The 56,487-nt window shown below is 63.9% G+C and carries 55 protein-coding genes, 2 tRNA genes and 1 pseudogene (1 of these 58 only partly in view); 23 read left to right on the top strand and 35 right to left on the bottom strand.

Features of this window, described 5'->3' with window-relative positions; translation table 11 throughout:
- Nucleotides 1-132: 132 nt before the first annotated feature.
- On the top strand, nt 133-1,281 hold the full coding sequence (rodA, locus tag BUB20358_RS17800) for a rod shape-determining protein RodA (protein ID WP_035971529.1): 1,149 nt from the start codon (nt 133-135) through the stop codon (nt 1,279-1,281).
- A gap of 123 nt (nt 1,282-1,404) precedes the next feature.
- Here rodA and BUB20358_RS17805 read toward each other — a convergent pair whose 3' ends face one another.
- The 14 genes from BUB20358_RS17805 to def form a co-directional block, all read right to left on the bottom strand.
- Complete coding sequence (locus BUB20358_RS17805; RefSeq protein ID WP_035971528.1) at nt 1,405-2,175, bottom strand: tetratricopeptide repeat protein; 771 nt, start codon at nt 2,173-2,175, stop codon at nt 1,405-1,407.
- Complete coding sequence (locus BUB20358_RS17810; protein WP_035971527.1) at nt 2,172-2,957, bottom strand: HpcH/HpaI aldolase family protein; 786 nt, start codon at nt 2,955-2,957, stop codon at nt 2,172-2,174. The genes BUB20358_RS17805 and BUB20358_RS17810 overlap by 4 nt, the downstream gene beginning before the upstream one ends.
- A gap of 241 nt (nt 2,958-3,198) precedes the next feature.
- Nucleotides 3,199-3,651 carry a 6-carboxytetrahydropterin synthase QueD gene (gene queD, locus BUB20358_RS17815; RefSeq protein ID WP_035971526.1) on the bottom strand — a complete coding sequence of 151 codons (453 nt, stop codon included), beginning with the start codon at nt 3,649-3,651 and terminating at the stop codon, nt 3,199-3,201.
- A gap of 18 nt (nt 3,652-3,669) precedes the next feature.
- Nucleotides 3,670-4,302, bottom strand: coding sequence for a 7-carboxy-7-deazaguanine synthase (gene queE / locus BUB20358_RS17820; RefSeq protein WP_035971525.1), 633 nt, complete (start codon nt 4,300-4,302; stop codon nt 3,670-3,672).
- A 72-nt stretch (nt 4,303-4,374) separates the two neighbouring features.
- A complete protein-coding gene (queC, locus tag BUB20358_RS17825) occupies nt 4,375-5,109 on the bottom strand; it encodes a 7-cyano-7-deazaguanine synthase QueC (protein WP_035971524.1) in 735 nt (244 codons plus the stop codon).
- A 337-nt stretch (nt 5,110-5,446) separates the two neighbouring features.
- Nucleotides 5,447-5,522, bottom strand: a tRNA-Phe gene (locus BUB20358_RS17830).
- Nucleotides 5,523-5,583: 61 nt separating this feature from the next.
- Nucleotides 5,584-6,285, bottom strand: coding sequence for a response regulator transcription factor EsaR (gene esaR, locus BUB20358_RS17835; RefSeq protein WP_035971523.1), 702 nt, complete (start codon nt 6,283-6,285; stop codon nt 5,584-5,586).
- Complete coding sequence (gene esaS, locus BUB20358_RS17840) at nt 6,286-8,715, bottom strand: sensor histidine kinase EsaS (RefSeq protein ID WP_035971521.1); 2,430 nt, start codon at nt 8,713-8,715, stop codon at nt 6,286-6,288. It lies immediately after the preceding gene.
- On the bottom strand, nt 8,705-9,250 hold the full coding sequence (locus BUB20358_RS17845) for a DUF4390 domain-containing protein (RefSeq protein WP_249181827.1): 546 nt from the start codon (nt 9,248-9,250) through the stop codon (nt 8,705-8,707). The genes esaS and BUB20358_RS17845 overlap by 11 nt, the downstream gene beginning before the upstream one ends.
- Nucleotides 9,251-9,291: 41 nt before the next feature.
- Nucleotides 9,292-10,695: a 16S rRNA (cytosine(967)-C(5))-methyltransferase RsmB gene (gene rsmB / locus BUB20358_RS17850; RefSeq protein ID WP_035973232.1), complete on the bottom strand. Its 1,404-nt coding sequence runs from the start codon at nt 10,693-10,695 to the stop codon at nt 9,292-9,294.
- Between the two features lie 208 nt (nt 10,696-10,903).
- Complete coding sequence (gene htpX / locus BUB20358_RS17855; RefSeq protein ID WP_035971520.1) at nt 10,904-11,761, bottom strand: zinc metalloprotease HtpX; 858 nt, start codon at nt 11,759-11,761, stop codon at nt 10,904-10,906.
- Between the two features lie 96 nt (nt 11,762-11,857).
- Nucleotides 11,858-12,499, bottom strand: a complete 642-nt coding sequence (locus tag BUB20358_RS17860; RefSeq protein WP_035971519.1) for a LysE family translocator — start codon at nt 12,497-12,499, stop codon at nt 11,858-11,860.
- A gap of 110 nt (nt 12,500-12,609) precedes the next feature.
- Nucleotides 12,610-13,593, bottom strand: coding sequence for a methionyl-tRNA formyltransferase (gene fmt, locus BUB20358_RS17865; protein ID WP_035971518.1), 984 nt, complete (start codon nt 13,591-13,593; stop codon nt 12,610-12,612).
- Nucleotides 13,594-13,627: 34 nt separating this feature from the next.
- On the bottom strand, nt 13,628-14,131 hold the full coding sequence (def, locus tag BUB20358_RS17870; RefSeq protein ID WP_006763072.1) for a peptide deformylase: 504 nt from the start codon (nt 14,129-14,131) through the stop codon (nt 13,628-13,630).
- Between def and BUB20358_RS17875 the strand changes: the two genes are divergently transcribed.
- From BUB20358_RS17875 to BUB20358_RS17890, 4 genes are all read left to right on the top strand, one after another.
- Nucleotides 14,115-14,303 (top strand): hypothetical protein, encoded by a 189-nt coding sequence (locus BUB20358_RS17875; RefSeq protein WP_123806810.1) that lies wholly within the window; start codon nt 14,115-14,117, stop codon nt 14,301-14,303. The genes def and BUB20358_RS17875 overlap by 17 nt on opposite strands.
- Nucleotides 14,304-14,316: 13 nt before the next feature.
- The gene (dprA, locus tag BUB20358_RS17880; protein WP_006763071.1) at nt 14,317-15,639 is read left to right on the top strand and encodes a DNA-processing protein DprA; all 1,323 of its coding nucleotides are present in this window, start codon (nt 14,317-14,319) and stop codon (nt 15,637-15,639) included.
- Nucleotides 15,640-15,673: 34 nt separating this feature from the next.
- Nucleotides 15,674-16,054: a thioredoxin family protein gene (locus BUB20358_RS17885; protein WP_006763070.1), complete on the top strand. Its 381-nt coding sequence runs from the start codon at nt 15,674-15,676 to the stop codon at nt 16,052-16,054.
- A gap of 192 nt (nt 16,055-16,246) precedes the next feature.
- On the top strand, nt 16,247-18,841 hold the full coding sequence (locus BUB20358_RS17890; RefSeq protein WP_006763069.1) for a DNA topoisomerase III: 2,595 nt from the start codon (nt 16,247-16,249) through the stop codon (nt 18,839-18,841).
- Nucleotides 18,842-18,963: 122 nt separating this feature from the next.
- Here the strand turns inward: BUB20358_RS17890 and BUB20358_RS17895 are convergent, their stop codons facing one another.
- Nucleotides 18,964-20,013 carry a LysR family transcriptional regulator gene (locus BUB20358_RS17895; protein ID WP_006763068.1) on the bottom strand — a complete coding sequence of 350 codons (1,050 nt, stop codon included), beginning with the start codon at nt 20,011-20,013 and terminating at the stop codon, nt 18,964-18,966.
- 423 nt (nt 20,014-20,436) lie between these two features.
- Between BUB20358_RS17895 and BUB20358_RS17900 the strand changes: the two genes are divergently transcribed.
- Nucleotides 20,437-21,450, top strand: coding sequence for a D-2-hydroxyacid dehydrogenase family protein (locus BUB20358_RS17900; protein WP_006763067.1), 1,014 nt, complete (start codon nt 20,437-20,439; stop codon nt 21,448-21,450).
- A 57-nt stretch (nt 21,451-21,507) separates the two neighbouring features.
- Here the strand turns inward: BUB20358_RS17900 and BUB20358_RS17905 are convergent, their stop codons facing one another.
- Nucleotides 21,508-22,374, bottom strand: a complete 867-nt coding sequence (locus BUB20358_RS17905; protein ID WP_006763066.1) for a patatin-like phospholipase family protein — start codon at nt 22,372-22,374, stop codon at nt 21,508-21,510.
- 8 nt (nt 22,375-22,382) lie between these two features.
- Nucleotides 22,383-22,787 (bottom strand): PaaI family thioesterase, encoded by a 405-nt coding sequence (locus BUB20358_RS17910; protein WP_035971517.1) that lies wholly within the window; start codon nt 22,785-22,787, stop codon nt 22,383-22,385.
- A gap of 191 nt (nt 22,788-22,978) precedes the next feature.
- Here BUB20358_RS17910 and BUB20358_RS17915 point away from each other — a divergent pair.
- From BUB20358_RS17915 to BUB20358_RS17945, 7 genes are all read left to right on the top strand, one after another.
- A tRNA-Lys gene (locus BUB20358_RS17915) sits at nt 22,979-23,054 on the top strand.
- Nucleotides 23,055-23,215: 161 nt separating this feature from the next.
- Nucleotides 23,216-24,292 (top strand): tyrosine-type recombinase/integrase, encoded by a 1,077-nt coding sequence (locus tag BUB20358_RS17920; RefSeq protein ID WP_035971515.1) that lies wholly within the window; start codon nt 23,216-23,218, stop codon nt 24,290-24,292.
- A gap of 149 nt (nt 24,293-24,441) precedes the next feature.
- Nucleotides 24,442-25,665 carry an ATP-binding protein gene (locus tag BUB20358_RS17925; protein WP_006763064.1) on the top strand — a complete coding sequence of 408 codons (1,224 nt, stop codon included), beginning with the start codon at nt 24,442-24,444 and terminating at the stop codon, nt 25,663-25,665.
- Nucleotides 25,666-26,095: 430 nt separating this feature from the next.
- On the top strand, nt 26,096-28,189 hold the full coding sequence (locus BUB20358_RS17930; protein WP_199901220.1) for a S8 family peptidase: 2,094 nt from the start codon (nt 26,096-26,098) through the stop codon (nt 28,187-28,189).
- A 192-nt stretch (nt 28,190-28,381) separates the two neighbouring features.
- Nucleotides 28,382-29,635, top strand: coding sequence for an HAD hydrolase-like protein (locus tag BUB20358_RS17935; protein ID WP_045552501.1), 1,254 nt, complete (start codon nt 28,382-28,384; stop codon nt 29,633-29,635).
- Nucleotides 29,635-31,437 carry a DNA-processing protein DprA gene (locus BUB20358_RS17940; RefSeq protein ID WP_174905094.1) on the top strand — a complete coding sequence of 601 codons (1,803 nt, stop codon included), beginning with the start codon at nt 29,635-29,637 and terminating at the stop codon, nt 31,435-31,437. Before BUB20358_RS17935 ends, BUB20358_RS17940 begins: the two co-directional genes overlap by 1 nt.
- A 375-nt stretch (nt 31,438-31,812) precedes the next feature.
- Nucleotides 31,813-32,454 carry a histidine phosphatase family protein gene (locus BUB20358_RS17945; protein ID WP_199901219.1) on the top strand — a complete coding sequence of 214 codons (642 nt, stop codon included), beginning with the start codon at nt 31,813-31,815 and terminating at the stop codon, nt 32,452-32,454.
- A gap of 216 nt (nt 32,455-32,670) precedes the next feature.
- On the opposite strand, the gene BUB20358_RS17950 is transcribed toward BUB20358_RS17945, so the two are convergent.
- From BUB20358_RS17950 to BUB20358_RS17980, 7 genes are all read right to left on the bottom strand, one after another.
- Nucleotides 32,671-33,546 (bottom strand): relaxase/mobilization nuclease domain-containing protein, encoded by an 876-nt coding sequence (locus tag BUB20358_RS17950; protein WP_081293560.1) that lies wholly within the window; start codon nt 33,544-33,546, stop codon nt 32,671-32,673.
- Nucleotides 33,547-33,785: 239 nt separating this feature from the next.
- Nucleotides 33,786-34,826 (bottom strand): TrbL/VirB6 family protein, encoded by a 1,041-nt coding sequence (locus BUB20358_RS17955; protein ID WP_081293559.1) that lies wholly within the window; start codon nt 34,824-34,826, stop codon nt 33,786-33,788.
- On the bottom strand, nt 34,823-34,969 hold the full coding sequence (locus BUB20358_RS17960) for a hypothetical protein (RefSeq protein WP_158380488.1): 147 nt from the start codon (nt 34,967-34,969) through the stop codon (nt 34,823-34,825). The genes BUB20358_RS17955 and BUB20358_RS17960 overlap by 4 nt, the downstream gene beginning before the upstream one ends.
- Nucleotides 34,966-35,274, bottom strand: a complete 309-nt coding sequence (locus tag BUB20358_RS17965; RefSeq protein ID WP_035971508.1) for a hypothetical protein — start codon at nt 35,272-35,274, stop codon at nt 34,966-34,968. The genes BUB20358_RS17960 and BUB20358_RS17965 overlap by 4 nt, the downstream gene beginning before the upstream one ends.
- A 435-nt stretch (nt 35,275-35,709) precedes the next feature.
- Entirely contained in the window at nt 35,710-36,249 is a 540-nt protein-coding gene (locus tag BUB20358_RS17970; protein WP_081293558.1) for a plasmid mobilization relaxosome protein MobC, read from the bottom strand.
- Between the two features lie 212 nt (nt 36,250-36,461).
- A complete protein-coding gene (locus BUB20358_RS17975; RefSeq protein WP_045552499.1) occupies nt 36,462-37,100 on the bottom strand; it encodes a helix-turn-helix domain-containing protein in 639 nt (212 codons plus the stop codon).
- Nucleotides 37,101-37,114: 14 nt separating this feature from the next.
- On the bottom strand, nt 37,115-37,423 hold the full coding sequence (locus BUB20358_RS17980) for a hypothetical protein (RefSeq protein ID WP_123806809.1): 309 nt from the start codon (nt 37,421-37,423) through the stop codon (nt 37,115-37,117).
- Between the two features lie 93 nt (nt 37,424-37,516).
- Here BUB20358_RS17980 and BUB20358_RS17985 point away from each other — a divergent pair, with 93 nt between their 5' ends.
- Together BUB20358_RS17985 and BUB20358_RS17990 are read left to right on the top strand one after the other, a co-directional pair.
- A complete protein-coding gene (locus tag BUB20358_RS17985; RefSeq protein WP_123806808.1) occupies nt 37,517-38,374 on the top strand; it encodes a hypothetical protein in 858 nt (285 codons plus the stop codon).
- Nucleotides 38,375-38,893: 519 nt separating this feature from the next.
- The gene (locus tag BUB20358_RS17990; protein ID WP_375136218.1) at nt 38,894-39,793 is read left to right on the top strand and encodes a DUF3592 domain-containing protein; all 900 of its coding nucleotides are present in this window, start codon (nt 38,894-38,896) and stop codon (nt 39,791-39,793) included.
- A 59-nt stretch (nt 39,794-39,852) separates the two neighbouring features.
- On the opposite strand, the gene BUB20358_RS17995 is transcribed toward BUB20358_RS17990, so the two are convergent.
- The gene (locus BUB20358_RS17995) at nt 39,853-40,467 is read right to left on the bottom strand and encodes a CGNR zinc finger domain-containing protein (RefSeq protein WP_006763061.1); all 615 of its coding nucleotides are present in this window, start codon (nt 40,465-40,467) and stop codon (nt 39,853-39,855) included.
- 82 nt (nt 40,468-40,549) lie between these two features.
- Between BUB20358_RS17995 and BUB20358_RS18000 the strand changes: the two genes are divergently transcribed.
- A complete protein-coding gene (locus BUB20358_RS18000; protein ID WP_006763060.1) occupies nt 40,550-41,353 on the top strand; it encodes an alpha/beta fold hydrolase in 804 nt (267 codons plus the stop codon).
- 140 nt (nt 41,354-41,493) lie between these two features.
- Here the strand turns inward: BUB20358_RS18000 and BUB20358_RS18005 are convergent, their stop codons facing one another.
- On the bottom strand, nt 41,494-41,820 hold the full coding sequence (locus tag BUB20358_RS18005; protein ID WP_035971505.1) for an aldehyde dehydrogenase family protein: 327 nt from the start codon (nt 41,818-41,820) through the stop codon (nt 41,494-41,496).
- A gap of 116 nt (nt 41,821-41,936) precedes the next feature.
- Nucleotides 41,937-43,577, bottom strand: a complete 1,641-nt coding sequence (locus BUB20358_RS18010) for an L-lactate permease (RefSeq protein WP_006763057.1) — start codon at nt 43,575-43,577, stop codon at nt 41,937-41,939.
- 473 nt (nt 43,578-44,050) lie between these two features.
- On the opposite strand from BUB20358_RS18010, the gene BUB20358_RS18015 reads away from it, so the two are divergent.
- The gene (locus BUB20358_RS18015) at nt 44,051-44,362 is read left to right on the top strand and encodes a DUF4148 domain-containing protein (RefSeq protein ID WP_035971504.1); all 312 of its coding nucleotides are present in this window, start codon (nt 44,051-44,053) and stop codon (nt 44,360-44,362) included.
- A 199-nt stretch (nt 44,363-44,561) separates the two neighbouring features.
- On the opposite strand, the gene gshA is transcribed toward BUB20358_RS18015, so the two are convergent.
- From gshA to ada, 3 genes are all read right to left on the bottom strand, one after another.
- A complete protein-coding gene (gene gshA, locus BUB20358_RS18020; RefSeq protein WP_006763056.1) occupies nt 44,562-46,175 on the bottom strand; it encodes a glutamate--cysteine ligase in 1,614 nt (537 codons plus the stop codon).
- Nucleotides 46,176-46,431: 256 nt separating this feature from the next.
- Nucleotides 46,432-47,391, bottom strand: a complete 960-nt coding sequence (locus BUB20358_RS18025; protein ID WP_035971501.1) for a DNA-3-methyladenine glycosylase family protein — start codon at nt 47,389-47,391, stop codon at nt 46,432-46,434.
- On the bottom strand, nt 47,388-48,479 hold the full coding sequence (gene ada, locus BUB20358_RS18030; protein ID WP_006763054.1) for a bifunctional DNA-binding transcriptional regulator/O6-methylguanine-DNA methyltransferase Ada: 1,092 nt from the start codon (nt 48,477-48,479) through the stop codon (nt 47,388-47,390). Before ada ends, BUB20358_RS18025 begins: the two co-directional genes overlap by 4 nt.
- 427 nt (nt 48,480-48,906) lie before the next feature.
- On the opposite strand from ada, the gene BUB20358_RS18035 reads away from it, so the two are divergent.
- Nucleotides 48,907-49,320, top strand: a complete 414-nt coding sequence (locus BUB20358_RS18035) for a VOC family protein (protein ID WP_035971500.1) — start codon at nt 48,907-48,909, stop codon at nt 49,318-49,320.
- Between the two features lie 36 nt (nt 49,321-49,356).
- On the opposite strand, the gene BUB20358_RS18040 is transcribed toward BUB20358_RS18035, so the two are convergent.
- The 3 genes from BUB20358_RS18040 to speG form a co-directional block, all read right to left on the bottom strand.
- A complete protein-coding gene (locus BUB20358_RS18040; RefSeq protein WP_035971499.1) occupies nt 49,357-49,911 on the bottom strand; it encodes a YaeQ family protein in 555 nt (184 codons plus the stop codon).
- Nucleotides 49,912-50,087: 176 nt separating this feature from the next.
- Nucleotides 50,088-50,435 (bottom strand): surface attachment protein Sap1, encoded by a 348-nt coding sequence (gene sap1, locus BUB20358_RS18045; RefSeq protein ID WP_035971498.1) that lies wholly within the window; start codon nt 50,433-50,435, stop codon nt 50,088-50,090.
- A gap of 511 nt (nt 50,436-50,946) precedes the next feature.
- A complete protein-coding gene (gene speG, locus BUB20358_RS18050) occupies nt 50,947-51,489 on the bottom strand; it encodes a spermidine N1-acetyltransferase (RefSeq protein ID WP_035973229.1) in 543 nt (180 codons plus the stop codon).
- Nucleotides 51,490-51,639: 150 nt separating this feature from the next.
- On the opposite strand from speG, the gene BUB20358_RS18055 reads away from it, so the two are divergent.
- The 4 genes and pseudogenes from BUB20358_RS18055 to BUB20358_RS18070 all read left to right on the top strand — a co-directional run bounded on the left by BUB20358_RS18055 (nt 51,640) and on the right by BUB20358_RS18070 (nt 53,302).
- The gene (locus tag BUB20358_RS18055) at nt 51,640-51,810 is read left to right on the top strand and encodes a hypothetical protein (protein ID WP_006763050.1); all 171 of its coding nucleotides are present in this window, start codon (nt 51,640-51,642) and stop codon (nt 51,808-51,810) included.
- Nucleotides 51,811-51,905: 95 nt separating this feature from the next.
- The gene (locus BUB20358_RS18060; RefSeq protein ID WP_006763049.1) at nt 51,906-52,154 is read left to right on the top strand and encodes a DUF2795 domain-containing protein; all 249 of its coding nucleotides are present in this window, start codon (nt 51,906-51,908) and stop codon (nt 52,152-52,154) included.
- A gap of 79 nt (nt 52,155-52,233) precedes the next feature.
- Nucleotides 52,234-53,031: pseudogene (locus BUB20358_RS18065) on the top strand (GGDEF domain-containing protein); the annotation flags it as partial.
- A 112-nt stretch (nt 53,032-53,143) separates the two neighbouring features.
- Nucleotides 53,144-53,302 (top strand): hypothetical protein, encoded by a 159-nt coding sequence (locus BUB20358_RS18070; RefSeq protein ID WP_158380487.1) that lies wholly within the window; start codon nt 53,144-53,146, stop codon nt 53,300-53,302.
- Nucleotides 53,303-53,438: 136 nt separating this feature from the next.
- On the opposite strand, the gene mnmE is transcribed toward BUB20358_RS18070, so the two are convergent.
- Nucleotides 53,439-54,833, bottom strand: coding sequence for a tRNA uridine-5-carboxymethylaminomethyl(34) synthesis GTPase MnmE (mnmE, locus tag BUB20358_RS18075; RefSeq protein ID WP_035971497.1), 1,395 nt, complete (start codon nt 54,831-54,833; stop codon nt 53,439-53,441).
- Between the two features lie 330 nt (nt 54,834-55,163).
- Between mnmE and BUB20358_RS18080 the strand changes: the two genes are divergently transcribed.
- Nucleotides 55,164-55,586: a helix-turn-helix domain-containing protein gene (locus tag BUB20358_RS18080; protein WP_035971496.1), complete on the top strand. Its 423-nt coding sequence runs from the start codon at nt 55,164-55,166 to the stop codon at nt 55,584-55,586.
- A 122-nt stretch (nt 55,587-55,708) separates the two neighbouring features.
- On the opposite strand, the gene yidC is transcribed toward BUB20358_RS18080, so the two are convergent.
- Nucleotides 55,709-56,487, bottom strand: the final stretch of a protein-coding gene (yidC, locus tag BUB20358_RS18085) for a membrane protein insertase YidC (RefSeq protein WP_006763046.1). The gene runs 886 nt beyond the window's last position; 779 of the gene's 1,665 nt are visible here — the last part of the coding sequence; the start codon falls outside the window, past its right edge — the gene reads right to left on this strand; it ends in the stop codon at nt 55,709-55,711.

Below are 56,487 nucleotides of genomic sequence, written 5' to 3' on the forward strand. Positions count from 1 at the left end.
GGCCGGCGACGACCCGCGCAAATCCACGCCGGACGGGCAGCCGCTCGCGGCCGGGCCGCGCGACGACGACCACCGTGCGACGGCCGCCGCGAACGCGGCGGACGCCGGCGCCGCTCATTGACGGAGAAAGGCATGCAATTCGACAAGCGCGCCTGGCTCGACAAGATCAAGCAGATGTTCGCGGGCTTCGACCGCCCGCTCGCCCTCATCGTGTTCCTGCTGCTGTGCGTGGGCATCGTCACGCTGTACAGCGCGAGCATCGACGTGCCGGGCCGGGTCGAGGACCAGCTGCGCAACATCCTGCTGACGTTCGTGCTGATGTGGGTGATCGCGAACATCCCGCCGACGACGCTGATGCGCTTCGCGGTCCCGCTCTATTCGTTCGGGGTCGCGCTGCTGATCGCGGTCGCGCTGTTCGGCATGACGAAGAAGGGCGCGAAGCGCTGGCTGAACGTCGGCGTCGTGATCCAGCCGTCCGAGATCCTGAAGATCGCGACGCCGCTGATGCTCGCGTGGTACTACCAGCGCCGCGAAGGCGGATTGCGCTGGTACGACTTCATCGCCGCGTTCGGCATCCTGCTCGTGCCGGTCGGGCTGATCGCGAAGCAGCCCGACCTCGGCACCGGGCTGCTCGTGTTCGCGGCCGGCTTCTTCGTGATCTATCTGGCCGGGCTGTCGTTCAAGCTGATCGTGCCGGTGCTCGTCGCGGGCGTGATCGCGGTCGGCTCGATCGCCGTATTCGAAGCGCGCATCTGCCAGCCCGAAGTGCAGTGGCCGCTGATGCACGACTACCAGAAGCACCGCGTGTGCACGCTGCTCGATCCGACGTCCGACCCGCTCGGCAAGGGCTTCCACACGATCCAGGCGGTGATCGCGATCGGCTCGGGCGGCGTGCTCGGCAAGGGCTATCTGAAAGGCACGCAGGCGCACCTCGAATTCATTCCGGAGAAGCACACCGACTTCATCTTCGCGGTGTTCTCCGAGGAATGGGGGCTCGTCGGCGGCCTCGTGCTGCTGACGCTGTACATGGCGCTGATCGCGCGCGGGCTCTACATCGCCGCGCAGGGCGCGACACTGTTCGGCCGGCTGCTCGCGGGTTCGCTCACGCTCGGGTTCTTCGTCTATGCATTCGTCAACATCGGGATGGTGAGCGGCGTGCTGCCGGTGGTCGGCGTGCCGCTGCCGTTCATGAGCTACGGCGGCACCGCGCTCACGACGCTCGGCATCGCGATCGGCATGATCATGAGCGTCGGCCGGCAGCGGCGATTGATGAAGAGCTGAGCGCGCGGCATACGGCCGCTTCGGCCACCACGGATGACGGCGCGTCGACGGCGCCGTGGTTCGTTGCGCGCGGCAAACGACGTGCGCATCCCGCGCGATGCACCGGCCGCGCGCCCGGCTCGCTCACTGCGGCGCCGTGCGCGGCGCGGCCCGCTCCGCTGCGGTGCCCGACGCCGGCGCCTGCAGCCGCGCGCTCAGCTCCTTGAATTTCAGCTCGGCCGTTTCGTCGCCCTGCGCGGCCGCGGCCGCGTAATACGCGCGGGCGATGTTCAGGTTCTGCGCGACGCCGTCGCCGCCGCGCTCGTAGAACGACGCCGTCACGTACTGCGCGGTCGGCTCTCCCGCATCGGCCGCCTGCTTGTACCAGACGAACGCCTGCCGGTTGTCGCGCCGCGTGCCGCGGCCGTCGAGGAACTGGTTCGCGAGCGACAGCGCGGCCTGCACGTGCCCCTGCTTCGCCGCGCGCAGGAACCAGCGATGCGCTTCGACCGGATTGCGCGCGACGAACTCGCCGTCGTCGAACATCCGCCCGTACACGTACTGCGCATGCGACATGTTCGCGTCGGCCGCGCGCTTCAGCCAGCGCAACCCTTCGTCGACGTTCGCGGTCACGCCGACGCCGGTCAGCAGCATCATCGCGTAGTTGAACTGCGCGAGCCGGTCGCCGCGCTCCGCGGCGTCGTGGAACTGCACGAGCGCCGCGCGATAGTCGCCGGCGTTGTAGTCGGCGACGGCCGACTGCGTCTCGTGCGCGGGATCGGGCTTCGCGCGCGGCGCGCCCTGCGCGGCGGCCGCGGCCACGCACGCGGCCCACAAGCCGCACGCGATGCCGATCCGCGCGAACGCGCCGCTCGCACGGGCGGCATATAGGCAATCCGCATCGTCGTCGTTCATGACCGCACCTCCTGCAGCGCCTGCCGCGTCGCGCGCAACAGCCACGTGACGTCGGCCGACAGCGTGATCATCCGGTAGCCGGCCTCGCGGTACTGGCGGGCAGCCGCCGTGTCGCCGGCGAAGATGCCGATCGCGACGCCGGCCTGCTTGCCGGCCGCGAGCACGCGCGCGATCGCGTTTTCGACGTCCGGATGGCGGATGTCGCCGAGATGCCCGAGGCTCGCCGCGAGATCCGCCGGCCCGACGAACACGCAGTCGACGCCGGGCGTCGCCGCGATCCGCTCGACTTCGTCGACGCCGCGCGCGGACTCGACCTGCACGATCACCGCGACCTGCGCATTGGCCGTCTGCAGGTAATCGCGGCGCATCCCGAACGCCGCCGCGCGCACCATGCTCGCGACGCCGCGCAGCCCGTCCGGCGTTTCCGGCGACGGGAACCGCGTGAGCCGCACCGCGTGCGCGGCCTCGTCGGCCGTCTCGATGCAAGGAAACATCAGCGTACGGGCGCCCGCGTCGAGCGCCCGCTTCACGAGCCACGGCTCGCGCGCCGGCACGCGCACGACCGGCTCGCTCGGCAGATGCGCGGCGGCCAGCGCGCGCAGCTGCGACGCGACGTCGCGACTGTCGTTCGGCGCATGCTCCATGTCGATGCAGAGCCAGTCGTAGCCGGCATGCGCGAGCGCTTCCGCCGCCGAGTCGCTGCCGAGCGACAGCCACAGGCCGTACAGCGGCTCGTCGCCGTCGTGCAGACGTTGTTTGAGGGAATTGGTCAGCGTGCTCATCGATACGGCCTCCGGGCGGACAGGCAATCGAACGGAACAGGCAACGGGGACGGCCGCCGGAGCGGACGGCAGCGGCCGCGGGCGGGCGGCAGCGGCCGCGGGCGGGCGGCTTGACGACGCCACGCAGCGATCATAGCGCGCCGTCGGGCGGTGTGCGGGGAAGAGTCGGGGAAGCGGCGCCGGATCCGACGCCGCTAAGCAAGCCGATCCCGCGCGGCGCGCGCGGGCCGGCGAAGCGGCGTCAGCGGCCGGGTTCGCGCTCGACGTCGGCCCAGCAGTTCGGCGTCTCGTACAAACGCACGCGCTCGAGCCGCAGGTTCACGCCGTAATGCGCGTCGTACACGTTCGCGAGGATGTCGAACGCGATCGCCGCCAGGTTCTCGACGGTCGGAATCCGGTCGAGCACGACGGTCTTGTGGTCGGCCATCTGCTCGAGGAACGAACGCACGACCTCGTCGCGCGCATAGACCAGAAACGCGTGGTCCCACTTGCTGACGAGATGCTCGACCGCGAGCGCCTTCACGTCGGCGAAATCCATCACCATCCCGCGGTCGGGCGCGCCCTCGGTATCGACGAGATCGCCGCGCAGCGTGACTTCGAGCACGTATCGATGGCCGTGCAGGTTCCGGCACTGGCTGCGGTGATCGGGAATGCGGTGGCCCGCGTCGAATTCGAGTTTTCGGGTAATCAGCACGATGTCAAAAGCCGGGGCTCAGGGAATGTTCAGATATTTGTGGGTTTGCATCGACAGGCGCCACTGCGGATGGCGCTTGCACCAGTCGATCGCGAGCTTCGTGTTCAGGTCGCGCGACGGGCCGTCCATCGGCTGCACCAGAAAATACTCGAAGTCGAGCTTCGCGTAATCGGCGAGCCGCTGGTTGTCCTGCGGAATCACGACCTTCAGCTCGTTGCCCTTCGTGACGACGAGCGGCGCATCGGCCTTCGGGCTCACGCAGATCCAGTCGATCGAATCGAGCACCGGCAGCGAGCCGTTGGTCTCGATCGCGATCTCGAAGCCGGCCGCATGCAATGCATCGACGAGCGGCTGATCGAGCTGCAGCATCGGCTCGCCGCCGGTGCACACGACGAAGCGGTGCGCTTCGCCGTCCGGCCACAGTGCGGCGATCGCCGCGGCGAGCGACGCCGCGTCCTTGAACTTGCCGCCGTTCTCGCCGTCGGTGCCGACGAAGTCGGTGTCGCAGAAGCGGCATACGGCATCCGCGCGATCCTCCTCGCGGCCCGACCACAGATTGCAGCCGGCGAACCGGCAGAACACGGCCGGCCGGCCCGCGTTCGCGCCCTCGCCCTGCAACGTGTAGAAAATTTCCTTGACCGCGTAAGTCATCGTCCTTCGTCCGGCTCGCGCCGCTCGTTGTCGATCAGAATGATTTCGGCAAGCGCCGCCCGCGCATCCGCATCACAGCGGTGCTTCGGTCACGCGCTCGCCCTTCAGGTATGCGTCGTAGCCGCGCTTGCGCAGCTTGCATGCCGGGCATTCGCCGCAGCCGAAGCCCCAGTCGTGCAGCTCCGCACGCTCGCCGACATAGCAGGTGTGCGTCTCGACGCGGATCAGTTCGACCAGCGCTTGGCCGCCGAGCTGTTCGGCGAGCTGCCAGGTCTGCGCCTTGTCGAGCCACATCAGCGGCGTCTCGAGCACGATGCGCGTGTCCATCCCGAGGTTCAGCGCGACCTGCAGCGCCTTCATCGTGTCGTCGCGGCAGTCCGGGTAGCCGGAGAAATCGGTCTCGCACATCCCGCCGACCAGCACGCGCAGCCCGCGCCGATACGCGATCGCCGCGGCGATCGTCATGAACAGCAGGTTGCGGCCCGGCACGAACGTGTTCGGCAGCCCGTTCGCTGCCGTCTCGATCTCGATCGCGCGCGTCATCGCGGTGTCGCTGATCGCGCCGAGCACCGACAGGTCGATCATGTGGTCGTCGCCGAGCCGGCCTGCCCATGCGGGAAACTGACGCTTCAGCGCGTCGCGCACGCCTTCGCGACATTCGAGCTCGACACGATGGCGCTGGCCGTAATCGAAGCCGAGCGTCTCGACCGTCTGGTAGCGCTCGAGCGCCCACGCCACGCACGTGGCCGAGTCCTGCCCGCCGGAAAACAACACGAGCGCGCCGTCTTTAGCGTCTTTCCGAATCACCGTGATACTCCGTGAATGTGTAGGCTCGCGTCGCGCTGCGTTCCGGGGCCGACTGCCGCCGGCCGGCCCGACGCGTGCCGGCCTGCGCCGGCTCGGCCAGTATAGGCAGCGCGTTCGGCAGCGAACGCGGCGTCGCGCTTATACCGGCCATCGCGCGGCAGCCGCGCCGCGCGCCGCGGCCTTCGCATGGGCCGCGCTGGCATGCGCATCAAGCGATACGCTAAGTCATTGAGCGGGCACGGATTTTATCACGCCGCCGGAAAGGCTGCCGGGCGCCGCGATGCCCGCCACAAACGAAAAACCCCGAGAATCTGACGATTCTCGGGGTTGGAACTGCTGGTGGCCTGGGGCGGAATCGAACCACCGACACGCGGATTTTCAATCCGCTGCTCTACCAACTGAGCTACCGGGCCAACGAAGAAACGAGAGTATAGCGACGTTTACGGGGGTGCTCAAGCCCTTTTGCGAAATTTTTTACGCGGCGCCTTCGGACGGCTTCTTGCCGAGTTCGACGCCGAGTTGCTTGAGCTTGCGATACAGATGCGTGCGCTCGAGGCCGGTTTTCTCCGCGACGCGCGTCATGCTGCCGTTTTCGCGCGCGAGGTGATATTCGAAGTACGCGCGCTCGAACGCATCGCGCGCTTCGCGCAACGGAATGTCGAACGGAATCGCGGCCGTCTGGCCGGCGAGGCCGAGCGCGGCCGCCATGTCGTCGCCGATCGTCGGCAGCGCGGCCGCCGACGCGACCGCCGCGGGACCGGCAGCCTGACCGGCGCCCGCCTTCGCCGCCGCATTCACGGACACCGGCGCCGCGCCGCGTGCGAGACCGTGCTCGACCGCCTTCAGTAGCTTCTGCAGCGCGATCGGCTTCTCGAGGAAATCGAGCGCGCCGATCTTCGTCGCCTCGACCGCCGTGTCGATCGTCGCATGCCCCGACATCATGATCACCGGCATCGTCAGCAAGCCCTGCGCCGCCCATTCCTTGAGCAGCGTGACGCCGTCGGTGTCGGGCATCCAGATATCGAGCAGCACGAGATCGGGCGCCTGATTCAGCCGGTATTCCCGCGCAGCCTGCGCGTTCTCCGCCGCCTCGACGACATGTCCTTCATCGCTGAGGATCTCCGAGAGCAATTCCCGGATGCCCATTTCATCATCTACCACCAGGATGGTTGCCATTTACGCTGCCTTTGTCTGCACACTTGCTTTTGTCTTCGCCGGAGCCGGTCGATCGGGAGACGCTCCGTCCTGCGCGCCGTGTTCGCTGCCCGGCGTATCGCTCGCCATCTGCAGGAACAGGATCGATACCTGCGCGCCCTCGACCTTCTCGCCGTGCATGCGGTTGCGCAGATCGATCCGCGCGCCATGCTCGTCGACGATTTTCTTCACCGTGGCGAGCCCGAGCCCCGTGCCCTTCGCCTTCGTCGTCACGTAAGGCTCGAACGCGCGGGTCAGGATGCGCGCCGGAAAACCGGGCCCGTTGTCGGATACGGTCAGACGTACCGCGACGCGCGTTTTGCCCTCGGCGTCGGGATCGCCATATTCTACTGTCTTGGTTTCGATCAACACACGCGGATGCGCGCTCTCCGCGACCGAATCCTGCGCGTTCTGCAGCAGGTTGTGAATCACCTGGCGCAGCTGCGTCGCGTCTCCGCGAATCACCGGCAGCGACGGCGCGAGCTCCGCGACGATCGGGCTCTTGCCTTCGCCGACGCCGTACAGCCCGAGCACCTCGCTCGCGAGATCGTTCAGCTGCAGGTTCGTCAGCACCGCCGGCGGCGTGCGCGCGTATTCGCGGAAATCGTCGACCATCCGCTTCATCGCGGCGACCTGGTTCACGATCATCGTCGCGCCGCGCTTGAGCACTTCCGCGTCGTGCGGAGCCAGCTTGTCGGACAGCTTCATCTGCAAGCGCTCGGCCGACAGCTGGATCGGCGTCAGCGGATTCTTGATTTCGTGCGCGAGCCGGCGCGCGACTTCACCCCACGCGACCGAGCGCTGCGCGGAAATCACGTCGGAGATGTCGTCGAACACGACGACGTAGCCGGACGTCTGCGGATCGTCGGCTTCGCCCTCGACCGTCGATACCAGCCGCGTGCCGCGCACGAGCAGCGTCAGCGGATCGGCTTCGCCCGGCACCTCGACCGCGAACTGCTGCTGCCAGTGGCCGCGATCGCCGCCGCCACCGTCGGACGCCGCCTCGCGATCGGCGAACGCCTTGCGCACCATCGCGCCGAATTCCGCGACGACGCCGATCCGGTCGAGCGCGGTGCCGATCAGCGAATTGAACGGCTGCCGGAAGATCCGCTCGGCGCCGCGATTCGCGGTCGTGAGCCGGAACTGGCGGTCGAGCACGAACACGCCGGCCGTCAGGTTCGCGAGAATGCTTTCGAGATACGTCTTCGAATGCTCGAGCGCGATCCGGTTCTTCTCGACCGCGAGCCGCGCCTCGGACAACTGGCGCGTCATCGCGTTGAACGACTGCGTGAGGAAGCCGAGCTCGTCGCGCGTCTTGATCTCGCGCTTGGGCGTGTAGTCGCCTTCGGCGACTTCCTTCGTGCCCTGCGCGAGCAGGAACAGCGGCCGCGCGAGCTGCTGACCGAGCGCGAGCGCGAGCATCATCGCGATGAACGTCGCGAGGAACAGCGCGAGCGTCAGCGTGCCGATGTACATCTTGCGCAGGCCCGTGCGGCCGAGCGACTTTTCCTGGTACTCGCGATACGCGCGCTGCACCGCGTCCGCGTTGTGCGCGAGCGTCGGCGGCACCGGCTGCGTGAGCTGCAGGAACCGCTCCGCCGGCTGCAGCAGCGACGTCGTCGCGTCCGGAATCGGCCGCACGACGCGCAGCCGCAGCGCGCCCTTCGCGCCGTGCGCACGCGGATCGCCGTCGACTTCGCCCTCGATCGCCGCATACGCGCCGTGTTCGCGGGCCTGGCTCAGCATCAGCGGCGTCGGCAGATCGTCGGGGATCAGCGCAGAGAAATTGCCCGACGCCTGCGCGACGATATGCAGGTCCGGCGCCGCACCCGAGCCGCTGCGGCTCGGCTCGACGATCGTCGCGTCCTGTACGCCGAACTGGTCGCGCAGACGCAGCAGCGTGAGCGTCGTGCCGTTCGTGTTCGCGTCGACGCTCGCGAGCTGATCCGACATCAGCCGCGCCTTCGTCTGCAGATCGGACAGCGACGCGTCGAGCATCCCGCGGCCGAGGTTCAGGCCGGCCGTCAGCGCGGTCTCGACGTTCACGTCGAACCACGACTCGATGCTGCGCGACACGAACTGATACGACACGATGTAGATGATCCCGCCCGGCACCACGCCGACGAGCGCGAAGAACACCGCGAGCTTCGCGAGCAGCCGCGTGCCGAATTTGCCCTTCCTCAGCCGCACGACGATCATCCCGATCAGCCCGAGCACCACGAGCAGGAACACGAGCGCGACGACGATGTTCATCGCGTACAGCCACGAGTAGTAGCGGTCGAAGAATTCGGTGTTCGCGCTCGCGGCCGCGAGCAGCACGAGCAGCAGCAGCGCGGTCAGCGCGACGGTCGACACGATCACGCGAATGAGGAGGCTCTTCCCGCTGGCCGCGCGGCGCACTTTATTTAGCACGTTCGGTCACCGTGAAGTTGAAGCGCTTCCAGTCGGAACCGAGCGTCCAGTCGCGGTTGTTCACCGCGTCGACCTGGAACGGCTTCGGCATCAGCGCGGTGTCGAGCTGCATCCGCACCGACGCCGTATAGGTTTCGCCGGCGCGCACCTGGTTGCGGTCGATCACGTGCCACGACGTGATGTGCTTGACGACCGCGAGCGCGTCCTTCAGCGTGCCGAAGCCGAGCTGCAGGCCGCCGGTCGACACGCGGTACTCGCGCGTGAGCGGCTGGAACGACAGGCGAATCGTCTGCGACACCGACACGGGCTGCTCGTCGAACCAGTACCAGCGCGCGCGGCTCAGCTCGAAGTCGGTCGTGAAGTACAGCGGAATGCCTTTGTTGACGGCATCCTCGAGGTTCGGATTGAGTTCGAAATCGAAGCGGGCGTCGAGGCTCCAGCCGTTTCCGTCTGCCTGCAGCGACGCACGCTGCACGGCGATCGATTCGGCGTGCGCGGGCCGAATGACGGCCAGGCACAGCGTCAATGCGGCCATCAGGACGGCCGCGAGCCGAAGTGGAAAAAGGTGTTGGGTCGTCACCGTTTCTGAAACCGCGCGTAGAAGAATCCGTCGTGATCGGTGTTCGGGCCGGAGGCGCCGGTAGTCGCCGCCCGGTGCGCCGCGCCGGGAGCGGCGCTCGGCAGCAGCTGGCCGGGCGCGTCCAATCGTACCGCATCTTCACAGGCCGCTTCAAACCAGCGCGCCTGCGATTCGCCTTCCTCCGGAAAGATCGAGCACGTGACGTACAGCAGTTCGCCGCCCGGCTTCACGAGCGGCCACAGCGCCGACAGGATGCGGCGCTGCTCCGCGACGAGCGCCGGGATGTCGGTTGCGCGGCGCAGCCAGCGGATGTCGGGATGCCGGCGCACGATGCCCGATGCCGAACACGGCACGTCGGCCAGAATCCGGTCGAACGGGCGACCGTCGTACCAGGTGTCGGGTGCGCCCGCATCGCCGACGCGCACCTCCGCGTCGAGCGACAGGCGAGCAAGGTTCTCGCCGATGCGCGCCGCACGGTTTGCATCGCTCTCGAGCGCGACGACTTCGGCATCGGCCAGTTCGAGGATGTGGCCGGTCTTGCCGCCCGGTGCCGCGCACGCGTCGAGCACGCGCATGCCGTCGCGCACGTCGAGCCATTCGGCCGCGAGCTGCGCGCCGGCATCCTGCACCGATACGATGCCGTCAGCGAAACCGGGAATGCGGTCGACCGGCAGCGCCGATGCGAGCCGCACTGCATGACGACCGATTGCGGCCGCTTCGATTCCGCTTGCGTGCAGTGTGTCGAGATACGCATCGACGCTCGTGCGACGTGCGTTTACGCGCAGCGTCAGCGGGCCCTGGCGCTCGCCGGCCGCCAGGATCGCCTGCCATGCATCGGGCCACGCGTGCTTCACTGCGTCGATCCACCACGCCCGGTAATTCCAGCGCGCGACAGGATCGTCCTGCATCGCCGCAACGATCGCATCGCGCTCGCGCAGGAAACGACGCAGCACCGCGTTGACCATTCCCTTCGCGAACGCGCATTCGCGGCGTGCGGCGGTCGCGGTGACGGCCTGATCGACGACGGTGAACGGCGGATACGCGGCCTCGTCGGGCGCGTCGAGCAGCAGCGCGAGCGCGCCGGCGAGCACTCCATGCACGTGGGCTGGCGGCGCCTTGCTGACGAGCTTGCCGATCAGCCAGTCGACGCTGCCGAGGCGGCGCATCGTCCGATACGCGACGTCCTGCGTCGCACCGCGCGCGAGCGGCTGCGCGCCGGACGGCATCTGCGCGAACACGGCGGAAAGCGCGGCCGGCAGCGCGGTGCCGCGTCGCACCGCGTCGACCGCCTGCGCGGCCGCGTCCAGCGCGAAGCCGAGCGAATCGGGCGCCACGTGCAGCGCGGACAGGCGCGCCGGGCGGCCGGATGAAGATGGGGCGGTGGAACGGGTTCGTGTCATCGGAGCGAGATCGGCAAACGGGCGCGGCAGGCGGCGGAGCCCGGCAACGCGCAGCTGCCGCGCTGCCGGACCGCGCATTGTAGCGTGCGGCCCATGCGCCCCCGTTACGGACCTCGCAAGTGAGCGTGCAAATGAAACACCCCGCAGCGCGAAACATGCGGGGTGCCGAGTCGGGCGCGGCGCGGCGATCGCCGCGCGACGCTGCCGGTCAGTCGAAGCGGCCGGTGCGCGCCATCTCCATCAGGCGCGCGATGCGCTCTTCGGTGGCCGGGTGCGTGGAGAACAGATTCTGCAGGCCGCCGCCGTGCAGCGGGTTCATGATCATCATCTGCGCGGTGGCCGGGTGCGCTTCCGCCGCCAGGAACGGAATGCCGGCCGCATAGCGATGAATCTTGTCGAGCGCAGTCGCGAGCGCCTGCGGGTCGCCGGAAATCTGCGCGCCGCCGCGGTCGGCCTCGAACTCGCGCGCACGCGAAATCGCCATCTGAATCAGTGCGCCTGCAATCGGCGCGAGCAGCGCGACGGCAATGCCCGCGATCGGGTTGACCGGCCGGCCGTTCTCGTCGCGGCCGCCGAAGAACATCGCGAAGTTCGCGAGCGCCGAAATTGCGCCCGCCATCGTCGCGGTGATCGTCGAGATCAGAATGTCGCGATGCTTCACGTGGGCCAGCTCGTGCGCCATCACGCCGCGCATCTCGCGCTCGGACAGCACGCGCAGGATGCCGGTCGTCGCGGCAACGGCCGCATGCTCGGGATTGCGTCCGGTGGCAAACGCGTTCGGCGCATCCTCGTTGATCAGATAGACGCGCGGCATCGGCAGGTTCGCTCGCGTCGCGAGTTCGCGCACCATCCGGTAGAACTGCGGCGCGGTGGTCTCGTCGACTTCCTGCGCGTTGTACATGCGCAGCACCATCTTGTCGGAGAACCAGTACGAGAAGAAATTCATGCCGAGCGCGAACAGCAGCGCGATCGTCATGCCGCGCGAACCGCCGATCATCCCGCCGATCACGATGAACAGGGCCGTGATCGCGGCCATCAGCATCGCCGTTTTGACCCAATTGAACATACCCACTCCTTATCCGGGGACTTGCCGCGCATCATCCCGCGCGGCGGCAAATTGTAAGCGATTTGTTAGATAAGGGCGCGCCGGAAAAATTCAATCTCAGCGTTGCGACGTGGCGAGCCGCAGGCCGAGCCCGACGAACGCGCTGCCGACGGTGCGATCGAGCCATTTCTTGACGCCCGGCTTGCCGGAAAAGCGGCGCGTCACGCTGCCCGCGATCCATGCGATCAGGCTGTTCCAGATTGTGCTCATCACAACGAACACGGCGCCGAGGGTCAGGAACGCGAGCGCCTTGTGCGGACTGTCGGCCGATACGAACTGCGGGAAGAACGACACGAAGAACAATACGACCTTCGGATTCAGCACGTTCGTCCAGAAGCCCTGCAGGAACAACTGGCGAAGCGGCTTGGCGGGCGCCGCCTGCGTCGCGCCGGCGCCCGTCGGCACGTCGGTGTGCTTCGCGACGATCATCCGCACGCCGAGGTAGATCAGATACGCGGCACCCACCAGCTTGATGACGGTGAACGCAGCAGCCGACGCCGCGAGCAGCGCAGTCAGCCCGAACGCGCACGCAAGCGCATGCACGCAGCAGCCGGCCGAAATGCCGAGCGCCGACATCAGGCCCGCGCCGCGGCCTTGCGCGACGCTGCGGCCGACGATGTACGCCGTGTCGGGCCCCGGCGTGACGTTCAGCAGGAAAACCGCGAGCAGGAAGAAACCGAAATGGGTAATGCCCAGCATGACAACCTCGAGATCTGAGAGCGCCCGGAAATTCTACGCGTGCGTGCCACCTCGCGCGAGTCGGCCATCCGGCCGATTGTGCGCGGCCTGCCGATCGTGTCGAATGACGGTCACGCTTCGTCGGGCAACGCGAAGCGCTGGCCCGCGGCGAGCGGCGAGCCGGCCAGGAATTCGCGTGCAGGCAAGCGCTTGCCGCCCGGCTTCTGCAGCTGGGTCACGCGCAGCGCGCCGCTGCCGCACGCGACGATCACGCCGTCCGGCGCCGCGTCGACGATCGTGCCGGGCGCCGCTTCGACGCGCGCTGACAGCGGTTCGGCGGCCCACAGCTTGATTGCCGCGCCGTCGAGGGTCGCGACACCGCCGGGGAACGGATCGAATGCGCGCACCTGACGTGCGAGCACGTCGGCAGGCTTGCGCCAGTCCAGCGCCGCTTCGTGCTTGCCGATCTTTTCCGCATAGGTCGCGCCGTCGGCCGGCTGCGGCGTCGCGGGCAGCGTGCCGTCGCGCTCCAGCCGCGCGAGCGCATCGACGATGAGCCGCGCGCCTTCGGCGGCGAGCCGGTCGTGCAGTGTCGACGTGGTGTCGTCGGGCGCGATCGCGATACGCGCTTCGTCGATCATCGCGCCCGTGTCGAGCCCGGCGTCCATCTGCATCAACGTGACGCCCGTCTCGGCGTCGCCCGCTTCGATCGCGCGGTGGATCGGCGCGGCGCCGCGCCAGCGCGGCAGCAGCGACGCGTGGATGTTGATGCAGCCGTGGCGCGGAATGTCGAGCACTTCCTGCGGCAGCAGCAGGCCGTACGCGGCAACCACCATCACGTCGTGCGGCGTCGCGCGCAGCAGCTCGAGCGCGCCGGCCGCCTCGGCCGGGTACTTTCCCGCACGGCGTAGCGACGGCGGCTGCGCGACGGGCATCCCGTGCTCGACCGCATAGCGCTTCACCGCGCTCGCCTGCAGCTTCATCCCGCGGCCGGCCGGGCGATCGGGCTGCGTGAGCACGAGCGGCACCGGAAAACCGGCATCGTGGATCGCGGCCAGCGCGGCCGCGGCAAATTCCGGCGTGCCGGCAAAAATCACGCGCAACGTATGGGTCATGACAGCGTTCGGGGTCGGGCAGGGCGCACGCGCATCACATCGCGCGTTCGAGTTTCTTCATCTTCGTCTTGATCCGGCTCTGCTTGAGCGGCGACAGATATTCGACGAACACGCGCCCCATCAGGTGATCCATTTCGTGCTGGATGCACACGGCGAGCAGACCCTCGCAATCGAGCTCGAACGTCTCGCCGTTCTCGTTGAGCGCCCGCACGCGCACGCGATCCGGACGCTCGACTTCGTCGTAGATGCCGGGCACCGACAGACAGCCTTCTTCGTAGACCTGCTTCGCGTCGCTCGACCAGACGATCTCCGGGTTGATGAACGCACGCAGTTCATTCTTTTCTTCGGAGACGTCAATCACGATCACGCGCTCGTGCACGTCGACCTGCGTCGCCGCAAGGCCGATGCCGGGCGCTGCGTACATCGTCTCGGCCATGTCGGCGACGAGCTTGCGGATCCGATCGTCGACCTTGTCGACGGGCTTGGCGACCTTGTGCAGCCGCTTGTCCGGGTAGTGAAGAATGTTCAGCAAAGCCATGGTGTTCGTATTCGGTGAAACGGCGCGCCGCATCGGCCATCCGGCCAGCTGGCGCCGCCGCCGGGATGCAATGAAGATGAGGCGGATGCGCGGCGAATCAATGCCGCGCATCACGCCTCCTGCAATCGGTCGGGCGCCTGCGCGCGCGGCCTTTGTCGAGTATTTCGGATGATGAAAATTTTATCATGGTGCCCGACGGTCCGCTGGCTACCGCGTTCGAGGGGAGCGTCATGCCGCCGCACGCGCTGAACCCGGCCACGCTGCGCGCGTGGCTGCAGTTCGCGCATGCGCCGGGCCTCTCGCCCGTCGTGCTGCAGATGTTGCTCGACGCATTCGGCTCGCCGACTGCGCTGCTGCGCGCGTCCGACGAAGCGATCGCGGCCGTCGCCAGTCCGGCCGCCGCTCGGGCCGTACGCGCGAGCGAGCGATCCGACCTCGACGCATGCACCGACGCCGCACTCGCATGGCTGGATGCGCCCGGCAATGCGATCGTCACGCTCGGCGATCCCGCTTATCCGCCGCGGCTTCGCGACCTGCACGATCCGCCGCCGCTGCTATATGTAAAGGGCCGGCTCGATCTGCTGCACGCGCGCAGCGTCGCGATCGTCGGCAGCCGTCATGCGACGCCGCAAGGGCTCGCCGATGCGACGCACTTCGCGCGCACGTTGTCCGACGCCGGTCTCGCGATCGTATCGGGCCTCGCGCTCGGCATCGACGGCGCCGCGCATCGCGGCGGGCTCGACGGGCGGGCGAGCACGATCGCGGTGATTGCGACCGGCGCCGACCTCGTCTATCCGGCGCGGCACCGCGCGCTCGCCCATGAGGTCGCCGCGCGCGGCGCGATCGTGTCCGAATGGCCGCTCGGCACGCCGGCCCGCGCGTCGCATTTTCCGCAGCGCAACCGGCTGATCGCGGCGCTGGCCGTCGGCGTGCTGGTCGTGGAGGCCGCGCCGCGTTCCGGCTCGCTGATCACCGCGCGCCTCGCCAACGAGCTCGGACGCGACGTGTTCGCGATACCGGGCTCGATCCACGCGCCGCTCGCGCAGGGCTGCCATGCGTTGATCCGCGACGGCGCGAAGCTGACCGCGACGCCGCTCGACGTGCTCGAGGAATACGGGCTCGGCGAAGCAGTGGCTGGCGGCGAATGTGCGCGCAGCAATGAAGGAGCGAACCCCAATAACGCAAATCGAACCGTCGGCATCGCGCCGGTCAGCGGTGAGGGCAAGCCCGCCCCGACCGTTTCGCCGAATGCTTGCGCCGCGCCGGACGCAGCGCAGCCGCCCGCGTGCACGCCGTCCGAGCGCGCGGTGCTCGCGGCGCTGGGATACGGCCCCGTCACGTACGAATGGCTGGCCGAGCACAGCGGGCTGTCCGACGACGCACTGCATCGCGCGCTGCTCGCGCTCGAGTTGGCCGGACGCGTTGCGAGCGTCGCGGGCGGGCGCTTCGCGCGGCTCGATGCCGCACCCACCCCGGCTGCGCACGGCATGCTACATTCCGGCGCATAGGGCGGCCGCGCCGCCGACGACATCCAAGGAAACCATGCCCGCGCTGAATCTCGACACCGATGCGGACCGGATCGCCGAGCGCCTCGCCGATCCCGGCACGCTGCTGGTCGCGTGCCTGTGCGCCGAGTGGTGCGGCACGTGCCGCGACTATCGGGCGGCCTTCGACCAGCTGGCCGACGCACATCCCGACGCCTGCTTTGCGTGGATCGACATCGAAACGCATGCCGATCGGCTCGACGATCTCGACGTCGAAAATTTCCCGACGATCCTGATCGAGGACGCGAACACCGCCCGCTTTTTCGGCACGGTGCTGCCGCATGCGGCGATCGTCGAGCGAATGCTGTCCGACCTCAGCGCCGTGCCCGGCGCACCGCACGCACCGAAATTGCGCAACGTGCTCGCCGTCGAAGCCTGAAACCGCACGCCGGCCGGGAGATCGCGCGCGGCGACTGCGCGCTGCCCGGCCCGACGCTTGCCCCCGTGGCGGCCCCCCTCTATGATGAGCCGCTTTTTACACGCCCAGCCGCCGTCGCTGCCGCGTGTGCTATAAAGCCGTCGTAAAAGGGACCCACAACCGGCGAATCCGGTCTACCAACACACATCTGTCATGTCCAAAGCACTGATCATTGCGGAAAAGCCTTCTGTCGCGAACGACATCGCGCGCGCTTTGGGCGGCTTTACCAAGCATGACGAATACTACGAGAGCGACGAATACGTCCTTTCGTCCGCGGTCGGCCACCTGCTCGAAATCGCCGCCCCGGAAGAGTACGAGGTCAAGCGCGGGAAGTGGAGCTTCGCGCATCTGCCCGTCATCCCGCCGCATTTCGACCTGAACCCGATCGCAAAAAGCGAGTCGCGCCTGAAGGTGCTGACCAAGCTGATGAAACGCAAGGACGTCGATCGCCTGATCAACGCATGCGACGCGGGGCGCGAGGGCGAGCTGATTTTCCGCCTGATCGTCCAGCACGCGAAGGCGAAGCAGCCGGTCCAGCGCCTGTGGCTGCAATCGATGACGCCGCAGGCGATCCGCGACGGCTTCGCGCACCTGCGCAGCGACGCGGACATGCAGCCGCTCGCCGACGCCGCGCGCTGCCGCTCGGAAGCCGACTGGCTCGTCGGGATCAACGGCACCCGTGCGATGACCGCGTTCAACAGCAAGGGCGGCGGCTTTTTCCTGACTACCGTCGGTCGCGTTCAAACGCCAACGTTGTCGATCGTCGTCGAACGCGAAGAGAAAATCCGTCGTTTCGTCCCGCGCGACTATTGGGAAGTGAAAGCCGAATTCGCGTGCGCGGGCGGCTTCTACGAAGGCAGGTGGTTCGACCCGAAATTCAAGCGGGACGAATTCGATCCGGAGAAGCGCGACTCGCGCCTGTGGAGCTTGCCGGCCGCCGAAACGATCGTCGCCGCATGCCGCGATCAGCTCGGCACGGTCAGCGAAGAATCGAAGCCGTCGACGCAGCTGTCGCCGCTGCTATTCGACCTGACGAGCCTGCAGCGCGAAGCGAACAGCCGCTTCGGCTTCTCCGCGAAGAATACGCTCGGGCTCGCGCAGGCGCTGTACGAAAAGCACAAGGTGCTGACCTACCCGCGTACCGACGCACGTGCGCTGCCGGAGGACTACATCGCCACGGTGAAGTCGACGCTCGAGATGCTCAAGGAGAGCCACAACTACCTGCCGCACGCGAAGCAGGTGCTCGACAAGAACTGGGTAAAGCCGAACAAGCGGATCTTCGACAATTCGAAGATCAGCGACCACTTCGCGATCATCCCGACGCTGCAGGCGCCGAAGTCGCTGTCCGAGCCGGAGCAGAAGCTGTACGACCTCGTCGTGAAGCGTTTCCTCGCGGTGTTCTTCCCGGCTGCCGAATTCCGCGTGACGACGCGGATCACCGAAGTCGCCGGCCATCACTTCAAGACCGAAGGCAAGGTGCTCGTCGAGCCCGGCTGGCTGCAGGTTTACGGCCGCGACGCCGAAGGCGCCGATGCGAATCTCGTGCCGGTGCAGAAGGACGAGAAGGTGAAGACCGACGAAATCGCGGCCGTCGCGCTCGTCACGAAACCGCCGGCACGCTACTCGGAAGCGACGCTGCTGTCGGCGATGGAAGGCGCGGGCAAGCTCGTCGAGGACGACGAGCTGCGTGAGGCGATGGCCGCGAAGGGCCTCGGCACGCCGGCCACGCGCGCGGCGATCATCGAAGGCCTGCTCGGCGAGAAGTACCTCGTGCGCGAAGGCCGCGAGCTGATCCCGACCGCGAAGGCCTTTCAGCTGATGACGCTGCTGCGCGGGCTCGGCGTGAAGGAACTCACCGCGCCGGAACTCACCGGTGAATGGGAATACAAGCTGTCGCAGATGGAGCGCGGCAATCTCGGCCGCGATGCGTTCATGCAGGAAATCGCCCGCATGACGCAGCAGATCGTCAAACGGGCGAAGGAATACGACTCCGATACGATCCCGGGCGATTACGCGACGCTCGAAACGCCGTGCCCGAATTGCGGCGGCCAGGTGAAGGAAAACTATCGCCGCTTCGCGTGCACGAAGTGCGACTTCTCGATCTCGAAGATTCCGGGTAGCCGCCAGTTCGAGATCGCCGAGGTCGAGGAGCTGCTGCAGAAGAAGGAAATCGGTCCGCTGTCGGGTTTCCGCAGCAAGATGGGGCGTCCGTTCTCCGCGATTCTTAAGCTGACGTTCGACGACGAGCTGAAAAACTACAAGCTCGAATTCGACTTCGGCCAGGATCAGGGCGGCGACGAGGGCGAAGCGCCCGACTTTTCCGCGCAGGAGCCGGTCGGCACGTGCCCGAAGTGCAAAGGCCGCGTGTTCGAGCACGGCATGAGCTACGTGTGCGAGCACTCGGTCGCGAATCCGAAGACGTGCGATTTCCGCTCGGGCAAGGTGATCCTGCAGCAGGAAATCACGCGCGAACAGATGGCGAAGCTGCTCGCCGACGGTCGCACGGATCTGCTGCCGAACTTCAAGTCGTCGCGCACGGGCCGCAACTTCAAGGCCTTCCTCGTGAAGCAGCCGGACGGCAAGATCGGGTTCGAATTCGAGAAGAAGGAGCCGAAGGCCGCCGCGGCGAAGAAGACCGCGAAATCGGCGACGAAGGACGCGGAAACCGTGACGGAAGGCGCCGACGAGAAACCGGCGGCTCGCAAGACCGCCGCTCGCAAGACGACGACGCGCAAGACCGGTTCGTAGGAACGGCGGGCACCGCGGCGCGATTTTTTGCGCAGAAGCGGTGCATCGATGCCGGCGACCGGCAATAAAAAACGCGGATCGAGCAGTCGATCCGCGTTTTTCTTTGTGTCGGCCGCGCGTCGTTACAGCGGCGACGGCACCGCCACGCGCGGGCGCGACGAACGGGGCAGCCGCGGCGACAGATTCGGCTCCGCCGGTTCGGGTTGTTCGGCACGCGTCTCGATGCCGATCGCCGCTGGCCCCGTGCCTTGCGCGGCCCACTGCTCGCCCATCGTCGCATCGGTCGAACGGCTGAAGTGCTCGACGAGGTGATCGATGAACGTACGCACTTTCGCGGGCAGATGGCGGCGGCTCGGGTACGCGATGTTGATCTCGACCTGCGGCAACCGGAAGTCGGGCAGCAACCGCACGAGCGCGCCTCGCGCAATGTCGCCGCCGATCAGATAGCTCGGCAAAATCGCGACGCCCATTCCGAGCAGCGCGAACTGGCGCAACATCGCGGTGTTGTTCGCGACGATCACGTTGGTCGGCCGCACGCGCACTTCGCCGTCCGGCCCCGTGAACACGCGCTCGTCGCCCCAGTATTCGGTCGGCAGGCTCAGCGCCGGATGTTCCGCGAGCTGCTCCGGATGCGTCGGCACGCCGTGCTTTTCCAGATAGCTCGGCGTCGCACACACGGTCATGCAACCGGTGGTCAACCGCCGCGTGACGATGCTCGCGCTGCGCATCTGTCGCGTCACGACGATGCCGACGTCGAACCCTTCCTCGACCAGATCGACCTGCCGGTCGACCAGCGTCAAGTCGGGCACCACTTTCGGGAAATTCTCCGTATACGACTGCAGCACCGGCGCAAGGTTATGCAGCCCGAATACGACCGGCGCGACGATCCGCAGCGTGCCGACCGGCTCGTGATTGCGCGCGACGACCATCTGTTCGACGTCCTCGAGCTCGTCGAGAATCTGGCGCGCCCGCTCCAGATAGACCTGTCCGGACTCCGTCAGCGAAAGGCTGCGCGTGGTGCGGTTGAGCAGACGCGTGCCGAGCCGGCCTTCCAGATCGGCCACGTGACGCGTCGCGACCGCGTTCGAGATATCCATTGCACTCGCGGCCCGCGCGAAACTGCCGAGATCCGCAACCTTGACGAACACGCGCATCGACTGCAAATGATCCATAAACGACTCCTGCCGCTGTTACAACTTCAAAAAGATGAAGCAAATGCGTAATTCTCCTACGACAGCGGAAAAGGTGCAGAGTTGCCTAAGAGCCGCTTGAATCGAGATAAAAACAGTCAAAAATCCTCACTCGGCGCGGATAATTGATCCAACTATTCTGATTCGAGCAACAATCGAGTGAACCTCGACGGGTAAGCGGCCGAATCAGGAACGAGCTGTTCGGTGCGACAAAGCATCGCAGCCGGCGACGCGCGCGCAGTGCGCACCGGCACGGCTTCCTGCAATTGCGGTGGAGCGTAACAAGCTGTTAAAAAGGCACCACGAAGGCTGTCGACGTAGCATCATGTCGGCCCCGGCCCGACGGAACCGGCGCGCAACGCGCGCTGCCGCAACCGCCGCTTTCCCGCGCAATACCCGCTGACCATGAAAATCGCCATCCTCGACGACTACCAGGACGCCGTCCGCAAGCTCAACTGCTTCGAAATGCTGGCCGACCACGACGTAAAGGTCTTCAACAATACGGTGCGCGGCCTGGGGCAGCTCGCGAGCCGCCTGGCAGAAGTCGAAGCGCTGGTATTGATCCGCGAACGCACGCAGATCTCGTCGCAACTGCTCGCAAAACTGCCGAATCTGCGCATGATCAGCCAGACCGGCCGTATCTCGAGCCATATCGACCTCGATGCGTGTACCGATCGTGGCGTCGCGGTGCTCGAAGGCACCGGTTCGCCGATTGCGCCGGCCGAGCTGACGTGGGCGCTCGTGATGGCCGCGCAGCGCCGCATTCCGCAGTACGTCGCGAACCTGAAGCAGGGCGCGTGGCAGCAGTCGGGGCTGAAGACGTCGGCGCTGCCGCCGAATTTCGGCCTCGGCCAGGTACTGCGCGGTCAGACGCTCGGCATCTGGGGCTACGGCAAGATCGGCCGACTCGTCGCCGGCTACGGCAAGGCGTTCGGGATGAACGTGCTGATCTGGGGCCGCGAGCATTCGCTCGACGCGGCGCGCGCCGACGGCTATACGGCCGCCGACAGCCGCGAAGCGCTGTTCGAGCAGAGCGACGTGCTGTCGCTGCACCTGCGCTTGCACGACGACACGCGCGGAATCGTCAAGCAGGAAGACCTGATGCGGATGAAGCCGACGTCGCTGTTCGTCAACACGAGCCGCGCCGAACTGCTCGAGGAAAACGCGCTCGTGAACGCGCTGTCGCACAACCGTCCGGGAATGGTCGCGATCGACGTGTTCGAGAGTGAGCCGATTCTGCAGGGCTACAGCCTGCTGCGAATGGAAAACGTGATCTGCACGCCGCACATCGGCTACGTCGAACGCGAAAGCTACGAGTTGTACTTCAGCGCGGCGTTCAAGAACATTCTGGCGTTCGACCAGGGCGACACGTCGAGCGTCGTCAATCCGGAAGCGCTGACGCCGATCCGCAAGCGGTAACGGGCATGCAGCGCGGCTGTGCAGCCGCGCTGCATGCTTCGTCGCATTTCATCGTCTTCAGGCGGCCGCGCGGCCGCCCGTCAGTTCGCCGACGCGCGCGAGGAAGTGCTCGCCGTCGCGCCGCCCGAGGTCGTACGCATGCTGCATCTGCGACGGGCTCGTGTAATCCCAGCTCGAAATCGGCACCTTGCTCGACGGCTGCACGTACAGCCGCCGCTGGTCGCCGTGCGCGACCGTAAACATCTGCGGGCGCGGATACCGCCGCGTGACGAGCACCAGCACGTCGCCCGGCGCCGCGTCGAGCGCGCCGACCGGCACGTTGTCGACCATCCCGCCGTCCAGCACCGGCCGGCCGCCGCGACGCAGTACCGGCGTGAACGGCGGCGTGCACGACGATTGCAGGATCAGGTCGGCGAGTTCGTCGACGTTCGCGCAGGCCTGCGCGCGCACGAACTCCGGCCGAAAGCCGAGCGTGCGTCCGAGCGTCGGGTGCAGCGTCTTGCGCACGTATTTCTCGATGTTGTAAGCGACGAGGCCGGCGGCCACCGCACTGCGCGCGCCGAGCCAGCGCGGAACGTGCGACACGCCGATGCGGATCTCGGGCGCCGCCGCGAGCTTCGGGAACGGCTCGCCGTAGATGTCGAGCAGCGCCTGGCGGTAGATCCGGTAATGCGGGAACACCGGTTCGCGGCGGAACAGGTTCGCCCAGTACGCATTCTTCCGGTTGTCGCGCAGCGCCTGCTCGTAATAGCGCATGACCCACGCGGCATCGCGCGTATAGAGCATGCACGCCGTCGCGGCGCCGGCCGAGATCCCGGCGATCACGCGCGGGCGCAACGCGAGCGCCGGCTGCGCGACGTCCCAGAAGCCGGCCTGCCACCAGCAGCGATTGCCGCCGCCCGCGAAGACGATCTGATCGAACATCGTGCCGCTCAGCCGATCAACGCGTAGGTCGACGTCGCGTGGACGGCCATTTTGCCGTCCTCGTCGAACAGCTCGACTTCGCCGAACACCAGATTGCGGCCCATCCGCAGCACGCGCGCGGTGACGAGCACGTCGCCCTTGCGCACCGGGCGCATGAAGTTCGTGTTCAGCGACACGGTGGTCATCGGCCGGAATTCGCCGAGCGCGGCCGAGATCGCGACCACCATCGCGGTGTCGGCCGCGGCCGTGAACACCTGTCCGCAGATCACGCCGCCCGAATGGCGGAATTCACCGGAGAACGGCAGACGCAGCGTGATGCTGCCGTCGTCGATCGATACCGGAACCAGGCCGAGCGAGCGGACCCACGGGGCCAGCAGGCGATCGAGCAATTCGCGGACTGCGTTTTCGTCCATCTTCGAATGTCCAGAAAACGTCGCGCGACCGCCGCGCAACGGATGTGGACGTCATCATACCGGCAGCGCGCCGACTGCGACGGCTCGTTATCCCGCCGACAGCTTGCGTTGTCGAGACGAAATGGTTTCAGAAAATTTGCACAAGGGGCTTGCCAACAGCAAAATACTGACGCATAATCTCGCTTCTGTTGGGGGCGTTAGCTCAGTTGGTAGAGCAGCGGACTCTTAATCCGTAGGTCGAGTGTTCGAGTCACTCACGCCCCACCACCGAATTTTGCTGTAGAAGATCAAGCACTTGCGCGAAAGCGCAGGTGCTTTTTTTTCGTCAATCATTCGGCCCGAGGGGGCAAAAACTGGCCTTTGCCGGAAATCTGCCGGAACGGAAGAATCCAGACCAAGCGATCTCAATCATTCGCATGGAGTCTGGAATGGCATACATCAGTCAGCGTGGCGAGTATTGGCGCGCCGAAGTCCGTCGACGCGGATACAAGCCGGTCTATCGCACATTCGATACTAAGCAGCAGGCCCAGAAGTGGGCACGCCACGTCGAAGGCGAGATGGATACGGGATCGTTCGTGGATCGCTCAGCCGCCGAGCGCACGACCTTGGCCGAAGCGCTGAAGCGCTACCGAAAGGAAATTGTCCCCGAGAAGCGGCACCCCTACCAAGAAGAACGCCGCATCGACCGATGGCTGGCTAACGACCTGGCGCATCGAACGCTCGCCAACCTGAAGGGCGCTGACTTTGCCAAGTACCGGGATGAGCGCCGCGCGGCCGGCCGCGCAGAAAATACCATTCGCCTCGAGCTCCAAGTGATACGCCATCTTTTCGAGATAGCTCGAAAGGAATGGAACATGGAAGGGCTTCCGAACCCGCTCGACAACATCCGCAAACCGTCCGGAAGCAAAGCGCGTGATAGACGCCTGCGTCCGGGCGAATTCGATAAGCTGAAAACGCTTCTGTCTGCCAGCCGCAACCCGTGGGCCGCCCCCGCCTTCGAGCTCGCGATCGAAACCAGTCTGCGCCAAGGTGCGCTGTTCGGCCTTCGTTGGGAATGGATCGACCTGAAGAATCGCGTCATTCGCTTCCCCGTCGAGGCTCGTGGAGCCGATAACAAAGGAGTTCCTGCGGTACTACCCCTATCCAGGCGCGCAAATAACGTGCTTCGCAATATTGCCGCGGTCGCTGAAGGGGCTGAAGTACGCGTCGCCCGCGCCATGTACGGCCCCCCAGACGTTCGCCATGACCTATCTGGACCTGTATTTACCACCAGCGTAAACGCAGTTATCTGCGTCTGGAAACGCACCCTCCACACCGCCGGGAAGAGCGACCCAGAGCTTCTGACGCTTCGTTGGCACGATCTGCGTCACGAGGCGGCATCGCGACTCTTTGAGAAGGGTCTGAATCCCATGGAAGTCGCAAGCATCACCGGCCACCGTTCCATGCAGATGCTGAAAAGGTACACGCACCTTAAGCCAGAAAGCCTGCTCGAAAAATTGGGCTAGCACCCGCAAGGGCGCGCGCACCGCCAAGGCACCGCGCAGGCCTGCCACGGTTGGCATAAATAACCATACTGTTTGCATGTACAGGTACACTGGCGCATAATTCAGTCAGTCGGCGAATATTTGTCCAATTTTTTAGAATCGAGAGTCACATGGAGCACTTTTCAGCAATCCAAAGCCTATGCAGAGTCGGGCTCGAAGGGGGCGATCCTCGGTTCCGCAAGCAGGTGGAACGTCTGCGCGATCGGCTAGCGAAGGCAGGGGAAGACAGATACGCGGCAACGCTAGAAAGCTTGCTAGCTAGCGTTTCACGCGATACCTCATCGTTGGCGCCGAGCAACGTTGAGGTATCGCGCTCGCTCGTCGTTGGGGACGAGCTGACGGCAAATGTCTATCCGCCAGTTGATCGAGAAACCAGCGTTCCTCTGGCGGAAATTCATCTAGCGCCCGCGCGGGGGCAACCCACACCGATCTACGATGAAACGTTACGTTTGGCACTCGATGCACTAATTAGTGAATGGCAGAAAGCAGACGCCTTAAGAGCGCTCGGTGTCGAGCCATCTCGGTCTTGTCTGCTTTACGGCCCGCCTGGAACGGGTAAGACGTTGACCGCCTTCACTCTCGCTGCACGATTACATTTGCCAATCGTAAGTGCACGCATTGATGGCCTCGTTAGCTCATTCCTTGGAACGACAGCAAGAAATATTGCCAATTTATTTGATTTTGCCAATCGATATAAATGCATCCTCGTGCTCGACGAGTTTGACGCATTGGCGAAGATGCGAGACGACCCGCATGAACTTGGTGAGCTTAAGCGAGTCGTCAATACTTTATTGCAAAATTTGGATGCTCGTGCTGACAAAGGATTAACGATCGCGATAACCAATCATGAAGGTCTTCTTGATGCGGCAGTCTGGAGGCGCTTCCAGAATCATATTCGCATCGGATTGCCTGACTGGCCAACTCGCCTTCAAATGTTGCGAACTTTTCTTGGACCTCTAGAACCAAGTGACGATCTCGTCAAGGTTTTGAGCTACATCGCTGGCCCGCGGTCCGGATCCGATTTAAGGACTTTCGCGGATGCATTACGCAGGAGCCTCGCGCTTTCTGGAGCCGAGATTACACCGCATGCAATAGGTCAGGCGACAAAGGCCCTACTACCGCGCCTTGGCGTAGAGGATGTACAGATGGGGCCCGCCCGCGAGTTTCTAAATAATGAGTCGCAATTTGTTGGAACAATTTTGCACGCTGATATCGGTATCCGACAGGATAGTCTCGCGCAGATGCTAAATTGCAGTCAGAGCAAAATCTCTCGCTGGTTTAATGAGTGGACACCAGAAAATAACAACGCGGAAGGTGTGGTAAATGCCGAATAATCCGGTTCAAATCGTTCTCAATGACGACTCCTTTATTCGAGCCCCGGAGCCAGGTCAGGCTGGCCCCGATAGAGATTTCTTCGAGGGGAACGACAAGGGGTTTGCTCAGCACAAGGCCGCATTAATTGCCCGTCTCTCCGAAATAGATTCGATATTAGCGACATCTCGATTTGGACCAGTCACATATATACGCGTCCGGATGCGCACCGAAGCGATTGCCAAATCATATCGACCTAATCGCGCTCTATTTCTGCCGGACCAATGTCCGTGCGTTGGCGCAGGAGCCCCGGGGGAGTTGTTTTTCCGGCTTCCCCGACTCCACCTAGCGAAGGTACGTCAACATTTCGAGGCAGCGGAACTTGCGGGCGAAGCTCGGATTTCGCGCCGAACGAATAAGCCATACCACTACGTCACTCGCAATAGATCAGAGTTGGGGGCCATCGAGGCAATCGAGATTGCCTCGCCCGCCGGCAAGCGGTCTTTTTCTGCCGCCGACGCATTGCAAGCGATGCTTCATCCGTCTGCCGCAAGTGGTTATGTCATTGAGCTATTCGAGCAGGGTCCACTCGAATTGGTCCAAGGAGCAGACGTTCTAGGACTTCGACAATCCTTCGAGACATTACAAAACGATATCGCTGGTCTTGGAAACGGAGTCTATGCTGCGTTGCTACCGAGTTCGGGGAGCGCTCCACAAATTGAGCTTCTCATTACGAATTCGTCAACGAAGCCCTTACTCGAAGACCGTCGTACCGTCAGGGGAGATCTTGCGCAGATTCCAAGCTTGGCGTCGTCCGTAGATACGAACGTCGAACGCCATGAAAAGGCTCTCGGCGTCATCGCGACACATCCACTGGTACGGAGAATTCGATTCCCCGTACTTCTTGAACCATCGCAAGCCCCATCGTCATCGGAAAACCGGCCGTTTTCCGTGCCTCACAGAACTCAGAATGGTGTGTATCCAAAAGTCGGGGTTATCGATACCGGGATTAGCTCGGTGCTGTCTCGCTGGATCGTTGATCGATACGATTACCTCGATCAAGCGGAATGTGATTCGACCCATGGAACGCTCGTTGCAGGTCTATTGATCGGCGCTCGCGGCGAAAACGGCACCGAAATTGGTCGTGAAGCAGACGGGTGCGACGTCGTTGACATCCCACTATTACCTCAGGCGCGGTTCCTGGATGTCTACGGGCCTCGGGGGTTTGAAGCGTTCCTCGATGAGCTGGAAGCGGCAATCATTGAGGCACGGGACAATCACGGCATTCGCATCTTCAATATGTCTTTGAACATCACCGCACCTGTCGAGCAAAATCTGTATAGCATCTATGCGGCGCGGCTCGATGAAATACAGGATAGGCAAGGCGTCGTGATCGTAAACTCGGTCGGAAACTTAAATGGCGCGGAATGGCGGGCGCCTTGGCCGAAGACACCAAAACAAGCAATAGCAGCTTTGGCATCCAGGACTAGCCCGGACACAATATTCATGCCTTCTGAAAGTGTGCGAGCCCTCGCCGTAGGGGCGCTTAACCCGCCAGACGGTGTTCATGTCGGCGGGGCGCCTGCGACCTATACACGACGCGGGCCGGGCTTGCGCGTCGGCGTAAAGCCGGACCTTGCACACTATGGTGGCGCAGGAGATCTGGCTACACCACATGCTACCGGCTTGGCGTCGTGCGCCCCTGATGGAAGTCGAACCGAAACTCGAGGTACAAGCTTCGCCGCTCCCCTCGTCGCCAAAACGCTTGCAAGTCTTGATGCAACCACGGGTCAGCGACTTGCGACCCGCACTTTGCGTGCCTTTGCCGTCCATTGCGCCTCGATACCTGAGGCCCTAACTCACCGATCTCTACGAGACGTGTCCCGCCAATTCGTCGGCTTTGGCCAGCCGAGCGAAGCGGCGACGATGCTCGAGACTGATGATCATTCGATCACGCTGGTATTTGAGAGCAGACTTACGGTAGGCGAAAAGCGGCCGGCGATTTTACACTTCCCATTTGTCTGGCCAGCGTCGCTCATCGATGCAGAAAGCCGCGCCTGCCGAGGCAGCGTCCGCATGACACTCGTGTATGACCCACCCATCGATCAGGCATTCGGCACGGAATTTGTGCGCGTCAACCTCGACGCAAAACTTCAGCAGCGACAGCCCCAAAATCGAAAGGACGGCCAGCCCAGTTGGAACGACCAAATTACGCAAGTGTTTCTGCCCAAGCCAACTGGTCTAACTGCCCCCGAGCGCGCATTGATATCCCATGGCTTGAAATGGTGGCCTACAAAGCGATATGAACAGGACTTCAAGGACGGAGTGGGGACCAGCACTGAATGGCGGTTGCAAGTAGAGAGCATCGTGCGAGCCGAAGCGAAATTCCCGGCCGAAGGAATTCCATTCTCGCTGATCATGACTATCGAAGACCCCAAGCGATCCAGCCCCATTTTTCAGGAGGTCCGCCGTCAACTTATTACAAGCAGCGTCGACTTACATGATATCCGCACGTTCGCGAGGATCCGAACCCGTAATCGGCGATAGTGACTGCCGACTTCGCTAGCACAATTTGCCGGGAATCCTCCCCCCGGTGGTCGCCGCACGGGGGGTATTCGCTTCAAGTGGGTCTGTACGAGAAGTACCGCTCAACAAGGATTGTTGTAACATCTTGTTACACACGCCGCTGCCAACGGGTCCGATCCCGACGGCAAGAAATACAACAATCCTGGAGCATATATGTTCGACATTTGCCTATTTGACTTGGACGAAACGCTCGTCAGAACGGAGGACATCAAGGATATTCGGGAGGCTGGAAAAAATAACGACACGCCCGCCTACAGGCGAGAAGTAGTAACGGCACTCGGTCGCCGTGCGGATAGACATATATACAGCCAGGCATTCTTACAGGAGATTCGGGCGCGATTCCCTAACTTGCAGCTCGGGATTTTCACTCGTTCGCCCCGTAGCTATGCCGAGACTGTTCTTACTTGGGCATACCCAGGATTCAACTGGGACATTCTCGTCGCATATGAAGACGTTCCACGAACGAAACCATACGGAGATGGAATCGACCAGGCCATGGATCATTTCGGCATACTTGACGCCCAACATCTTCCGCGAACGATGCTCGTGGGTGACAGTGACGTAGACGTGAGATCTGCTTACCACTGCGGTTGCGTTGTGACGCTCGACAAAGGAGCATGGCCGAATCCACGTCAAAGTGACCACTGGCGTGCGCTCGAGCATGTCCCTGATGCGATTATCAACGCTCCGGATCAGATTTTGAGCGTTTTAGCGAATCCTACCCATTTCTTGCCAGAACTTGAGCGTACGCTGGCAACCAATGCGGCACGCCTAGGCGCCCCGCGCTTCGATAAGATCGGACATTTTGTTCCGAGATCAATTGGCGGCGACACTACTTCTTATCAAATTTATGTAAGTGGTCGATCATTTGCCAACTATGAATCAGTTCAATATCGAAAGGGGTGGCATCGATTAACCGAATCCATTGAAGAAAACAAAGATTCCGACATCTTTCCGGATGAGTGGGTGGAAACCGTGCGCGCCTTCATCGCTAGCCAATATTACAGATTCTTTGGCCCATCGGAAATTATCGTGTCCGCAGTCCCACATAGGCCTGGTCGAAAACCCCGGTTGGAGAATTTCTTAGGTCAATTAGCAGCGTCTGTTGCCCAACGGCCCCTCCACGGGATCAACGTGTCCTGTGCACCAGGCCTCTTCGCCTACAAGCAGGGGGTGAGGTCTCAACATGGGGAGCATCTCGGGCGTGATGAGCGCTTCACGAACGTCCGAGATCACCTGTATATTCGGCAACCCGACCTTATCAAACCCAAGACCTCGTTTCTGGTCATTGACGACGTCATGACGACCGGGGCATCGCTGATCTATGCGTACAAGTACCTAAAAGATGCGGGGGCCCTGGACGTGAAATGTCTCGCTTTTGCGAAGAACGTTGGTAACCTCTTCTGATGAACATCATCTCCTTTCCTACCGAGCGCCTTGTGGCGCTTTCATTCCTCACCGGCGTAGGGCCAGCGACCCTAAAGAAGGTCTTGGCCATCCCCCGGTTTGAGGACATGGATGTTAGGGAACTAGCCGCTCGGATTCCAGCGATCTCGAAGGCTATGAGTGTTCCAGCCGCATGGGAAAGCGCTCTAGACAAGGTAGATCAACAGATTAGAGAGGCAAAACGTGTCGAGGCTCGCATACTATCCGCGTACGATGCTGAGTACCCGCGTTTGCTGGCAGCAACAAAGGACGATCCACTTATCCTGTACGTTCGGGGCGCCCTGTCGCAGACCCCAGAACAATCCGTCGCAATCATCGGCACTCGCGAACCCACGGCACATGGAAAACGCATAGCAGCCCGCATCGCCGAATTTTTTGTCGAACACCAATGGAGCGTCGTCAGCGGGTTAGCACTTGGATGTGATGCCGTCGCTCACCAAGCCACCTTGGACGCTGGTGGTCATACGGTAGTAGTCTTGGCGCATGGTCATCAAACAATTGCACCGGCGCGGCACAAGAAATTGGCAAACGACATACTTGATGCGGGAGGCGCCCTAGTTAGCGAATACCCGTTCGGTCGCGAGATACAAAAACAACAATACGTGAAACGCGATCGCACGCAGGCCGGTATGGCGCAAGGGGTCGTAATGATCCAATCTGACGTCGTCGGAGGCAGTCTACACGCCTCGCGGGCGGCGCTCGACTATAAGCGATGGCTGGCAGTTCCATACCCAACTGACAAGGATCGGGAACACCAAGAACCCAAGATACAGGCAAACCTCCTGATTGCCGACGGGGCAGACAGTGAGCGAGCAGAGCTGCTTCATTGTTCAACTGAATCCCTAAGTCGTGTATTGATCCTTAGCAGCAGAGATGATTACTTAGCAATGCTTGAATCCTCGCAATCTGTTCACAGCGTTGGCACACCGGCAACGCTCATGCCACGAGGTACGCAAGCGCGTCTACATGATGCTTTGGAGCTAGAAATCTATTCCGATGCAAAAATCGACGAGTCCCGCAATCTCTATCGCAATACAAAGCCGCAATTTCCGCCAGCATTTGAACTCGCGGCCCAATCTAGCTCCGAGGCTCACATTCCCACCGCTAAGTCGGCCCCGGTTACGTCGGAAGAGAATGTTGCCACTCACCACTGCCTTTGCCACACGTCAATATTACAGTGTCCCTCAGCTGATACCGCCAACACCTCGTGGAACGAATTGGCTATCGACATGCCTGCTGTCTCCACGGCCCTAGATGCTCGATTAAGGTACCTACAGAGTCGGCTCGACTCCGCAAACTGCATTTATCGTGAATTGGACTCGGAAAGTTCACGCACAAGCGTACAAACGCTTCTGCTGACTATCGACGATTTCCTAGCTCAGTTGGAACGTGCCGCCGATTTCTTGCTGGCCATTGAGCATCTGTTCAAATCGGCAGAAGACGATAAGGGTCGCACCAAGAACGACGCCCCTCAAGATCTCGCCACATTGAAAGCCGATATAGCCTTCGATGCTCAAACGAATAGCACAAGGCAGTCTGATCGAAAATTCATGGCTACGTTGAGCGCCCTACTACACGCGTCCACATATCGCTTATTGACTGGACGCTGGGACAAGCTCGACGACCTCGATGAACGATCGAATGTTGTTGCGACCGGCGTATCCAGCGATGTTGCGGATACTTTGCAGCAAGCAAAAATTTCCGTCGAAGAACTAGTAACTGATTTTAACGACCTAGCAAAAATGGTTCTATATGCCAAATAGCTAACCTCTTCCAGCTCCTAAGGGGGCGCTGAGATCGAGAGCCCCCATAAGATACAACTAGGTTCGTGTAAATATATGATGTTCACCGGCGAATGCCTATCCTGCCTTAGAACCAAACCGATCGCTTTTCTTGCGCTGTCGCAATTTTTCGCCTCACAGCCACACTCGATGACTTGCCCTGCAAGCCATCGCCCTAGTTGCCATCAGAGAAGACCGGTAGCGCGCCCTGCGCGCGAGATCTAACCGATAGAGCGGGCGGAATCGTTCGTGAAATGCTCCTGCGGCTGCAACGCGGAAACTGCGCTACTCTCCTGCGCTGAAGAACTACCGCCCGACCGGCACCCTGATGACATGCCTGTTCGAACACGTCCCCCTGTGCCAGTCCTCCGCGTAGCGTGCTTTCGCCATGGCGAGAGCGCCGCGAACGCTGGAGACGCCACCGACGATCCTGCATCCATCCCATTGACCGAAAGGGGGGCGCAGCAAGCTATCGCAATCGCCCGGCGCTTTACTTCCCCTCCGGGCATCGTGATCTGCTCGCCCTTCTATCGCGCACAGCAAACAGCCGCTCCAACGCTCGGTCAATTTCCTTTGACACCGTTCGAGACATGGCCGATTCAAGAATTCACATACCTTGCACCCGCGAGGTGTACAGGCACGTCGGCGGCGCAGCGTCGTCCATGGGTTGAAACGTACTGGGATACGTCCGATCCGACGCTTGTCGACGGACCAGGAGCAGAATCGTTCGGAGCGTTCATCGAACGTGTGCGGGCCGCGTTGAGTCGCCTCACGAAACTCCCCTGCTCGTCAGATCTCACGGCGGCGATGTTCGGCCACGGTCAGTTTTTCCAAGCGATGCGATGGTTGATCGAGACTGGCGCTCCAATCATCGATGCCGAAGCCATGCGAGCGTTCCGGCTGATCGATCAACGAAGCCCTATGCCCAATGGAGACGGCTTTGTCGCGACGTTCGACGGACGGTTATGGGCGCTTGAACAGGACTCGCTGATACGCTGAACAACTACCGCCCGGCCACCAGCTCAGCACTAGCTCCACTTTTTCATGATCGCAAGGAATGTTCACAACACGCAGCTGCTCGAGTTCGGATTTTGTGAACAGCGTGCGTGCGCTGAACAACTACCGCAGGCCGACCACCAAACCGCGAGCCCGGCCAGTCAAAAAATTGCGACAGCGCAAGAAATTTGCGCTGTCGCAATTTTTTGAGAAGATCGGCTACCTAGTCGGATCGTCCGGTACACGCTCGCCGCCCGGTACTGTCGGCCGCTGGATTTCAACGTGCCGCTCACCTGACTTGCCGGGACGATCCCCGGCCATTGGGTCATATGCAAGCTGAACGGCCGGCATTTGCTTGACCAGATTCACGATTTCAACGGCCAGCGTTCGATCGCCTACGTCCTCTGACTCGGCCATGGCACGCGCTATCGCACCATATGCTCGTATCACTTTTTTGTCTGTCTCGATACGTATGCGGCGCACTTCATCGCACATCGGGCTGCGGGGCCGGTCAGGTACCACATCGCGCTTTTCCCGCATGTTCGTCACTGGTTGAGGTATGGCCCGCTTCGTTACGCCGCGCGCCTGCCGACGAGTCGCATTTGCTTCGATCCCGTGCTCACGCAAATGCTCGGCGAACGACTCTCGCCAACTCTGCAAATCGGCCTTTCGAGGATTGAGCCTCGTCCCATCGTTCGATCGAGCCATGACGCATAGATGCACATGAGGGTGCGCCTCATCGGTATGGCACGCAAACACGTAACGGAAATCGCCCCCAAACTCATCCGCGGCCAAGGCACGAACAGAATCGTGAACTGCTGCTCTATCGGTGCCGGGCGGCATCGAGAATACGATATTGAATGCTTCGCGGACGGTGCTGTCCTCCGGAATACCGAAGCCTCCGTGCTGAAGCTCCCTCTTGAGATAGCGAATATCGTCGCTACCGACGAGCTTGTCTCCATCTTGGTTTTCGAGGACGACCTCGCCATTTCGAGAAATGTAGTCGAGGTGGGCTCGGATAGCCTTCATGCCCCTGCCCCCGCCACTGATCTTGACGACAACCTCAGGCACCTTCTTTGTCGTCGCCTTCAGCATTTGTCGAACTCTCGCCGCAGCTACCGGAGTCGAGTCTTTACGTTGTGAGGAACGCCGAGGCGGTAGCGTCACGCCGGTACCAGCTTTTCGCGGTCGGACTGGACGCAGCGCATCCCCATAAAGCTCGTCGCCCCACGTTTGCAAGATTCCGTCGACGTAAATTTTAGGCAGCGTCACATCGCCCCCTTGTTCGACCTGACAGAAGCATCATCAGCCGACAGACAACTGCTTTCGGCTCATTACCTACGTCCCAACAGACGTTCATGCGTGGCCCGCTGATATGCGGGTATCTGACCGTCCCCGCTGCCAGATGGACGTCCGGCACCTCGTCCCGCATCCCCTGATATCGAACCGCCTCCGTTCTCGGTCTTCAAAAATGGTTGATTCTGCTCTCCGCCGAACCCGCCACTCGACAGCCGCCCGAGGAACGCACCAACGGCCATTGCCGCCGCCCCCGATATCGCAGCACCGCCACTTATACCGGCCGCGACACTTGGGAGTTGAATAATCAGCACGTTGATAGCCCCGGCCAAAGCCAGCAAGCTGAACGCATCTCCCAACGGATTGTTTGTTGCGGAGCCCGCGAGCAGACCATTGACGAAGGTCTCGTAGATCGACAAACAAATTCCCGCCGCCGCCGCCAAGAAGAAGATCAGCACGCTGTAGTTCGCAATCTTGGACACCCACCCTTCTGCAAACCGCTTCGTTGGACCGAAGGCAAGACAGGCGAGGAATAAGGGGCCGACGGCCAGCATGAATGAGAGCGCGACCTTCGCCAGGAGCAGCAAGCCAGCCATAACTAATTCGGCAAGCGCCGCAGATACGCCCACAATCAACGCAGAAATGAGATCAGCAATTCCGCCCCACGGCATGAGATTGGTACCTCGCTCCCACAGCATCTGCGTGAGTGCGAAAGCCTTCGAATCGAGCTGGTCGATCGCGGAAAACACATTACTCGTCGTGCCCGGCATGACGGTTTGCACTAGTCCCGTTGTCAGACCGTTCACAAATTCGACTACGTTCGCTTGATAGGCCCCGGAACCCAATGCAACCGCCAGTATCGCGGACATCTTGAACGCACGCACCGCGAACTGATGCACAGGTTCATGGACTTCGCCGCGCATTACCGTCCATCCATACATGAGAATCCAGATCGTTACCCCTGCCATGACAGCCGGAGTAATGCCGCTTGCAATCGATGACGAAACGCTCGTCACAAACGTCGAGAGGGCGTTGTCGATCGACCCAGAGAGGAATTGCCACAATCCTTGTGCCATCATCGTGCCCCCTGTTTGTTCCAACCGAACTGACTAGCAGGTACCGGCGCGAGGTTGTCTTGCGCCCGCGTTCTGCTGGATTCGTTACCTTCCTTCTTGCACGAGGCAAGAGCAACAATCGCGATACAGATGAAGAGCAGCTTCATTGAGCATCCTCCTCGCTAGCGCGGAGCCCTGCGTTTGCGCGCCTGTAGCCAACAACGAACGTCACGAAAAGCGCCGTGATCACGTACAACCCGTCATTGTGGGCAAAGCCGAAAAGCTGACGAGCACCCAGCACAAGCAGCGCGATGTACGCGAGCATCGACGCAAGATCTCCAACGAAATAGGTGGGCGTATGGACGAAGTAGCCGAGCAACTGGCGATTTCTGACGAGGAAGTTCCAGTCGAGACAATGGATATAAAACAGGAAGCTCGAAACCAGAAAAATGAGCACCCAAAGAGAAATCATGGCCGGTCTCCCTGTTGAGCGCCCAGGGGGCGCAAGGGCCGAAGGTCCACTTTTGCAAGACGGCTGCCCTGAGCCCTCGCAGGGCGAGGCTCATCGTGTCGCAGAGGTATCTCGTGGCAATCCCACACCCCGAGGTCCAGGAGAACGTGCTCAAAATCCAAGTCAACATCCAAGTCCAGTAACGCATCAGCGCAAGCGCTGATGGACTTGAACCAAACCGCCGAGCCATCGCGAAATACGGGTGTGGAGCGGGATGCGCTCAACACATATACGGCGAAGCCGCGATACCGATTCGCTCGAAGCAACAGCGTGGGAATGGGTTGAGCGCGGCGTCTGGCTATACCTTTGTATGTAGCAGGCCGAACCTTCTGTGGAACCAGTGTTTTCAGGTCGGACCAGTCGTAGTGCGGTTTCAATTGCATGTGGACCTCCAGGTTAGCGGGACCAGCGCTGAACATTCGATTGAATGAGCGCCCCCACGGTGGTTGTGTGCGATTTGATCTCGCTCGCAAGAGACTCGATTACCTCGGGTCGAAAACGTGTGAGCTCGGTCGGCGCGGTGTTCAGCGCACGAGTGATCTGATTGAGATTGCGGCCAATAGCAAGAAGTCGACTGTTCGAAGATGCCAGTTGCTCAAGCTCCCCCTGTCCGAACTGAGGTGAACCGGTCAGTCGAGCTCGAATGAGAGCGACAATCCAGGAATTCACGGAAAAGCCCTCGGCGGCTGCTATCGCTACAACTGCTCGATGCTCGTCCACCGTTACGCGAACCTCTACTCGCGCCTTCACGCGGGACGCACCCGACAAGTCAATTTTCAGCGGGGCCGCGGCATAAGGCTCACGCCCGATGAGTTTTCGAATGACTTGCCTTGTTGCGTCGCTCGGCGATATCCCGTGCGAACGACAATAGGCAACCCAGTCTCGCTTGAGCGGGCCGAGCTGAACGCTAAGCACGCCATTGCTTCGATCTGTCATGATGTAGTAACCATGTTGCTAACCAGTGCTTCGATATGCCAACCGTTGGCAGGGCGTTTAGCAACGTCCTCATGGACAAGCGTCGGCCCATCAGACTGCTGGCGTGCGGAACAATCTCTAAGTAAACGTCTCTTCTCTTTAGGGGCTCGCCCACGAGCCCTATTGGCCGTGCATTGGTATCAGCGACGAGCTGTATTCCCCCATCAAACGGCTCATTGGTGATCCGTGTCATCCATGCGCTGTGTATAACTTCCTGCCTCCACGACACCGGCCCGCTGAAGCAGATCTGAGAGCTTCTCCCTCAGCCCCGGGGATATCTGCGCAAGCGCATCCTGCACATTGACGACTACGCTTCCGGGGCCTACCTGATTGATGTTCACTTGCAGGCGTTCGATCTGAACTATTCGAGCACTCCGAATGTCCTGCGAATCGAGGACGCTATTGAGGTCCGAGACGGTATCTCGAACAGCAGCAGGCACGTACTCCCACGACGCAACTCCAGTCGGTTTCCCCAACTGGTCACGGATTTGGATGGTCTCGCGAACGCGGTATTCGTTTGCACGACCTCGTCGGGACTTGGCGATGTAACCCAGCGATTCGAGTTCGGCCACAGCACGCTTAACTTGGGCGATCGACAGATCCGCCTTCGCAGAAATCGTCTCGATGCCGGGGCCGCCGACGCCGGTGTGCAAATTGACGTGCGCTTTGATAATCAGGTAGACCTTGAGCGACGAACCCTTCATACGGGCGAGATCCCCGCTATCGACCATCGAGCGAAAGACGTGAAACCACATCGTGTCCGCCTTTACAAGCTCGCCATGAACAGGACGTTCGGCTATATCGCGGGTCATAGACCGATCTCCATTCAAATTGCACCACTGGCCGGAAGTCGCGGCCGGCCGACTCGCGGCTTCTGCGCGCTCTCGTGTGCCACAACGTCGTCTTTTCGTCGCCGTGCAGCCGCGTCGTCAAGCCATTCACGAATGTCGCCAACAAACCAGCACGCACGGCGCTTCGCGGGGAACGCAGTCGGCGGAAGTTCGCCGCGATATGCCATCTGAGTCACAGCTCCGACGGTCGTCGCCAACAATGCCGCGAGCTCATCTCGGTTGATGATGGCCTGCGGTGCCATCCCCGCGAAAATCTGCCGAAACTCGTTATTAATCTTGGCCATCGGAGACCTCCAGTCACTTGTCGTTAGTACGGTGACCAGAATATGATTCGTGGTACCAGCACGACAGGGCCATTTTTTGATCGGAGAACTGTAGTGGCAAACATCGGCCCCAACAGCGGCCAGAAATTGCGTTGGCCTCTCAAGAGCTTCACGGAAATGCTCATTCGGGAAGCCCGATGGGTAAGCGGGATGACGTATGAGCAGCTCGACGAAGCACTGTCGCCACCGGGATCGATCTGGTGCGGCCAGACCTATAGATATGCAAAGAAGGATCGCGCACCTCTAGCATCTGCTATTCAAAGCCTGGAGCAGCGTGTCGCTGATCTCACGAAGCGAAAGGCACGGCGAATTGCAGTCTTCGAAGGAAGCAATCGGAAATTCGTTGGATACCCCGAGGAATTTCACGAACTCGGTCGCAAAAGGCTTTCTGAGCAATTCCTACGTGCCCGTTTTTTGTTTCTCGCGTATGAGGATGGTTGGCCGACGTTCTTTGACCTCGTTGACGTGAACCGGACGCGACCTGATGGAGGCATCGCGTTGGCCACCTGGTGCTGGCAGTGGGGTTTATTGTGGGAAAAAGGATGGCCGGGCTTGGAACGATCAGCGTTCGGCTTCTCAGCCGGTGAACCGCTGCAGTCGGTCATCCTGGCGCTAGTGCATAAGGCTGAAGCCGAAATGCCGTCGCTCGATACCTCTCGGCAGTCATGGCTCACGTCAGCGCTCGAATGGCAACTGCACCGGACTTCACAGCTGCAAGTTGTGCCCACACGGGCACAACCGATAGAGCGAGGTTGGGTGGATGGGGACCGAACCGCGGACGACTTCCTTGCTGGGCGCTCCGCGTCCAATGTGATCGACTTGCCGGCGAGCAGGGCGGCATCCCGCAGAATCGACCAGCCCGTCTTTATGGAGGTCAGGAAGGGGGTATATCGTTGGGGCCGCTTGGTCTAGCAGTCTGACGTCGCGCACTAGGCCACACGGTTGCCGCAGTGCCGGAATTCTGCCGGAGCAGGCTAGTTGTCACACGTCATCGCCAGAGGCACCCGGTGACAAAATCTCTTGCAAAATCAAGTGACTACCAGTAACCTGCAAGGCGCTTGGTTTGACTCTTAATCCGTAGGTCGAGTGTTCGAGTCACTCACGCCCCACCAAGCATTCAAAAGCCCGGTCAGCGAAAGCCGACCGGGCTTTTTCGTTTCCGCCGCTCATATTCGTCACTCAACGTACCCGAGCGCACGCATCTTCCGCGCCCTTTCCGTTAGAATCGTCCGACAAATATCACACAACCGACGCACGCCTGTCGTATTGCGTCGGCACTGAGAGCACATGGGACGTCAGACATGGAAGCATGTGAGCGCGGCGCGACCATTCAGAGGGCATGGTTTCGTCAATCTTCGGCTATTCGGCAGCGCGCGCCGCTACCCGGCCGACCTTCGAACCGGCCGCACGGCGCACGACCCGAGGCCGATCATGCCGGGTAAGGACGCAGTCGTCGCGCTGGCGCTCGGCGTCGCGCTGTTCGCGCTCGCCGTGGTCCTCGCGACCGGCGCGCGCCATCCGGCCGGCAACCTGATCCGCGCACCGGGCACCGTCGTACGCATCGTGCAGGACAGCGATGCGATGCGCGCGTATCGGCCGATCGTCGCGTACCTCGCAAACGACGGGCGGCGCCGCGAAGTCGTCGGCAGCACCGCGTCGACGGTCCCCGCCTACGATATCGGCGAAAGCGTCGACGTGTTGCTCGACCCCGCGCATCCCGACCGTCCCGCGTTGATCGACGATTTCGCGCAGCGCTGGTTTCCGCCTGCCGTGCCGGCGCTGCTCGCGGTTGCATCGTTCGCGATCGGCGGTTTGCTGTATGCGAACGAGCGCCGCCGCGTGCAGACCGACACATCGCCCGCCACCCGAAAGTCCGCCCGGCGCCGCTGGGACCTCGCGCTCGTGCTGCTGCCGATCGCGATCGGCACTGCGTTCATGGCCGGCGCCGGCGCAATCGGGCTGCGCGAGTGGCTGATCGTCCGGCATTACGCGCACTCGACCGGCCGTGTCGTCGAGTTCACGGAAAACGCGCGTTCGCCGCGCACGCGCATGTCGCGATATGCGGCGACCGTCGCGTTCACGGCCGACGACGGCCGTCGCGTCACGTTCGCGCAAAGCGTGGCGGCATCGCATTCGACGCTGCATCGAGGCGACACGGTCGACGTGCTGTACGACCCCGTGATGCCGGAGCGCGCAGTGGTCGATCGGTTCTGGCAGCGCTGGGGACTCACGGCGATCCTGTTCGCGATCGGTGCGCCGTTCCTCGTCGCGGGGCTTTGCGCGGCGGGCACGCTGTGGCCCGAGCATCGACCGCACGAAGCCGCTCGTTGACGCCGGCCCAGCGGCACACGCCCGTTACCCGGCTGTAAAAGCAACGCCGCCGTCACGCGTCACCGCTCCCTGAACGCCTCCACTTTCGCGCGGTTTCCGCACGTGCGCATGTCGCACCAGCGCCGGCCGACACCGCGGCCGCGATCGACGAAGAACCACGTGCAGCGCGTGCACTGCCGCACGCGTGCGAAATCGTCAGTGCGCAGCAATTGCTCGAACCCGAGCGCGGCCGCATCGATCCACCGCGACGCGGCGTGCGCGTCGGGCCGCCACGCAAACCGGCCGTCGGCGGCTTCGAACCTGCTGCGTCCGATCGCATCGCGGATCGCGACCGCAAGCCGGTCCGCCGCGCGCGCACCCGCACCGCCGCGGGCGTCGCTCGTCAGGTACGCGATCGCGGCATACGCGTCCTCGCGAAAACCGCGCAGCGCGGTCAGCTCGTCGGCGCCGTCCCGTCGCGCGTGACGCGCGAACCGCGCAAGATCCGACGGTGCCAGCAAGCCCGATTTCTCCGCCCATGCGCGCACGGTCGCCCAGTCGACGAGCTTGTCGTCGTCGCGCGTCTTGCCGGTATCGGCCACGGTGTTGAGGAAGTCGAGCGCAGGATGGCCGCCGACGAAATCCGCGTCCGTCCATTCGCGCCCATGCAGCGACGCTTCGAATCGAGTAACCATTTATCTTGCACCTATCGGTTTCAAATCGGGGCGATCCGGAGTAACCTGTTTACGACAGAAACAGGTTAGCACGGAGGCACGAATGCTCGAACTCGCAAACCGCTTCATGTTCGAAGGCTATCGAATCGCGTGGGGAACGATCGGCGAAGGACCGCCGCTCGTGCTCGTGCACGGCACGCCGTTTTCGTCGCAGGTGTGGCGGCGCATCGCACCGTGGCTCGCGCGTCGCCATCGCGTGTACTTCTACGATCTGTTGGGCTACGGCGCATCCGACATGCCGGATGCGGACGTGTCGCTCGGCCGGCAGAACGCGCTGTTCGGTGCGTTGCTGCGCGAATGGGGCATCGTGCGCCCACGCGTGCTCGCGCACGACTACGGCGGCGCGACGGTGCTGCGTGCGCACTTTCTCGACGGCATCGCGTATTCGGATCTCACGCTCGTGAATCCAGTCGCGATCTCGCCGCAAGGTTCGCCGTTCGTTCGGCACGTCGCGCAGCACCAAGCCGCGTTCGCCGGCCTCCCGGAATATGCGCATCACGCGCTGCTGTCTGCCTACATCGGCAATGCGGCCGCGCGGCCGCTGACCGACGAAGCGCTGTCGGTCTATCGCGCGCCGTGGCTCACGCCCGCCGGTCAGCGCGCGTTCTATCGGCAGATTGCGCAGATGCGGCAGCGCTACATCGAGGAAATGGAGGCGCGCTACGCGCCGCCCGACTTTCCGGTGCGCATCGTATGGGGCGAAGAAGACGCGTGGATCCCGCTCGAACAAGGGCAGGCGCTCGCCGAGCGGATCGCGCACGGCAAGCTGATCCGCGTGCCGCACGCGGCGCACCTCGTACAGGAAGATGCGCCGGAGGCGATCGTCGCCGCGGTGCTCGACCGATAGGCGTGCAGCCAGCGTGCTGAGAGCAGCAGCCTGCGCGTACCGGGGCAACGAATACGTCTTCGTATTCGTGAAGCTTTGCATCGATTTCTGTACGCCTTCGTTGTAGCCGAGCCGGGAATCCTCGACACGACCGAGCGGCGTCAGTTCGAGCCGATAGACGGCAGCGTGCGCACGTTCACGCTGCCCACTTCGAGCTCGGTGAGGATGAAACGCGCGATGCCGTCGAAACGGTTCGTGCAGATCGACGAGGAGAGCGCATCGTCGGCGCTGTTCGACATCCGGATCGCGTCGTCGATGTCGCGAAAACGCATGATCGGGGCGACATGGGCCCGAACGTCTGGTATTTCGTGAGCCGCATGCCGCGCGCCACGCGACCGCCGACGGTTGGCGAAGGTCGGCAAATACAGCGCACCGGCGCGCACGTTGCCCATCAGCAGCCGCGCACCGCGCGCGATCGCGTCGCTCACCCGCAGGCTCGCAGAACTTCGCGGCCGCCTCTTCGCTCACCGCGCTATCGTCGACAGCTTTCAGTTTCCGGCAACCCGCCCGGCCGTGCACAGGTCCACCGCGCGCCCGTTCGCGGTCACTTCGGCAGCGCGGGAATCATCCACGTCAGCACGTGCTGCTGCAGGAACACCAGCACACCGAGCAGCAGCGTCAGGATCACGCTGTGCCAGAACGTGCGTGCGAACACGACGCCTTCCTGCCCCTTCAGGTCCGTCGTCGACACGCCCGTCGCGATGTTCTGCGGCGAGATCATCTTGCCCATCACGCCGCCGGACGAGTTGGTCGCGGCCATCAGCACCGGATCGAGGCCGAGCTGCCGCGCGGCGACGACCTGCAGGTTGCCGAACAGCGCATTGCCCGACGTATCGCTGCCGGACAGGAACACGGCGATCCACCCGAGCGACGCCGACACGAGCGGAAACAGCGCGCCGGTCGATGCGACGCCCGTGCCCAGCGTGTAGCTGATGCCCGAATAGTTCAGCAGGTACGCCAGCCCGACGATCATCATCACCGTGACGATCGCGATCCACGTTTGCCGCCACGTCCGCGCGACGCAGGCGAAGAACTCGCCGATGCCGACACGCGTCAGCACCGCGGTGATCAGCGCCGACAGCAGGATCGCGGTGCCGGTGCCGAGCGGCTGGAAATCCCAGATCGCCGCATACGGCTTGTGGTACAGCGACACGAACACCGCGTTGTGCAGGCCCGGCCACGGAATCTTCACGTCGCCGATCGCCGCGATGTTCGCGTGCACCCAGACGATCACGATCACCGACACGACGATCCACGGCAGCCAGCCGCCGAAGCCGGCGCGCGCGGCGCCGGCCGCGGCCGGCACGCTGCGCGCGAGCGCGTACTGCGGATCGGGCTGCGGCCGCCACACCTGCAGGAAGCCGATCGTGACGATCAGCGACGTGAGCGACGACAGCACGTCGGTGAGCTGGTAGCCGAGGTAGTTCGACGTGACGAACTGCGCGAGCGCGAAGCTCGCGCCGGACACGAGCAGCGCCGGCCACAGCCGCGCGATCGACCGCAGCCCGCCGTATGCACCGACCACGTAGAACGGCAGCAGTAGCGCGAAGAACGGCAGCTGGCGGCCGACCATCGCACCGAGCGTCGCCGGCGGCAGCGACGTGACCGCGCCGAGCACGGTGATCGGCACGCCGAGCGCGCCGAACGCGACCGGTGCGGTGTTGAACAGCAGCGTGTAGGTCAGCGCTTCGAGGGCGGGAAAACCGAGCGCGATCAGCAGCGCACTGGTGATCGCAACCGGCGTGCCGAACCCGGAGATGCCTTCGAGCAGACAGCCGAACGAGAACGCGACGACGAGCAGCACGAGCCGCCGATCGTCCGGCAGATTGTCGAGCATCCACTGCCGGAACTGATCGAAGCGGCCCGAGGTCACCGCGACGTTGTACAGCAGCAATGCGTTGAACACGATCCACATCACCGGGACGACCGCGAGCGCCATCCCGGCGCCGACCGCGTTGAACGCGAGGCCGGCCGGCATCCCCCACGCGCCGATCGCGACCGCCAGGCCGGCGACGAGACCCGCGAGCGACGCCTGCCACGCGGGGCGGCGCAGCACGCCGAGCGCGATCAGCGCGACCGCGATCGGAATCACGGCGACGAGAAACGACAGCAACAGCGAATTGGCGACGGGTGTCAGCGGCTGCGCGAACACAATGCCGGGCGGCAGGGCGGTGGTGGGATTCATCGTGTCTCCATGGGCGAAGCGGAGTCGGCGCGTCGGCAATCGTGCCGGCCCGACGCTTTTCTATCGGTCCGCGCGAGCGCTTGCACGTGCTGCTCCGCATCCATTCAACGTCGTTGTTCCGCGGCCCTCACGGCGCCCGGCGCTTGCAGATGCAACCGTGCCGCAGCGCCGACCGATCGGTCGCTCAAAAGAGGTTAGGAGGCACATCGCGCTTGTACAAGGAGAACAAGCGCGATCGGCGGTATCGCGCGCGGACGGTCCGCTGCACGATGACCCGCAGCTGGCGTACACGTGGCACACGCGACAGGAAACCGCGCGCGCATGCGTCGATCGGCGCTCGCAATGTTGCAGGTGCAACAAAGGTGCGTGTCGACCGGCGCGCTGTTTCGTACGGCGTACGAAGCCTGGACTGGCCGCATCGTTCCGCCCGCGCCGACGACGGCGCGGCGCCGGAACCTCACGGAGCAAACATGATGGACACGATGAAACGCGCGACGTGTGCGTTGCTGGCGATCGGCGCGGCATGGGCCGCGGATGCCCACGCGGCGTCGACGCTGACACGCGCGCAGGTCCGCCAGGAACTCGCGTCGCTTCAGGCCGCCGGCTACCGCGCGAGCCTTGCGAGCAGCCCCGACTTTCCGGCAAACATGCAGGCGATCATCCGGCGTGCCGCGCAGATGCGCGGCGACGGCGCGGGCTACGGCAACGATGCCGGCGTACGTGTCGACTCCGGCAAGCCGGCGCTGCCGCATGCGATCGATCGTGGCACGTACGGGCACCACTGATTCATCGATTCGAACGAATGCCCGCGTGCGCGATGCGTCGCGCGCGCTGCGGCATACCGGAGAAGGCGCGGTCGGCACGCGTTTGGCCGTGACGCGTCGGCCGCACACTGCACGCATGGCCGGCCGCAAAGCGTGCACTCGCCTCGCCGGCCACGCGCATCCGCAAAGCGCGCGCCGTACGCACGCGCCGGCGCAACGATCAGACGCTGAAGCGGTTCAGCGTATACGCGCGATACGCGGCGACGAACGCATCGAACGAGCCGGCTTCCTTCGCCTCCAGTTCCGCCTGCTCGGCGAGCGACTTCTCGGCGAGCGCGCGCTCGGCGCGCAGCGTGTCGGCAGACGGCGGATTCGCACGGAAATGCGCGGCATGCGCTTCGCTCTGCGCGAGCCCGAACGCGAGGAACGACTGCCCGTTCTCGCGCATCGTGCGCAGCACGCGCGCGGACGGCGTGCGCTCCGGATCGGCGAGCTTCTCGCGCTGCGCGGCAATCGTCCGCGCATGCTCGTCGCCGCCGCGGATCTCGTCGAGGCGACGGCCGACCGTTTCGATGTCGGCCATCAGCTCGTCCGCCCACGCCTGCAGCGTGATCGGCCGCCCGTCGCGCGTCAGCGTGAGCCCCGGCTTGCGGCCTTCCATCGTCACGCTCGCGAAGTTCGCGTTCGCTTCCTTGTACGCGTCGCAGTCGAGCGCCGGACTGTCGTCGAGCGCACACGCGAGCAGGAACGCATCGATGAAGCGCGCGGTGCCGAGCGCGATGCCGGTCGGCTCGAACGGATCGATGTCGAGGCAGCGCACCTCGATGTACTGCACGCCGCGCGACGCGAGCGCATGCAGCGGCCGCTCGCCCGAATACGTGATGCGCTTCGGCCGGATCGTCGAGTAGAACTCGTTCTCGATCTGCAGCACGTTCGTGTTGATCTGGATCCACTCGCCGTCGCGATGCGTGCCGATCGCCTCGTACGGCGGATACGGCTCGCTCACCGCCTTCGACAGCGCGTCGAGATAACCGGGCAGCGTGTTGTAGTCGACGTGCAGCGCCGCCTGCGCGGTCGTGTTCGAGTAGCCGAGATCGCTCATCCGCAGGCTCGTCGCGTACGGCCGGTACAGCGTATCCGCGTCGAACGCGTCGAGCCGATGCGGCTTGCCGCGCAGGAACCTCGCGTCGAGCGCCGGCGACGCGCCGAACAGGTACATCAGCAGCCAGCTGCGGCGGCGGAAATTGCGGATCAGCGCGAGATAGCGCTCCGACTGATAGTCGACCAGCGTGGCGGTCGACCGCTCGTCCGCATGCAGGCGCCGCCACACTTCCTCGTGCAGCGAGTAGTTGTAGTGGATGCCGGCGATGCACTGCATCGTGCGGCCGTAGCGGTACGCGAGGCCGCGCCGGTACACCGTCTTCAGGCGGCCGATGTTCGACGTGCCGTAGTTCGCGATCGGAATCTCGTCGTCGGCCGGCAGCAGGCCGGGCATCGACTCGTTCCACAGCATCTCGTCGCCGAGCGACGCATACACGTAGCGATGCAGATCGTCGAGGCGCTCGAGCGTGATCGCCGCATCGCGTTCCGCGGGCGTGATCAGTTCGATCAGCGCTTCCGAGTAGTCGGTCGTCAGCGACGGGTGCGTGAGTGCCGCCCCCAGCGCGCGCGGATGCGGCGTGAACGCGATCATCCCGTCGCGCGTCACGCGCAGGCTTTCCTTTTCGATGCCGCGCAGGCCGTCGGGCAGATGCTGCCGCGTCGGGCCCGAGCTCAACGCATCGAGGCGATTCAGCAGCAGTTCGGACTGGCGGTGAGTCATGGTGTTCGACATGGAGGCGCAAGTGCGGGACGGCCGCGCGCGAAACGCCGCGCGCGGCCGACTGGATTGTTGGTCGCTTCGTTGGTAGCGGGCACTTTAACATCTCGCCGACACACGCGCTTGACCCGGCCGCGCGCGGCGCTTGCACGCTGCCGACACGCCGGCAGCCGCTCCCCGCGTCGTGGCGACGCACGTTTGCGCGAGCGTCGAAAACGGCGCCCGCGCGGCGAAATCGTCTGGAGGAACGTGCGGGGGGCGACGCGACGACTCAGCCGCCGCGCGCGGCGCCCGCGCGGTCCGCGACGTCGTTCCACAAATGCAGCGCCGCATACGCGCGCCACGGTCGCCACGTTTCCGTGCGGCGTTTCTGGCTCGCGAGCCGGTCGAGCGACGGATCGCGCGCGGCGATCGACTGCATCAGCACGAGATCGGAGGCCGGCCACGCGTCCGGGTCGCGCCACGCGCGCATCGCGATGTATTCGACCGTCCACGGCCCGATGCCGGGCAGCTCGAGCCACGTGCCGCGCAGCGTCGCGAGATCGGCGTGCGCGCAGTCGACCGGCACGTCGCCGGCCGCCACCGCGCGCGCCATGCCGGTCAGCGCGGATGCGCGCTTGCCCGGCATGCCGATCTTCGCGAGATCGCATGCGGCAAGCGCGTCGGGCGTCGGGAAACGCCAGGCGGGCGCGCCTTCGTCGTCGTGCATCACGCGCTCCCCGGCCCGTTCGACGAGGCGGCCGACGATGGTCGTCGCCGCCTTCACGCTCACCTGCTGGCCGACGATCGCACGTACCGCCAGCTCGAATCCCGACCATGCGCCCGGCACGCGCAGCCCCGGCGCCGCCGCGACGAGCGGCGCGAACCACGGATCGCGTGCGAGCCCGCCGCCGATCGCGGCCGGATCGGCACCGAGGTCGAACATCGACGCGACGCGCGCGGCGAACGCATCGTCGACATGACGTGCGGCCGCCCCTTCGACCGTCGCGATCAGGCAATGCCGGCGCGGATGCCGCGTGACGGTCAGCCGGCCCGCTTCGCCGTGCAGATCGACGATACGGCGATACGCGCCGTCCGCGACCTGCTCGACGCCCGGAATCGCGCGCCCGCTGAAGAAGCGCAGCACGCGCGCCCAGTCGTACGGCGCCTTGAAGCGCAGTTCCAGTTGCGCGGACGGCGGCACGAGGCCGCCGTTCGCGATCGACGTAATCGTCGCTGTTTCGATGCTCAAGCTTCGCTGCCCTCCGCAACGGTTTCGTTTTGATCGTCGCGCGCATGGCGCGCTTCGGCTGCCAGCAGCGTCGCCTTGCGGCGCACGCCCCAGCGATAGCCGGCGAGCGCGCCGCCCTTTTGCACGACACGGTGACACGGGATCGCGAGCGCGACCGGGTTCGACGCGCACGCGGACGCGACGGCCCGTACCGCGTGCGGCGAGCCGAGCGCCTCGGCAATCTCCGAATAGCTGCGCGTTTCGCCGTACGGGATATGCGTGAGCGCCTCCCATACACGCTGCTGGAACGCGGTCGGCGCGATGTCGAGCGGCAGGTCGAACGCATGCCGAGAGCCGTCCAGATATGCGCGGATCTGCGCGACGAACGGCGCGAGCCGCGCGGCCGCTTCGACCAGCTCCGCACGCGCGAACGCGTGCTTCAGTTCGTCGACGAGCGACGCCGCGTCGTCGCCGAACGCGATCCGGCAGATTCCCTGCTCGGTCGCGGCGACGAGCACCGTGCCGAGCGACGTCGATGCCGTCGTGTAGTCGATTCGAAGCCCGGCGCCCTGGCGCCGAAACGCGGACGGCGCCATCCCGAGCTCGCGCGGCACCGACGCATAGAGCCGCGACGGCGAGTTGAAGCCGGCGTCGACGGCCGCGCGCGTGACCGGCTGGCCGCTTTGCAGCGCGTCGCGCAGCGCGGCGCCGCGCTGCGCGGCCTGGTACTGCCGCGGCGACACGCCGACCACCCGCTTGAACAGGCGTTGAAGGTGAAACGGGCTCACGTGCACGGCGTCGCTCAACTGCTCGAGCGTCATCCGCTCCGCGCGAGCGTCGAGCACCGCGCACGCACGATTGACGATCTCGAGTTCGCGCGGCAGGCCTTCCGGCTGACAGCGCTTGCACGGGCGGAACCCGGCCGCGCGCGCGGCGGCCGCGTCGGCGAAGAACGACACGTGCTCGCGCCGCGGCAGCCGCGACGAGCAGGTCGGGCGACAGAACACGCCGGTCGTGCGCACGGCATAGAAGAACGCGCCGTCCGCATGCGGATCGCGGGCGGTCACGGCGCCCCAGCGGGCATCGTCGGTCGGATAGGCGGTTTTCATCTGAACCTCGCACTCTCAAGTGTAGACGGAGCCTACTCTAGGCTTCGGCACAGACGGCCGCGCGCTGAATCTTGCTCTGTGATTCGCGGCCGGCGCGCCGATACGCTGCCAGCACGCCGGGAAAACCGCAAAATCCCGCGCGGCCGTTGCGCGCACGCATCGCGCGTCATCGCTCCGTCACGATTTTGCTGCAGTGCGGCTGCGACAAAACGCCGTTCTGACGTTTTTTTACACACGATATATTGCGTCGCACCATCTGCATGTGTATAGTTGGACCTGTCTCCTCCATGTCTCCTCCTGATATGGATTAAGCCCGTTCCGCTCTGCGTGAACGGGCTTTTTTTCGTCCGTCGGTCGCGGCGCGTTCCCGCGAGCGCGGCGCGCGTTCTACACTCGACGCACCTGCTTGCCGAAGGAGGGTGCGTCCATGAAACCGACCATCCGCGGAATCGACCATGTCGTGCTCCGCGTGACCGACATGGCTGCGATGACGCGCTTCTACTGCGATGCCGTCGGCTGTCACGTCGAGAAGGAGCAGCCCGATCTGGGCCTCGTGCAGCTGCGCGCCGGCGATGCGCTGATCGATCTGCTCGCGGTCGGCGCGAAGATCGATCGCCCGGACAGCGGCCCGCCCGGTGTCGGACGCAATCTCGATCATCTGTGCCTGCGCGTCGAGCCGTTCGATCCGCACGCGCTGATCGCGCATTTCGCCGCGCATGGCGCGCAGCCGGGTGCGCCCGTCGAACGCTACGGCGCCGGCGGCTACGGACCGTCGATCTATCTGTTCGATCCGGAGGGGAACATGCTCGAGTTCAAGGGGCCGCCGGCCGTCGTCGGCTAAGCGCGGCGCGGCGCGGCCGGCGCGCGCGGCCCCGCGTCACGCGTCCGCGCGCGCCTTCAGCACCGTCCATTCGACCGCGACCGGATCGTGGTCGGCACTCGACACCCATGCGGCACCGTCCTGCACCGTGCACTGCAGCCGCATCGTGCGCTCGGCGAGTTGGCCGAGCGCGACCGCGACGCCGTCGGCGAGCGACAGCACCTGCACGTTGCGCAGCCGCTCGACCTTGCTGCGCACGCCCTGCCACCAGATATCCGACGTCTTGCCGCCGTACGCGATCACCGTGACCTGCGCGGCACGGCCGGCCGCCTTCGAGATACGCCGCTCGTCGGGCTGGCCGACCTCGATCCATGCGTCGATCGCGCCGGTCAGGTCCTTCTGCCACAGATCGGGCTCGTCGACGTCCGACAGCCCTTTGCAGAACTCGAGCCGCTCGTGCGCGAACAGCGCGAACGCGACGATGCGCACCATCATCCGATCGTCGGTTTCCGACGGATGACGTGCGACCGTCAGCGCGTGATCGGCGTAGTAATGCCGATCCATGTCGGCGATTTGCAGTTCGGCTTTGTAGATCGTGGATTTCAGCGCCATGCGGATGCGGCCCGGGCGGGCATTCGGTTCGGTCGGGCCGTGATGATACCGAATGCGGGCCGCGCCGCCTGCGTGAAGCGCCGCCCACAGCGCAACGGCCCGGCATCGGCCGGGCCGCGTCGATCGCGCGCCGCCGGCCTCGTCAGGCCGGCACGCGCGCGTGGCGACGGTGCGCGTTACTGCTTGATGAAGCGCGAATCGGTCCAGAGGCCCTGCTGGTCGCTGTTGTCGGCGCTGACGAACTGCACGTCGCCCTGTTCGACCGACACCACGCGGAAGCGCTGGCCTTCCGGCACCGACAGGCAGCGATAGTCGTCGAAGTATTGCTGCTTCGCCTGCGCCTTGCCGTCGCGCTCGTGACTCAGCACGGAGTCCAGATTGTCCTTCGACAGACAGCCCCATGCATTCTTCGTCAACTGGATTTCCTGCTTCGGCTTGACGGCCGAATCGCCGCCCGCGTAAGCAATCGATACCGCCGCAAATGCGCCGACGAGGGCGAGAAAGACACCGGTTCGCTTCATCATGTTTCCGTCTCCGTACTTGCGGGCACCAGGCTGGGTTAGCTATGCGTTTAAAGGTGATCGTGAACCCGCGTTTTTCACTTTAGAAGACCGGCAAGCGATAGCAAGCACATTTATTGTGCGCTCGCAATAGCGGCGAATTGTCGCACCCCGCGCGCAGTCGATTTTTCGTCTGCTGTTTGCCGTTCATCGCGCGTTCTGTATGGCGCTCGAACATGCGACACGGCGCGCAAAGCATTATCCAGCAAGCCTTTCGGCAAAGTTACAACGTGCCAATTGAACGGTTTGGATAATCCATTCCGATATCCGGATCATTTTGATGCGTTGCACACAAAGTCGGCCGAAACGATATGAATTTATCGCAGCGCGGAAACCCGATTTACCGCTAACAAGAAAAGTGCCAGATATAAGCGGGTGCGTATTTACCCGTATTCGGCCGCCTGTGTGATCTTCACGGGAAAACGGCGCGCCGGTTTTCTTCAGCTTTATCGGCGCGCCGCCATCAATCCGGCGATCAATTCGTTTGCCGGCGTTCGAAATAATCGCGCTGGAAGATGCACATCCGGTACGCATTGTGATACGTGCCGTTGCCGAAAAATTCTTCCTTCAACTCGGCCTCGTGCTGGAATCCGCATTTTTCGTAGACGTGAATCGCGGCCGCATTCGACGTATCGACGATCAGATACAGCTTGCGCAGGTTCAACACCCTGAACGCGTACTCGACTGCCAGACGCGTCGCCTGGCCCGCATAGCCTCGCCCCTGGCAATGCGGCGCGATGATGATCTGGAATTCGCCGCGGCGGTGGATGTAGTCCAGCTCGATCAGTTCGACGAGGCCGACCAGGCTGCGCTGCGCGTCGATCGCGACGAAGCGGCGCTCGCGCTGATCGTGCACGTGGCGGTCGTACAGTTGCGACAGCTCCGCGAAGGTTTCATACGGCTCCTCGAACCAGTAGCGCATGATCTTCGCGTCGTTGTTCAGTTCGTGGACGAAGCGCAGGTCGTCGCGCTCGAGCGGTCGCAGCGACAGCGTGTGAGCATCGTTCTGAAGTTGCATGTTCATGTCCTTTTTTAATGCCGGCGCGTCGGCGAAACGCGCTCGTCCGGCCTCGATCGAGCCCATTTCGCCCCCGTAAGAAGTTGAACGCAGGCGAAATTCAGAGCCTAGAATGGGAGCAAGGGTTCCTGCCACCGCAAGGAGGCTATCGTGTTCGAGCAAGTCATACTCGGGATTTTTCTCGTGCTGCCGCTCGTGATCGTGGCGGTGCTGTTCTCCGACGAACTGTGGCAGGAACATCGACGCCAGCATCCGCGCGACGCCGACGCGCCGCATATCGACTGGAAGCATCCGTGGCGCCGCGTGAGGCGCGGGCACTGAGCCGTTCGACTTCCGCTTCGCGCGCGCCGCCTGGCGGGCCCGCAAATTGCGCAGTCGCGGTTTCTCCGATTCCGGTCAACCAGCGAGACGCCGACGTGAACGACAAACCCGCTGCTTCCCCGCACGACATTCCGCACGAAACGATCGATCTGCAGATCGCCGACATACTCGCAACCGTCCGCTACCCGGCGAACAAGGATGCAATCGTCGACGCCGCACGCGACGCCGGCGCGAGCAACGAAGTGCTGTCGATGCTCGACGGCCTGCCCGAACAGGACTACGCGGACGTCGATGCCGTCACGCGCTGGGTCGCCGGCAACTTCGGTCCGGGGCTCGGCGTTTGAGTGCATGCCGATAGCGTGTCAGGATCGGCTCGCACCGGTCGCGCCGCGGCCGGCCGCGTGCCGCCCGGCCGGCGACACGGTCGCGCTGCCGATCAACGCGGTCGCGCTCGTCGTCCGCGCGGTCAACGTGCTTGCGCTCCCAGTGGTCGTCGTCACGGGCCGGCTGCGCACGATGCTCGATCTATAGCTCGCGATCGCGGTATTCGCGTGCCTGACCGACACGACGCTGAACCTGCCGAGCACGAGCCGCTTCACGGTCGGCTGGGTATCTCGCGCGCGTATTCAGCATGTTCACGCCCGGCGTGCTGGTCTGCGTGCTGGCGTGGGAAGTGACGACGCTGTATCAGCGGCTGTTCGAAGCGCACGCGACGCTGGTTCACTCGTGCGCGCGCGACGGGCTGACCGGCACGTTCAACCGCAGCCATTTCAACGACCGGTTTCACGCGCTGTTCCTGCAGGCGCGTCGCGGACGCGAACCGCTGTCGCTGCTGATGGTCGTCGTCGATCACTTCGGGGCCTACAACGATGCGTTCGGACACGTGAAGGGCGATGCATGTTTGATCGCGATCGGGAATGCGCTGGCCGGCGTCGTCAGACGGCCGACGGATCTCGTCGCCCGTTACGGCGGCGAGGCATTCGCGATCGTATTGCCGAACACCGGCGCGCACGGTGCGCGGATCGTTACGGAGCAAGCACGCGAAGCGGTGCTGCGGCTCGGTCTCGCGATGCCGGCGCGACAGCGTGCGTCAGCGTGAGCGTGGGCTGTGCGACCGTCGCGCCGGGCGATCTGTCGACGCCCGATGCGTTGCTCGAAGTCGCTGATGCCGCGCTGTATCGCGCGAAGGGAGCGGGGAGAAACCGGGTCGCCACGGCGTGAAACGTCTGTGGTTTCGCGCACGCGTAACGGTCATTGTGACCGGAATAATGCGCGGTTACGCAATGCGCCGCGGCGATACGAATGCTTACAGTCCGTGTTCGGAGCGCTCGATATGCTGGGTTTCATCTTGAAATCCATGCAGGTGTGCGCGATGAAGAAGACGCTTTTGCTGATTGCCGGTGTGGCCGCGTTGTTGAGCGGGTGCATCGTGGTGCCGGACGGCGGGTATTACGGCGGCGGGTACTACCACCATCATCGGCATTGGGATTGACGTCGTGGCCCACGATGCGTGACGTGCGACGAGGGTAGCCAGAACGAAGCGCCGTTACGAGCATGCGACGTTCGTGTCGTGAGCGAGTCCGCCGTATGCGCGCGGGACGATGATCGAGCCGTATCGCGATCGCGAGCTACTTCCCGATGCAAAACCTGCTGAAAATCACCCCCAGCAGATCGTCCGACGTAAATTCCCCGGTAATCGAATTGAGCTGCTCCTGCGCGAGGCGCAGTTCCTCCGCGAACAGATCGAGTGACTGCGCGCGTTGCTCCGCGTGATCGGCGGCCTGCGCGAGATGCGCTTGCGCCGCGCGCAGCGCGATCAGATGCCGCTCGCGCGCGAGATAGACGCCTTCGGCGCCCGCCTGCCATCCCGCGATCCGCAGCAGTTCGGCGCGCAGCAAGTCGATGCCGTCGCCGCGCTTCGCCGACAGATGCACGTCGGTCAGATCGCCCTCGGCCGCAGGATGCTCGACGCACGCCGGCACGCCGGTCAGATCCGTCTTGTTCAGCACGCGCACGACCGGTACGCCGGCCGGAAACCGCGCGGCGATCCGTTCGTCGTCGGCGGTCATCCCGGTACGCGAATCGAGCAGATGCAACACGACATCCGCGCGCTCGATCTCGCTCCACGTGCGCGCAATGCCGATCCGCTCCACTTCGTCGTCGGTCTCGCGCAACCCGGCCGTGTCGATGATGTGCAGCGGAATCCCTTCGACCTGGATCGTCTGGGCAACCTTGTCGCGCGTCGTGCCGGCGATCGGCGTGACGATCGCGAGCTCCGCGCCGGCCAGCGCATTGAGCAGCGACGACTTGCCGACGTTCGGCTGTCCGGCCAGCACGACCGACAAGCCCTCGCGCAGCAGCGCGCCCTGCCGCGCATCGCCGAGCACGTGCGTGAGCTGCTCGCGGATCTTCGCGAGCTTGCCGCGCGCATCGGCAGCCTCCAGAAAGTCGATCTCCTCCTCCGGGAAATCGAGCGTCGCTTCGACGAGCATCCGCAGGTTGATCACGTGGTCGACGAGCGCATGGATCTGCCGCGAAAACGCGCCGTCGAGCGAACGGCCGGCCGAGCGCGCGGCCGCTTCGGTACTCGCTTCGATCAGGTCGGCAACCGCCTCGGCCTGCGCAAGGTCGAGCTTGTCGTTCAAAAACGCACGCCGCGTGAACTCGCCGGGCTCCGCGAGCCGCAGCCCGAAGCCGCGGCCCGCGTCCAGGCACCGCTGCAGCAGCAGCTGCATCACGATCGGGCCGCCGTGCCCCTGCAGTTCGAGCACGTGCTCGCCGGTGTACGAATGCGGCGCCGGAAAGTACAGCGCGATCCCGCGGTCGAGCGGTGCGCCGTGCGCGTCGAGAAACGGCACGTAGCTCGCATGGCGCGGCGCGAGCCGCTGCCCGCACAGCGCGTCGATCAGCGGCAGCGCGGCCGCCTCGCCGCCGCGCCCGAACGATACGCGAACGACGCCGATGCCGCCCCGGCCGGCAGCGGTGGCAATGGCGACGATCGGATCGGAGTCGGTAGCGAGCATGAGAATCGGTTCGGTCGAACAGTAAGTGGTGCGCCCGCGCGACAGTCGGGACAAAGGAACGCCGGCATTGTAGCGTGAGCGCCGGCCCGCCACCGGCGCTCACGTCTGCTACGGACACGATCTAATTTATCCCGGCGGGGATAAGTCCAGTACGAGCGTGGCACCATCACGCAGCACGCGTTTCGGACGAGTATGCGTACACACGCGGCTCCACGCTGCGGCCCTCAATTCCGCCCCATGTCCCATGCCGGATTGGGATTCGTCCGATCGAGATACGTTTATCCCACATGGTTGTCTGAGATGCGTCGGTGGAATTGCACAATCACGCCCATGCCGACACCCGAAGAAAAAGCCGCGTTCTCGGAACGCCTGAAATTCGCCCTGCGGCGCAGCCCGGAAAAGATCTCCGGCGCGACGGAACTCGCGAACCGGTTCAACCTCCGGCATCGCGGCGCGCAGCCGGTTTCGCCGCAAACCGCGCACAAGTGGCTGACCGGCCGCACGATTCCGACGCCGGACAAACTGCAGACGCTCGCCGAATGGTTGCGCGTCGAATTGCATTGGCTGCACTACGGACCTTCGCCGAGCGCGACGGAGCACGTGACGCCGCAGCCGCTGCCGCGCGACGAACGGTATCCGCCGACGCAGGAGACGATCGAACTCGCGTCGAAGATCGAGTCGCTGTCGCCGCATCAGCGCTACCTCGTTCAGGAGCTGATCGAGCAGTTCTACGGCGACCCGAAGCGATCCTGATCGGCACGCGCGGCGCGCAAAGCGCCACGCTCGGCCCGAAAACGAAAAAGCCGCATGGTTCGACCCATGCGGCTTTTTCACATATGCACCGCGAACGGCGAGCCGCCCGCGTGCGCCCCGCGTCACGCGGGCTTTTTCTTCGCGCTGCCGCCGAGCTTGCGCGTGATGTAGTACTGCTGCGCGATCGACAGCACGTTGTTCACGACGTAGTACAGCACGAGGCCGGCCGGGAAGAAGAAGAACATCACCGAGAACGCGATCGGCATGAACATCATCATCTTCGCCTGGACGGGATCGGGCGGCGTCGGGTTCAGCTTCGTCTGCACGAACATCGACACGGCCATCAGCACCGGCAGGATGAAGTACGGATCGCGCTGCGACAGGTCGTGGATCCACAGAATCCACGGCGCGCCGCGCATTTCGACCGACGCGAGCAGCACCCAGTACAGCGAGATGAACACCGGGATCTGGATCACGACGGGCAAGCAGCCGCCGAACGGATTGACCTTCTCGGTCTTGTACAGCTCCATCAGCGCGGCGTTCATCTTCTGCGGATCGCTCTTGAAGCGCTCGCGCAGCGCCTGCATGCGCGGCGTGATCTCCTTCATCCGCGCCATCGACTTGTAGCTCGCCGCCGACAGCGGGAAGAACACGGCCTTGATCAGCAGCGTCAGCAGCACGATCGCCCAGCCCCAGTTGCCGACGAAGCCGTGGATCTTCTCGAGCAGCCAGAACAGCGGCTTCGCGATGATCGTCACCCAGCCGTAGTCCTTCACGAGCTCCAGACCCGGCGCGATGCCTTCGAGCATCCGCTCTTCTTCCGGACCGGCGAACAGGCGCGCCTGCACGTCGGCCGACTGGCCCGGCGCGATCGTCGCGACCGGCTGCTTCACGCCGACGC

Origin of the sequence: Burkholderia dolosa (genome assembly GCF_902499135.1) — a bacterium.
Classification (GTDB): domain Bacteria; phylum Pseudomonadota; class Gammaproteobacteria; order Burkholderiales; family Burkholderiaceae; genus Burkholderia; species Burkholderia dolosa.

Coding starts and splice junctions, on each gene's coding strand:
- rodA (WP_035971529.1), top strand. CDS start 133: ATGCAATTCGACAAGCGCGCCTGGCTCGACAAGATCAAGCAGATGTTC.
- BUB20358_RS17805 (WP_035971528.1), bottom strand. CDS start 2,175: ATGAACGACGACGATGCGGATTGCCTATATGCCGCCCGTGCGAGCGGC.
- BUB20358_RS17810 (WP_035971527.1), bottom strand. CDS start 2,957: ATGAGCACGCTGACCAATTCCCTCAAACAACGTCTGCACGACGGCGAC.
- queE (WP_035971525.1), bottom strand. CDS start 4,302: ATGACTTACGCGGTCAAGGAAATTTTCTACACGTTGCAGGGCGAGGGC.
- esaR (WP_035971523.1), bottom strand. CDS start 6,285: ATGGCAACCATCCTGGTGGTAGATGATGAAATGGGCATCCGGGAATTG.
- BUB20358_RS17845 (WP_249181827.1), bottom strand. CDS start 9,250: ATGGCCGCATTGACGCTGTGCCTGGCCGTCATTCGGCCCGCGCACGCC.
- rsmB (WP_035973232.1), bottom strand. CDS start 10,695: ATGACACGAACCCGTTCCACCGCCCCATCTTCATCCGGCCGCCCGGCG.
- htpX (WP_035971520.1), bottom strand. CDS start 11,761: ATGTTCAATTGGGTCAAAACGGCGATGCTGATGGCCGCGATCACGGCC.
- BUB20358_RS17860 (WP_035971519.1), bottom strand. CDS start 12,499: ATGCTGGGCATTACCCATTTCGGTTTCTTCCTGCTCGCGGTTTTCCTG.
- fmt (WP_035971518.1), bottom strand. CDS start 13,593: ATGACCCATACGTTGCGCGTGATTTTTGCCGGCACGCCGGAATTTGCC.
- BUB20358_RS17875 (WP_123806810.1), top strand. CDS start 14,115: ATGTTCAGCAAAGCCATGGTGTTCGTATTCGGTGAAACGGCGCGCCGC.
- def (WP_006763072.1), bottom strand. CDS start 14,131: ATGGCTTTGCTGAACATTCTTCACTACCCGGACAAGCGGCTGCACAAG.
- dprA (WP_006763071.1), top strand. CDS start 14,317: ATGGTGCCCGACGGTCCGCTGGCTACCGCGTTCGAGGGGAGCGTCATG.
- BUB20358_RS17885 (WP_006763070.1), top strand. CDS start 15,674: ATGCCCGCGCTGAATCTCGACACCGATGCGGACCGGATCGCCGAGCGC.
- BUB20358_RS17890 (WP_006763069.1), top strand. CDS start 16,247: ATGTCCAAAGCACTGATCATTGCGGAAAAGCCTTCTGTCGCGAACGAC.
- BUB20358_RS17895 (WP_006763068.1), bottom strand. CDS start 20,013: ATGGATCATTTGCAGTCGATGCGCGTGTTCGTCAAGGTTGCGGATCTC.
- BUB20358_RS17900 (WP_006763067.1), top strand. CDS start 20,437: ATGAAAATCGCCATCCTCGACGACTACCAGGACGCCGTCCGCAAGCTC.
- BUB20358_RS17905 (WP_006763066.1), bottom strand. CDS start 22,374: ATGTTCGATCAGATCGTCTTCGCGGGCGGCGGCAATCGCTGCTGGTGG.
- BUB20358_RS17910 (WP_035971517.1), bottom strand. CDS start 22,787: ATGGACGAAAACGCAGTCCGCGAATTGCTCGATCGCCTGCTGGCCCCG.
- BUB20358_RS17920 (WP_035971515.1), top strand. CDS start 23,216: ATGGCATACATCAGTCAGCGTGGCGAGTATTGGCGCGCCGAAGTCCGT.
- BUB20358_RS17925 (WP_006763064.1), top strand. CDS start 24,442: ATGGAGCACTTTTCAGCAATCCAAAGCCTATGCAGAGTCGGGCTCGAA.
- BUB20358_RS17935 (WP_045552501.1), top strand. CDS start 28,382: ATGTTCGACATTTGCCTATTTGACTTGGACGAAACGCTCGTCAGAACG.
- BUB20358_RS17940 (WP_174905094.1), top strand. CDS start 29,635: ATGAACATCATCTCCTTTCCTACCGAGCGCCTTGTGGCGCTTTCATTC.
- BUB20358_RS17950 (WP_081293560.1), bottom strand. CDS start 33,546: ATGCTGAAGGCGACGACAAAGAAGGTGCCTGAGGTTGTCGTCAAGATC.
- BUB20358_RS17955 (WP_081293559.1), bottom strand. CDS start 34,826: ATGATGGCACAAGGATTGTGGCAATTCCTCTCTGGGTCGATCGACAAC.
- BUB20358_RS17960 (WP_158380488.1), bottom strand. CDS start 34,969: ATGAAGCTGCTCTTCATCTGTATCGCGATTGTTGCTCTTGCCTCGTGC.
- BUB20358_RS17965 (WP_035971508.1), bottom strand. CDS start 35,274: ATGATTTCTCTTTGGGTGCTCATTTTTCTGGTTTCGAGCTTCCTGTTT.
- BUB20358_RS17970 (WP_081293558.1), bottom strand. CDS start 36,249: ATGACAGATCGAAGCAATGGCGTGCTTAGCGTTCAGCTCGGCCCGCTC.
- BUB20358_RS17975 (WP_045552499.1), bottom strand. CDS start 37,100: ATGACCCGCGATATAGCCGAACGTCCTGTTCATGGCGAGCTTGTAAAG.
- BUB20358_RS17980 (WP_123806809.1), bottom strand. CDS start 37,423: ATGGCCAAGATTAATAACGAGTTTCGGCAGATTTTCGCGGGGATGGCA.
- BUB20358_RS17990 (WP_375136218.1), top strand. CDS start 38,894: ATGCCGGGTAAGGACGCAGTCGTCGCGCTGGCGCTCGGCGTCGCGCTG.
- BUB20358_RS17995 (WP_006763061.1), bottom strand. CDS start 40,467: ATGGTTACTCGATTCGAAGCGTCGCTGCATGGGCGCGAATGGACGGAC.
- BUB20358_RS18000 (WP_006763060.1), top strand. CDS start 40,550: ATGCTCGAACTCGCAAACCGCTTCATGTTCGAAGGCTATCGAATCGCG.
- BUB20358_RS18010 (WP_006763057.1), bottom strand. CDS start 43,577: ATGAATCCCACCACCGCCCTGCCGCCCGGCATTGTGTTCGCGCAGCCG.
- BUB20358_RS18015 (WP_035971504.1), top strand. CDS start 44,051: ATGGACACGATGAAACGCGCGACGTGTGCGTTGCTGGCGATCGGCGCG.
- gshA (WP_006763056.1), bottom strand. CDS start 46,175: ATGTCGAACACCATGACTCACCGCCAGTCCGAACTGCTGCTGAATCGC.
- ada (WP_006763054.1), bottom strand. CDS start 48,479: ATGAAAACCGCCTATCCGACCGACGATGCCCGCTGGGGCGCCGTGACC.
- BUB20358_RS18035 (WP_035971500.1), top strand. CDS start 48,907: ATGAAACCGACCATCCGCGGAATCGACCATGTCGTGCTCCGCGTGACC.
- BUB20358_RS18040 (WP_035971499.1), bottom strand. CDS start 49,911: ATGGCGCTGAAATCCACGATCTACAAAGCCGAACTGCAAATCGCCGAC.
- sap1 (WP_035971498.1), bottom strand. CDS start 50,435: ATGATGAAGCGAACCGGTGTCTTTCTCGCCCTCGTCGGCGCATTTGCG.
- speG (WP_035973229.1), bottom strand. CDS start 51,489: ATGCAACTTCAGAACGATGCTCACACGCTGTCGCTGCGACCGCTCGAG.
- BUB20358_RS18070 (WP_158380487.1), top strand. CDS start 53,144: ATGCTGGGTTTCATCTTGAAATCCATGCAGGTGTGCGCGATGAAGAAG.
- mnmE (WP_035971497.1), bottom strand. CDS start 54,833: ATGCTCGCTACCGACTCCGATCCGATCGTCGCCATTGCCACCGCTGCC.
- BUB20358_RS18080 (WP_035971496.1), top strand. CDS start 55,164: ATGCCGACACCCGAAGAAAAAGCCGCGTTCTCGGAACGCCTGAAATTC.